This window comes from Mycolicibacterium bacteremicum (genome assembly GCF_002086115.1).
GTDB classification, from domain to species: domain Bacteria; phylum Actinomycetota; class Actinomycetes; order Mycobacteriales; family Mycobacteriaceae; genus Mycobacterium; species Mycobacterium bacteremicum.
Genome location: NZ_MVHJ01000004.1, coordinates 170,259 through 226,247, shown reverse-complemented (window position 1 = coordinate 226,247; position 55,989 = coordinate 170,259). Strand labels below are relative to the sequence as shown.

The window sequence follows — 55,989 nt, the reverse complement described above, 5'->3', positions numbered from 1 at the left end:
CCGCCATCGACGCCGCCGCACGAATCGTGGTGGCGCGCAAGGGCATCCTGGCGACCACCATCGCCGATATCGCGGCCGAGGCCGGTCGCTCCACGGCGTCGTTCTACAACTATTACGACTCCAAGGAGGCGATGGTCCGCGAATGGGCGGTCCGCTTCCGGGACGAGGCGCGCGAGCGCGCCCGGGCAGCGGCCGAACCCGGACTCGACGATGCCGCCCGCGCCCATGCCGCGGCCGCCGCGCACTGGAACACCTATCGGCACCGCCTCGCCGAGATCATCGCCGTCTCCCAGCTCGCAATGGTCAACGAGGATTTCGCGCAGTACTGGTCCGAAATCTGCGAACTGCCCATCACCCTGATCACCGGCATGGTGAAAATGGCTCAGCAGCAGGGCTTCTGCAAAGGCGATGACGCACATCTGATCGCTGTCGCGTTGGTGTCCATGCTCAACCAGTTCTGCTACACCCAGTTGTCGGGCACCGGGGCGCAGACCGCCGATGACGAGAAGTGCATCGCCACCCTGGCCGCCATCTTCCACCGGACCATCTATCACGAGGGGACACCGCAGCCATGACCTCCAAGAGCGCGCCGCCCGGGGTGATCCGGGAGTTCGTTGCGATGGACTCCCCCACGGCCCGGCGCGCAGGTGCCGGCGGGCATCCCTGCCAGGGGCTGTATCACCGCGGGGTCGGGCGCAAACCGAAGATCGCGGTGATCGCCACGCACTATCAGATCGATTTCTCCGAACATTATCTCGCCGATTATCTGGCCACCCGCGGTATCGGCTTCCTGGGCTGGAACACCCGTTTCCGGGGGTTCGAGAGCAGCTTCCTGCTCGACCACGCCCTGGTCGACATCGGCGTCGGCGTGCGCTGGTTGCGCGAGGTCCAGAACATCGAAACCGTGGTGCTACTCGGCAATTCCGGTGGCGGGTCACTGATGTCGGCCTATCAGGCCCAGGCACGCCATCACCACGTCACACCGCTGGACGGCATGCGCCCGGCCGTCGGCCTGACGGATCTGCTGCCCGCCGACGGCTATGTGGCCAGCGCGGCGCACCCGGGCCGGCCGGAGGTACTGACCGCCTGGATGGACCCCGCCGTCGTCGACGAGAACGACGCGGTGGCAACCGATCCCGCGCTCGATCTGTTCGACAAGGGCAACGGCCCGCCGTACTCGCCGGACTTCGTGCAGCGCTACCGCGCCGCGCAGGTCGCCCGCAACGAGGCCATCACCGACTGGGCCGAGGCCGAACTGAAAAGAGTGCAGAAGGCCGGGTATTCGGATCGTCCGTTCGCGGTCCTGCGCACCTGGGCCGACCCCCGCATGGTCGATCCTGCCCTGGAGCCCACCAACCGTCAGCCCAACCTCTGCTACGCCGGGCCGCCGGTGAAGGCCAACCGGTCGGCGCGCGGTATCGCCGCGGCCTGCACGCTGCGCAACTGGATCGGGATGTGGAGTCTGCGGCACGCCCAGACCCGCGCCGAGCCGCACCTGGCCCTCATCGACTGCCCGGCGCTGGTCATCAACGCCCACCAGGACACCGGCGTCTTCCCATCCGACGCCCAGCGCATCCACGATGCGCTGGCCTCGACCGACAAGGGCCTGGTGTCGATCGACACCGATCACTACTTCACCACGCCCGGCGCCCGTAGCGAGCAGGCCGATACCATTGCCCAGTGGATAGCCAAGCGCTGGAGGTAAAGGTCCTGGCCCATTTCACTCCCGGTGAGAAGGTGCTCAACATCGTTGCCCCGGAAGCGGATTGGCTGAAGATCCGGTGGTGCGCCGAGGATGACGACCAGACCTTCTATCGCGAGTTGCCCGACGCCCAGGTGATTTGGCATGTGCTGCGCCCGTTGTCGGGCGCGGACCTGGAGCGGGCAACGAACTGCACGCTGGTGCACAAGCTGGGCGCGGGGGTCAACACCATCGACGTGGCCACCGCCACGGCTCGCGGTATCGCGGTGGCCAACATGCCCGGGGCGAATGCGCCGTCGGTGGCCGAGGGCACCGTGTTGTTGATGCTGGCCGCGCTGCGCCGGTTGCCCGCGCTGGACCGTGCCACCCGGACCGGCACGGGCTGGCCATCGGACCCCAGCCTGGGTGAGACGGTCCGCGACGTCGGTGGCTGCACCGTCGGACTCGTCGGGTACGGCAACATCGCCAAGCAGGTCGAACGCGTCGTCATCGCGATGGGCACCCCGCCCGAGAAGGTGCTGCACACCAGCACCCGCGACGACGGCCACCCGGGCTGGCGGCCGCTGCCCGCGCTGCTGGCCGCCAGTGACATCGTGTCGCTGCACCTACCGCTCACCGAGGCCACCCGCCACCTGCTGGACCGCGACGCCCTGGCGCTGATGAAGCCCGATGCGGTGCTGATCAACACCGCGCGCGGCCCGATCGTCGACGAGCAGGCCCTGGCCGAGGCACTGCGCGGCGGGCGGATGGCCGCCGCCGGTCTCGACGTGTTCTCGGTGGAACCGGTCGAGTCCGACAATCCGCTGCTGGACCTGGACAACGTGGTGTTGAGCCCGCATGTGACCTGGTACACGGCCGACACCATGCGCCGCTACCTGGAGTTTGCCCTGGGCAACTGCCGACGGATCCGCGACGGTCTGCCCCTCGCCAACGTGGTGAACCAAGTGAACTAGGGGCGGGGGGGTGACAGCCATCACCCCGGGGGTACCCTCGGATACCAACCGACCGGTTATTAGGGAAGTTGCCCCCATGGAGGTTAAGCGTGCCCATCGCGATCAACTCTGAACACAACGACCTGGCCGATTCGGTCCGGTCCCTGGTGGCCAAGGTGGCCCCGTCCGAGGTCCTGCACGAGGCGCTGGAGACGCCGATCTCCAATCCGCCGCCCTACTGGCGGGCCGCCGCCGAGCAGGGCCTGCAGGGTGTGCACCTGTCCGAGAAGGTCGACGGACAGGGCTTCGGCATCCTGGAGCTGGCCATCACGCTCGCCGAGTTCGGCTACGGGGCGGTGCCCGGCCCGTTCGTGCCGTCCGCGATCGCCAGTGCGCTGATCGCCGCCCACGATGCCGAATCGCCGCTGCTGACCGGCCTGGCCTCGGGGGAGACCATCGCCGCCTACGCCATCGATTCGAGCCTGACCGCCACCCGTCAGGGTGAGCAGTTGGTCATCCGCGGCGAGGTGCGGGCCGTCCCGGCCGCCGCGCAGGCGTCGTTGCTGGTGCTGCCGGTGTCGATCGACAGCAGCGAGGAATGGGTCGTCCTGGACGCCGACGCGCTCGAGATCGAGGAGACCAAGAGCCTCGACCCGCTGCGTCCGGTGGCCCATGTCCGGGTCAACGCCGTCGAGATCGCCGGTGACCGGGTGCTGTCCAATCTCACCCGCGCGCACGCCCGGGCGTTGATCTCGACGCTGCTGTCGGCCGAATGTGTGGGCGTGGCGCGCTGGGCCACCGACACCGCCACCGAGTACGCCAAGATCCGCGAGCAGTTCGGTCGTCCCATCGGGCAGTTCCAGGCCATCAAGCACAAGTGCGCGGGCATGATCGCCGAGACAGAGCGGGCCACCGCGGCGGTGTGGGATGCCGCCCGGGCTCTCGACGAATTCCACGGTGGCGGTGAGGATTCGAAGTACGAGTTCGCCGCCGCAGTGGCCGGCACACTGGCCCCGGTCGCGGTGCAGCACACCGCCCAGGAGTGCATCCAGGTGCACGGCGGTATCGGCTTCACCTGGGAGCACGATACGAACGTCTACTATCGCCGGGCGCTGGTGCTGGCCGCGAGCTTCGGCCGGGCCGCCGATTACCCGCAGCAGGTCGTGGATACCTCCACCAGTGGCGGACTACGCAAGCTGGATATCGACCTGGATCCCGACACCGAGAAGCTGCGCGCGGAGATCCGCGCAGAGGTGGCCGCGCTCAAGGAGATTCCGCGCGAGGAGCGCAACACCGCGATCGCCGAGGGCGGCTGGGTGCAACCGCACCTGCCCAAGCCGTGGGGCCGCGACGCCGCGCCGATCGAGCAGATCATCATCGCGCAGGAGTTCTCCACCGGCCGGGTAGCCCGCCCGCAGATGGGCATCGCGGCCTGGATCATCCCGTCCATCGTCGCCTACGGCACCGACGAACAGCAGCAGCAGTTCCTGCCGCCCACGTTCCGCGGCGAGATGATCTGGTGCCAGCTGTTTTCCGAGCCGGGTGCCGGTTCGGACCTGGCCAGCCTGACCACCAAGGCCACCAAGGTCGACGGCGGTTGGCGCATCACCGGCCAGAAGATCTGGACCACCGGCGCGCAGTTCTCCCAGTGGGGCGCGTTGCTGGCGCGGACCAACGCGGACGCTCCGAAGCACAACGGCATCACCTACTTCCTGCTGGACATGAAGTCCGAGGGTGTGGAGGTGAAGCCGCTGCGCGAGCTGACCGGTGACGCGATGTTCAACACGGTGTTCATCGACGACGTCTTCGTCCCGGATTCGATGGTGCTCGGTGAGGTGGACCGCGGCTGGGAGGTCAGCCGCAATACGCTGACCAACGAGCGCGTCTCCATCGGCAGTGCCGAACCGCCGTTCCTGGCCAGCCTGGACCAGTTCGTGGAGTTCGTCCGCGACGGGCAGTTCGACCAGATCGAGCAGAACCACGCGGGCAAGTTGATCGCCGAGGGGTACGCCGCCAAGGTGCTCAACCTGCGCTCGACGCTGCTGACGTTGGCCGGTGGCGACCCGATGCCCGCGGCCGCGATCTCCAAGCTGCTGTCGATGAAGACCGGGCAGGGCTACGCCGAGTTCGGCGTGTCCTCGTTCGGCACCGACGGCGCGCTCGGCGACAAGGAGCAGGAGCCGGGCAAGTGGTCGGAGCGGCTGCTGTTCAGCCGGGCCACCACGATCTACGGCGGCACCAGCGAGGTGCAGCTCAACATCATCGCCGAGCGCCTGCTCGGCCTGCCCCGCGACCCGTAAGCGGTCACCTTTCACTCGCGAGCAGGCGCAAAACTGCCCCATTTCACCTGAAATGGGGCAGTTTTGCGTTCCCCCGCAAGCGGGAGGTGCCCCCAGTTCGCCAGGTGACCGCTACGGCAGGATCGCGTCGACGTAGCCACCGTCGACCCGCAACGCACCGCCGGTGGTCGCCGAGGCCAGCGGCGAGGACAGATACACCACCATATTGGCGATCTCCTCGGGCTCGATGAGCCGCTGGATCAGCGATTGCGGGCGGTGCAGTCGCATGAACTCGCGCTGCGCCTGCTCCCAGGGCAGCTCCTTGTCCACCAGCTGATAGACGAAGTCCTCCACGCCGGCGGTATGTGTCGGTCCGGCGATCACCGAGTTCACCGTGACCCCGGTACCCGCCGCGTCTTTGGCGAACCCGCGGGTCACCGCGAGCAGCGCGGTCTTGGACACGCCGTAGTGGATCATCTCTGCGGGAGTCACGATCGCCGAGTCGCTGGCGATCTGAAGCGCACGGCCCCAACCCTTTTCGATCATGTTCGGCAGATAGGCGCGGATCAACCGGACCGCGGAGAGGACGTTGACGTCGAAGTAGGTGCGCCACTGCTCGTCGGTGACCTCGCGGGCCGGGACAGCCTCGAAGATGCCCAGATTGTTGACCAGCACATCCACATCGGGGAACTCGGCCACCAGCGCGGCGGCCCCGTCGGCGTCGGCCACGTCACCGGCGAAGCCGACCGCGTCGCCCCCGACGGCGGCGACGGCCTCGTCGACGCGGGCCTGCGTGCGGCCGTTGACGATGACGCGCGCCCCGGCGCCGGCCAGGCCCTTTGCGATGGACAGACCGATGCCCTGGGTGGAGCCGGTGACGAGTGCGGTTTTACCGGAGAGGTCGATATTCACGAAGAGGTATTACCACCGCGCGCCCCGAGGTATTCCTGCCCGGTGAGCGTGCGTGAACTCGAGCCAGCAGGCGGCGTGTCCGCCGCGGACCCGCACGCTCGCCGAGGAGGGCAGGTGCGGGTCAGTCGATCTTCATCTCGCGCAGTTCGCGCTTGAGGATCTTGCCGGTGGGGTTGCGCGGCAACTCCTCGATGAAGACCACCTCGCGCGGCACCTTGTAGCGCGCGAGGTTGTCACGCACATACGCCTTGATGGTGTCCTCGTCGACCGAGGAACCCTCCACCCGGACGACGAAGCAGCGCAGCCGGTGGCCCCACTCCTTGTCTTCCACACCCAGTGCGGTCGCCTCGACGACCTCGGGGTGCCCGCTGACCAGATCCTCGATCTCGGCGGGGAACACGTTCTCCCCGCCGGAGACGATCATCTCGTCGTCGCGGCCGCTGACGTAGAGCAGATCGTCTTCGTCGAAGTAGCCGACATCACCCGAGGACAGCAGTCCGTCGATGATCTGCTTGCCGCCACCGCCGGTGTAGCCCTGGAACGGGAAGAAGTTGCCGACGAAGATCCGCCCCACCTCGCCCTGGGGCAGGTCGTTGCCGTTGTCGTCGAGAATGCGGACCTTCATCCCCTTGACCACCGGGCCGACGGTTGCCGGATTCTTCGAAAGATGTTGCGGCCCAGCAATGGTGGCGAAGGCCACCTCGGTGGAGCCGTACAGGTTGTAGATCACCGGTCCCAGATCCTTCATGGCCCTGGTGGCCAGCTCGGCGCCCAGCTGCGAGCCGGACACGAACACGATGCGCAGCGAAGACAGATCGGGCTTCGGCGAGGTCTTCTCCAGCTCGTCGAGCATGCGGGACAACATCACCGGGACGACGACGATCGCGGTCGCCTTGTGCTTCTCGATATCGGCGAGCACCGTCGCCGGCTTGAAACGCCGGCGCAGCACCAGCGTGGTGCCCAGCATCATGGCGATCGTCGAGTGCAGGAAGCCCAGCGCGTGGAACATCGGCGCGGGCAGCGAGGTGACCTCGTTGGACTTGAACGGCACCGCGGACAGCACGCCACCGATCGGCGCGAGCGACGGTGGCGCACTGCGGTTGGCGCCCTTCGGGGTGCCGGTGGTGCCACTGGTCAGGATGATGATGGACGACTTCTTGGTGGCCGCGGGCGGCGGCGCGGACCCGTTCTTGGCGACGAGTTCTTCGAGCGTCTCGTCGGTGCTGCCGGAGGGCTCATCCTTGTCCGGGTTGACGCCGAGCGCGCGCAGCTTGCCCAGCTCGGGCTCGGCCTGCGCGACGGCGGCGGTGTACTCATCGTCGTGGATGATGATCCGGCTGCCCTCGCGCTCGGAGACCTCCTTGATCTGCGGCCCGGAGAACTCACTGTTGAGCAGGATGATGCGGGCGCCGATCTTCGCGGTGGCGTACACCGCGACGAGGAACCACCGGTGATTGCGGGCCAGGATCGCCACGCCGTCGCCACCGGTGATCCCGCGCGCCAACAACGCGTTGGCCACACCGTTGACGGCCTCGTCGAGTTCCTTGAAGGTCATCGTCCCGAAATCGTCGATCACCGCGTTGCGATTCGGATAGCGCCGGGCGTTGAGCGCCGGGATCATCCCGATCTCGCCCCACTGCTTCATATCGTTGACGAAGGCCGCGATATCCCGCGGCGGCTCCAGCTTGAGTGCGCCGGCCTGGAACATCTTGCGGGCGTAGTGCAGCTCCGCGGACCCCCGATCGAGGTACTTGCCGACCGATTGCTGGATCTTGGCGAGCGGGCTCAGGTTGGCCATGTGTCAACCTTATGTGACGTCGGTCGCTGCGCGGGGTCGAACCTACGATGAGGGAATGGCCGCTCGGGCGCAGGTGGAGATCGCGGGCAAGCAGGTGCCCATCACCAATCCGGACAAGCTGGTCTTCGGCGATCTCGGACTCACCAAGGCAGATCTGTTCGACTACTACACCGCCGTCGCCGACGGCGCCCTGCGCGGTGTGCGCGACCGCCCGATGATCCTGAAACGATTCGTCAAGGGCATCGGCGTGGAGGCCATCTTCCAGAAGCGGGCGCCGGAGAAGCGACCCGATTTCATCGACGTCGCCGAGCTGAGATACGCATCCGGGACCTCGGCCAGGGAGGCGGTGTTCACTGAACCCGCCGGCCTGATCTGGGCGGTCAACCTGGGCTGCGTGGACTTCAACCCGCACCCCGTGCGCTCCGGGGACCTGGACCATCCCGACGAACTGCGGGTCGACCTGGATCCGATGCCCGGGGTGGACTGGCAGCAGATCCTCGATGTCGCCATGGTGGCGCGCGAGGTGCTCGAGGAGTTCGGCCTGACCGCGTGGCCGAAGACCTCGGGGTCGCGCGGCTTCCACATCTATGCCCGCATCCACCCGCACTGGCCGTTCAAGCAGGTCCGGTTGGCCGCCGAGGCGGTCGCCCGCGAGGTCGAGAACCGCACGCCCGACCTGGCGACCGCCCGCTGGTGGAAGGAGGAACGTGGCGCGCGCGTCTTCGTGGACTTCAACCAGAACGCCAAGGACCGCACGGTGGCCTCCGCCTATTCGGTGCGGGCCACCCCGGACGCCCGGGTGTCGACGCCGCTGAACTGGGACGAGGTCCCCGGATGCCGACCAGAGGCCTTCACGGTGGCGACGGTGCCTGCGCGATTCGCCGCAATCGGCGATCCGTGGGAGGCGATGGACGATCACCCCGGCGCGCTGGACGGCTTGCTGGAGTTGGCCGAGCAACTCGGGCCGGCCGAGAAGCCGCCGAAAGGTAAGGGCCGGCGGGTGTCGACCATGCCGCTGATCGAGGTGGCCCGGACCAAGACCCGCGATGAGGCAATCGCGGCCCTGGACGTGTGGCGCGGACGCCATCCCGAGGCGGCTCGACGCCTCGAACCCGTCGACGTGTTGGTCGACGGCATGCGGGGCCCGAGTTCGATCTGGTACCGCGTACGGGTCAACCTGCAGCACGTGCCGGAGGATCAGCGGCCGGCCCAGGAGGACCTGATCGCGGATTACTCGCCGTGGGACGGATATTCGGGCGCGCAGTGGCAGCGCTGACCGAACGAAACCGGGCTACTCGGCGGTAACGTGTACCCGCCCGGCCGCCGCCCGAAACAGCTTATCGAAAAGCGCTGCGGCACAACGGCTTACGTTTTGCTCAGCGAACCCTTACCCGTCTCTCAGACTATCTTCTTAGCAAAGTCTCAATCACTACTCCCAAGTACCTTAGAGTCGGCCGATAACTTCGGAGGCAGTTGAGATCCACGAAGGGAGGCAGGACATGACAATCGCATTTCGGTATGGCAATCCCGCGGTCCAGTGCGACGGTGCCGAGCTGCGCGCACAGTGCCGCCATCTCGCCTTGGTGGTGACCGTGTCCGGGGTGATCGACGATGACAACGTCGACCGCCTCACCGAGCAGGTCCGTCGTCTGGTTCTGGCCGAGAAGCCGTTCGTCCTCGACCTCGCCGACGTGACCTTCCTGTCCGCACGCGGTGTTTCACTGCTCTACGCACTCGATGACGAATGCGATATGGCCGGGGTGGAATGGGCGCTGGTCGCCGGCACCCCCGTCCTCGACGTCCTGCACATGCTCGACGACGCGTTCCCCATCACGGTCTCCGTCCCGGAGGCGCTGCACCACTTCGCCGAAGGCACCCTCGCCCGGCGTCGCCTGCTCCCCCTCCTGCACAAGACCGCATAGAAAGGCGGGACGACATGTTGCTCGACGTTCGCTGGTTGACCGCCCTGATCGGTCGGCACCGCAAGCCGGCCCACTAGGGCCCCATCCCGACGACGAAGAGGCCTCCCACCACCCGGTGGGAGGCCTCTTCATTTCGCGTGCGAGGACGGGCCGCCCGGTCAGACCGCCGCCCCACCACCGTCGGCGTGCAGCGTCGCCCCGGTGATGAAACTCGAGGCGGGCGAGGCCAGGAACAGCACGGCCTGCGCGATCTCCGACGGTGCCGCGGTGCGACCCAGCGGCAGGGCCCGGCCGAGTTCGGCATTGGTGTCACCCCACTCGGCGTAGACGCCCTCGGTGTCGGTCGGGCCGGGCGCCACCGTGTTCACCCGCACCCCGCGCGGCCCGAACTCGGCGGCCCATGTTCTGGTCAACGACTCGACGGCGGCCTTGGACGCGCTGTACACCGACGCGCCGGGCACTCCCTTGGACGCCACCAGCGAGGTGACATTGATGATGCTGCCCGTGCCGCGCTCCAGCATCCCCGGTACCAGCCCGGCCACCAGGAAGTACAGTCCCCGGACGTTGGTGTCGAAGGTCGACTCGAACGAGGCCACATCCTGGTCGACGGTGGCCGCCCCCGGGAAGCGCGCGGCGTTGTTCACCAGGATGTCGACCCGTCCGGCCGCGCGGATCAGCCCGTCCACCGACGCCTGGTCCCCCATGTCGGCCCGGATGAACCGGGCGTCACCCGCGATGTCCGCGGCAGCGGCCTCGCCTCGCGCCCGGTCACGCCCGGCGATCAGCACGGTGGCGCCGGCCGCGGCCAGCAGCCGCGCCGAGGCCAGACCGATCCCGGCGGTACCACCGGTGACCAGCGCGGTGCTATCTACCAGATTCGTTGTCATACAACCTCTTTCCATCGGCGCTCACGCGGAGCGCTGTTCTTCGTCACCGGCCATGTCGCGGTGCGGGGCACGGTGGGCCAACGCGGTGCGCAGTTGCGTCCGGGCACGGAACACCCGCGACATCACGGTGCCGGCCGGGGTGCCCATCATCACGGCGGTCTCGGCGTAGGTCAGGCCCTCGACATCGGCCCAGTACAGCGCGGTCCGAAAGCCCTCGGGCAGCCGGTCGAAGGCGGCCTTGAACTGCGCGTCGGGCACGGTGTCCAGCACGGTGGACTCCGCCGACCGCACGTGCAGGGCGCCGGGCGCGGCGGACACATCCATCTCGGCGATCCAGTCCACCGCGTACTCGGTGGGGCGCCGCTGCTTCATGCGATGTCCACTGATCCACCGGTTGTGCATGATGCGGAACAACCAGGCGTTGAGATTGGACCCCGGTTCGAACCGGCGAAAGCCCATGAAGGCGTGCATCAGGGCGTCCTGGAGCAGGTCCTCGGCATCGGCATCGCTACGGGTCAGCCTGCGGGCACCGCGCAACAGCACCGGGCGCAACACCTGGACATCGCGCTCGAATCGTGCGGACAGTTCGGCGTCGGTCTCACCGGTCGGTTTGAAGTCTGGGTCGCTCACCGCATCGGCGCACACGCCGTCCTCCTGGGCAGGTCTGGTTTCTCTCGATTCCAGACTCGGCCCCGGCAGCGGAAACGGGACCCTTGGAAGTCCGTAGTCCCGCAGTCCCTTCGTCCCGTAGTCCCGTGGTCCCGGCGTCCACCCGACCACGGGTCTGCGGATCAGCCCTTGAAGTAGACGATCTGGTGGCTGGTGGCCAACAGCGCGCCGCCGGCACCCCAGATCTGTGCGGTCTGGTCGAAATGGCCGGCTGCGAACTGCTGCCCACGTGCCCTGGCCAACAGGTATTCCGCACCCTGGGCGGCAAGGTCCGCGGGGGCGGCGTGGAAGTACACCGTGATCGACACGGTGCCGGCCGGCGTGAGCTGCGCCCGGCGCAGGAACACCCGCGGATAGAAGATGTCGCACACGGCGGCCAGGGACGGAAAGTCGACGGGCCGAAGTGGATTGTCGCGTACCCAGAGCAGGGTCTCCGACGAGGCGGCGGGGCCGTCGTCAGGGTCGGGCAACCCACCGGCGACGTAACGCATGTCGTAGTTGCGCATCCAGGTGGGCCCACCGTCGGACTCGGGCAGTTCGGTCGGCGACGGCACCTGCGGACGCGGATACTCGGTGTCGGTCCAGGTGTCACGGCGGATGCCGAAGACCGCCGTCGCGGTGGTCCTGGTCTCCCCACCCTGGCTCAGTTCGACGATCCAGTGCTGATTGGTGCGATTGGTGCGTACCGCGCGGGCCCGGATGTCGAACTCCCCGTCGACGATCGGCGCCAGATAGTTCACCGTCACGGCCAGCGGCAGGCCGTGCACGTCGGGCTGCCGCTCGACGGCATGCACCAGTACCGCCGCGGTGATTCCGCCGAACGGACCGACCATGTTGGCCCATTCCGGGACGGTCCGTCCGCGCATCGACCCGTCGGCGGTGGTCTCGAGGGCAATCCCGTCGTCGAATACGGTCATCGGTACTCCTGTGTCGAGTTCTGTTGGGCGATGGCGGAATCGACGAGTGTCTGCAGCACGTCGTCGGGGCGGACATCGTTGAGCCACATCGACGGGGCATCGGTGCGGTTGAGCATCGCCGCCCCGTGCAGTGCGGTGGACAGCGCGGCGGCGATCCGGGCCGCACGCGGATGGGCGCCCGTATCCACCTGGCAGGCGGCCAGCGCCCGGGTGAGTACCCCGAGCGCCTCCCGGGCCGCCGGTGTCGGGCCGACGGTCTCGGTCATCAATGCGTACCGCGCCGGGTGTTGCTGGGCGAAAGCCAGGTAGGCGCGGCATCCGCACAGCAGCCGTTCGCGTGCAGCGGCCTGGGGGTCCGCGGCGGCCCTGATATCGGCAACCACCTGTTGCCAACCCTGTTCGGCGAGGGCGACCAGGATGGCTTCACGGTCGGCGAAGTGCGCATAGATCGCCGGAGCGGAAATTCCTGCCGCACCGGCAATCTGGCGCAGTGTCAGATCGGATCGCCGACCGGTCGCGTCCAGCAGTTCGGCGGCGGCGGCCAGGATCTCGGCCCGCAGCAGGTTACCGCTACCCCGGGCATTGCGCTTACGCGCGCGGACCTCCACACACGCTGACTTTACACACGTAAATTAACAGGCGTTGAGCCGGGGGTCAGGATTGCTTGAAACGCCCGGCGAACCCACGTAGCGGCAGGTCGGCGCTGGTGCGCAGCCCCGGCGGCGCCGCCACCACCGACCGGATTGCGTTCAATGCCGGCAGTCCGGTCACGGTCATCCCGATCGAGGCGAATGCGCTGGGATCGGACAGGTCGACGCCGGGCTTGGGGAAGATCATGTGCTTGTTGTACACACACGGATCACCCTTGATCTGGGTGATGTAGCAGCCCTTGATATCCCAGCTCGGATCGGTGTGCGGGGTCATCTGCCACTCCAGGTGGGTCTCCACCCGCGCCACACCGTCGACCAGTCCCTGGTATTTGATGTAGTTTCCGCCCAGCGAACCCTTGGGCAGCACATACCAACCGAGGTCGACATCCTTGGTGCAGGCGCCGAGTTCATAACTGAAGGTCACCTCGTCGAGTTCGAGGCCGAAGCAGTCGGCCATCAGCCGCACACTGTCGGCGAACACCTCGGTGTACTTGCGCAGCTTGCCCGGAATGCTCGGGTCGTCGACGGGCATGCCGTAGCCGACCTCGATCCAGGTGTCCCTGCTGTGGTGACAGGACACGTCCACCGACTCGATGGTGGTGACGTTCTCGATCTCGGCGACATCGGCCGAACACACCACCCCGAGAATCTGGTTCAGCCCGGGATTCATCCCGGTGCCGTAGAAGGTCGATCCGCCGCGCTCACACGCCTCGGCCAACAGCTCTGACACCGGCCGCCCGGACGGGTGCGGGTGGTTGGTGTCGCGGTGCCACCCGGTGATCCAGTCCGCGGTGGTGACGATGTTGATGCCCGCCTCGAGCACCCGGACGTACAGGTCCTCGTCGGGGAACACCCCATGGAAGGTGAGCACATCGGGCTTGGCGGCGATGATCTCCTCGACGGTGCCGGTGGCGGTCACTCCGTTGGGCGGCAGGCCGACGATCTCACCGGCGTCGCGGCCGATCTTCTCCGGTGTGTAACAGTGCAATCCGACCAATTCGAGGTCCGGGTGGGCGGCGATGCGCTTGATCATCTCGGTGCCGAGGTTGCCGGTGGCGACCTGGAAGACGCGGATCGTTTCGGTCATAAGGTGTCTGCTTTCTCGATGCGGGCAAGGTCGGCAGCCGAGCCGCCGCGGCCGTCGGGATAGAACTGCATGGCCCACTTGCGGATTGCCGTGAAGCCCTCGAACTCGGTCGTCGCCAGCGCCGGCGGGTCCGAATACCGTTGATGGCGCCAGATGTCGATGTCCTGGGCGAACTGCCGGATCACCTCGTCACCGAACATCCGCGCCTTGTCCTCGGCGCGCTGGTCATCGCGCCCCGGTGTGCGCCCGATGTAGACCATGAAGCGCACGTCGGAGGTGCGGTCGTCGACCGGGGTGACCGCGGAGATGGTGCGATTGTCGACCATTCCCCAGCTCTTGGTGACGGCGATGCCCAGGCCGCCGTTGATGGCCTCCACACCGCTGTTCACGTCCTCGATCTTCTGCCCGTCGTCGCCCTCGAAGGTGATGGTGAAATCCACGTAGGACACCGGCTCGGCGAAATCGTGCCGGGTGAACACCGGCACGATCGGCGTCTTGTGCACGAACTTGAAATGCGCGAAATCCACCCCGTTCTCCAGCACGTACTGCGGATGGATCTCCAGGCTCTGCCGGAAGAGCCGCTGCTGCGGGTAGTAGTCCGCCTCGGTGCGGTCGCCGAAGTCGGCGAAGATGTCCGGCGCGTCGAAGAACGGCTCGCGGCCCTCCACGTCGTGCCAGATGTACACCGAGGCATTGCGTTCCACCACGGGATGGGTGCGCATACGCCGGCCGCGGTTGGGGCGGTCCTGGTATGGGATACAGACATTGCGGCCCTCGTGATTCCACTGCCAACCGTGGAACGGGCACTCGATGACCTCGCCCTCGACGTGTCCACCGTGACCGAGATGCGCGCCGAGGTGTTCGCAGTAGGCGTCCATCACCGTCAACCGGCCGGATTGCGCTCGCCAGGCGATCATCTCGCGATCGAAGTAGGTCATCCGGTGCACGTCACCGATGCCGATCTCGTCGGACCAGGCCACCTGAAACCAGCCCGTGGGCTTCATCGACAGCGGTGGTTTCGCCATGAACCGAGAATCACAGAGGGTTCTATCAAAGTCAATACTCGAGTAGCATTCCCACCGTGACCGACGCCGCCGAACGCCGCACCAACCGGCGCGGTCAGGCCAGCCGGGAGACCATGCTGGAGGCCGCGCTGCAGGCCCTGGCCTCCGGTGAGCCGGGCTCGGTATCGGGTAATCGGATCGCCAAGGACGCCGGTGCCACCTGGGGCACGGTGAAGTACCAGTTCGGTGATATCGACGGACTGTGGGCGGCGGTGCTGCAGTACACCGCGCAACGCCGCGGCGAGTTGCCCTCCCGGGCGGCTCCGCACGGCACGCTGGCCGAACGCGTCGCCGGCATCCTGGACCTGTTGTACGACGGGTTGACCGCGACCGACTCGCGGGCCATCGAGAATCTGCGCGCAGCACTGCCCCGTGACCGAGCCGAACTGGAGCGGCTCTTCCCGCAGACCGCCGCCGAGTTCGCGTCCTGGCAACTCACCTGGATCGAGTCCTGCCAGAAGGCTTTCGCCGACCTGGAGGTGGATTCGGCGCGGGTGCGCGAGGTCGCGCTGTTCATCCCCGGCGCCATGCGCGGCATCACCTCCGAACGCCAGCTCGGCAGCTACATCGACCTCGACGAGGCGCGCCGGGGACTGTCCAACGCCATCGTCTGCTATCTGCAGACATCCCCGGGTTAGGGACTTCCGGCCCTACCGGAGCGTGCACGGCCCGTCGAGACTGGGTGCATGGCAACCACCGCGCAGCCACTCAGGGTCATCGAGGAGGCCGTCCACCTGGCATGCCGGGCACCGTCGTATCACAACAGCCAACCGTGGCGGTGGGTCGTCACCGCCGACGGTGTGCAGCTGTTCGTCGATACCGACCGCCTGGTCGCCACCGATACCGGGGGACGGCAGGCCGTGATCAGTTGCGGTGCGGCACTTGACCATTTCGTGGTGGCCGTCGCAGCGGCGGGCCTGCGCGCAGATGTGCAGCGCTACCCCGATCCCGACGACCACCTGCACCTGGCGACGGTGACGGTGACACCGGCCGACTCCGACACCGCCGACCGGCGTCGCCGCGCCGACGCCATCCTGGCCCGACGCTCCGACCGCCTGCCGTTGTCTGCGCCGTCGGACCGCGCCACGTTCGACCTCATGGTGCGCGCCTGCCATGACCCAGCGGTGGCCGCCGTCGACGTCATCGACACCGCCGACCGGGCGACGGTCGCCGATGCCGCCCAGCTGACCGAGGCCCTGCGCCTCTACGACAGCGCCTATCACCACGAGATCGAGTGGTGGACATCGCCGTTCGAGGTCAGCGACGGTATCCCGCACAGCGCGCTGGTGTCGGCGGCGGAGGCCGACCGGGTCGACGTCGGCCGGAACTTCCCGGTGACCGCGCACCGGGAGCGGCGCACCCGGATCGCCGAGGACGGAGCGCAATTGGTGGTCATCTCCGCGCCGGATGACACCCGACTGGGCGTGCTGGGCTGTGGGGAGACGCTGTCGGCATTGCTGCTGGACGCCACCATGGCCGGGCTGTCGTCCTGCACGCTGAGCCATCTGACCGAGGTACCGGCCGCCCGCGACATGGTGGGCGCGCTGGTTGGTCGCGCCCATCCCCAGGTCGTGGTGCGGGTGGGCGTCGCCTCCGAGTTGGACGAGATCCCGCCACCGACACCGCGGCGTCCGCTCGCCGACGTGCTGCACGTCAGACTCTGAGCAGCCGCTGCAGCTGTGCCCCGACCACGTCGAGTGGCTGCACACTGCGCTCGGCCCGGCACATGGCCACCGCGCCCTCGACGGCGGCGACGATCAGCGTTGCCAGGTCGGCGGCCCGGGAGTGGTCCATCCCCTCGTCACGCAGCGCTGACGACAACGCCGCCGTCCAGTTGCTGAAGGCGAACACCGCGGCGTCTCGGGCCGCATCATCGCAATCCTGTTGTACCGCAACGGCCAGGACCGGGCATCCGCGCTCGAATCCGTGCTCGGTCAGGGTCGAGCGCCAGCCGTTCAGGAATACGCGCAGCCCGGCAGCGGCGCCCGCGGACACCGCCTGCCGCAGTTCGGCGCCGACCTGATCGTCGGCCCAGCGCACGGCCTCGGCGCACAGCTGCGACTTGCCGCCCGGGAAGTGGTGATACGTCGAACCGACCGGCGCGTCGGCATGCCGGGCCAGCTCACGCACACTCATCGCGCTCGGCCCCCGGCGCGCGAGCATATCGGCTGCGCCGGCCACCATCCGGTCGCGTGTGTTGACCGTCGTATCCGACATCTGCACTCCTATGACGATCGTAATACTTCTGCTTGACGAGCCATTATTACAGCTGTCTTAACCCGAATATGGAGATCTGGGCCACATCCTTCGCGTGTCTCGTGTCAACGCCGAGCCGTGCGGGTAGCCGAACAACACGGGCGCCGATGCGCCGCACAATCCATCGAAATCAGGGGGAATTCCCGTGGCAGACACCACCGCTTTGATCACCAACCTTCGTACCGTGCTCGAGCTGACCAGCACCGAGATCCAGATCGCCGAGGTCCGGACGGCGCAGGCGCGCACCGAGGCGGTACGCGAGGAACTGACCAAGAACGCCGAGAACGCCCGCACCCGGGCCGCGCTCATCGAGGCCACGATCCGCGAACTCGGCGGATCCCCGGACATCCTGGGACCCTTCCTCGGCCGCGCAGCGGCCGCGGTCAAGGCCCTTACCGAGCAGGCCGAGCCGTTCGCCGAGGCATTGCTCGGCGACCTGGCGCTGGAGCACCAGCTCGTCGACCGGGCGCGCTATCTGAAGTCGCTTGCCGTTGCGGCGGGCGACCGTCAGGTCCAGGATCTGGCCGACTCGCTGATCGAGGCACACAGCGCCACCGTGCTGTGGTTGACCACCGTGCTGGCCGAGGAGGCACTCGGTGGCCCGGCGGCCTTGCGTCGCACGCCGATTCAGGCTGCCGCCGGCGCCGCGGTGAAGCTCGCCAATCTGCCCGGCATGCTGGCGACCCGCGCGTTCGATCGGGTCTTTGCCGCCGCACGTGCCACCCGTCCGGCTGTGGACGAGGCGCTGAGCCGGGGCACCCAGGCCGGCGAGATCGCCGCCAAGACGCTGTCCGCTTCCCGCGATGCCGCGCTGTCGGCCGCCGAGAAGGTCAGTCGCCGCGAGGGCGCCGAGGATGTGGCCGATGCGCTGCACACTCTGCGCGGAAACGCCGGGATCCTGGAGTCCGATGAGCTGCCGATCGCGGGCTACGACGAGCTCAACGTCAACGAGGCGGTCGCCGCGGTCAAGGAGCTCAGCGAGCCCGCCGACATCCGGGCCATAATCGCCTACGAGGAGTTCCACAAGAACCGTCAGCGCGTCGTCTCGGCCGCCCAGACGCGGCTGAGTGCCATCGCGCAGGAGATCGTCGGCATCAGCTGACGTCCGGGCCACCAGGTGACCCACGGCTTCCGTTCCCTCGGGGCCGTGGGTCACGTACGTTCGGAGCTGGTCAGCGCCCGCCCCGGCCGCGCCGCAGCGTCCGCGCCGCCGACGTGACGGCATCCCCGATCGAGGCGACCAGCGCGCTGTCCAACTTCCAGCATTGCCAGTACAACGGCACATCCAGGTGGGTCGGTGAGATCTGGACGAAGTCGGCTCCCACCAGTTGCTCGGGATACATGCCCCAGCCCAGACCGGCCCGCACGGCGGCCCCGAACCCCTCGGCGGTGGGAACGTAATGCACCGGGCGGGCGATGTCCCGCCGGAAGGCCTTTTTGATCAGCTTGTCCTGCAAGGCATCGTCACGGTTCCAGGCGAGAGAGGGCGCCTGGGCGGCCGCGGCTGCCGTGAATCCGCCGGGCAAATACCGGGCCACATAGTCGACGGCGGCCACCGGCACATACCGCATGACCCCCAGCGACTGCACCCGGCAACCCGGCACCGCCGTCCGCTCGGTCGTCACCGCGCCCATCACCGCGCCCTCGCGCAGCAGTCGGGCCGAATGATCCTGGTCCTCGATCCGCACGTCGAACAGCACGCCGGGCAGCAGACCGAACACCGCAGTGAACCAGGTGGCCATCGAATCGGCGTTGACCGCGAGGGCGACGCGGGTGCGGGCCGCCGATCCGCCGGCCGTCTCGGCCAGCGCCTCGGACTCCAGGATCGACATCTGGGCGGCCAGCCGCAGGATCGGGGTGCCCGCCGCCGTCGCGCGGCACGGCTTCCCCCGCACCACGAGCACCTGGCCCACCCGCTGCTCCAGTGCCTTGATGCGCTGACTGACCGCCGACGGGGTGACATGCAGGCGGTCCGCCGCGGCCTCGAAGCTGCCCAGCTCCAACACAGCGGCGAAGGCCGCCAGCTGTTGGCTGTCCAGCTTCACGGGTCAAGGCTAGACCAGCACCACCGGAATCCCATGGCGTTCCGTATTAGGTAGCCCCCTAATACATGGTGTACTATCTATCTGCAACAGGCCCGCCGGATCACCGTGCGGGCCATTCCTCGTTGCAGCTCAATATGATTCATGTTTCGGGGGCGTTTCCGGGGTAAGCCGACGGCAACGTAGCCGTATTCCAGCCCTAACCACGGCGCAATAGTCGGCGCATCTAATTGGACACAGCCGACAACCGGCCCCTCCGGCACCGCAGCTGAGAAACCCGTGACACGAAATATGGAGCACCTCATGTCTTTTGACTCGTCCATCGCCGAGAACATCGCCACGTCGCTGGCCGAGATCCCGCACCCGGCGCTGCCCAAGGGCACCAGCATCTACGGCGGGACCAAGATCTTCCCCGACTACCAGGCCGAAGAGGGCGAAAGCTACTTCACCCTGGTCCACGGCATCGCCCACGAATCGTCGGTGTCCTTCGTCGCGGTCCTGCAGGCCACCCGCGCCCTGCGCAAGGGCTTCGAGTCCGCGCTCTACTTCTACGGCCCCGGCGCCATCAATTGCCTTGCCACCCGCGGATTTCCGACCACCGGCGACTCCGGGTTCCCCGGCGAGCAGAACATCAACGATGCGTTGGCGACCTTCATCAAGGAGGGCGGCACCGTGTTCTGCTGCCGATTCGGTCTCGGCCTGCACGGCGGTCGCGAGGAGGACCTGATCGACGGTGTCATCCCGGCGCACCCGCTCGATGTCCAGGACGCACTGATCTACTACGCCCGCAAGGGCGCCATCATCAACTCCACCTACATGGTCTAGGGGGACCGAACATGACCACCCTGGCCGCCGTCTCGGCGAACTTCACCCGGGACCTCGAGCAGAATTACGCTCTCATCACCTCACTCACCGAACAGGCCCGCGCCGCGAAGGTGGATTTCCTGGTCCTGCCCGAGGCCGCCATCGGCGGCTACCTGTCCTCACTGGGCAACCACGGCGACACCGTCAAGACCACCAAGAAAGCGCTGCCCCCGGCCATCCGGCTGGACGGGCCGGAACTCGCCCGGGTGCAGCAGATCGTCGGTGACCTGACCGTCGCGATCGGCTTCTGCGAGTTGGCCGACGACGGCGAGACGCGCTACAACACCGCCGCGGTGCTCGATGGCGGCCAGGTGTACGGCACCTACCGCAAGGTTCACCAACCCCTCGGCGAGGGCATGTCCTATTCGGCGGGTTCGCGGTACGGAGTGTTTGACACCCCGGTCGGGCGCGTCGGCCTGCAGATCTGCTACGACAAGGCATTCCCGGAGGCCGCCCGCATGATGGCTCTGGACGGCGCGCAGATCATCGCCAGCCTGTCGGCCTGGCCGGCCGCCCGCACGGCCACCGCCCAGAACCTGCAGGACGACCGCTGGACCTATCGGTTCAACCTGTTCGACACCGCACGCGCCCTGGACAACCAGGTGTTCTGGATCGCCTCCAACCAGAGCGGTACGTTCGGTTCGCTGCGTTACGTCGGCAACGCCAAGGTCGTCGATCCCGGCGGAAACATCCTCGCCACAACACTTCTGGACAGTGGCATGGCGATCGCCGAGGTCGACCTGGACGGCACCTTCCGCACCACCCGGGCCGGCATGTTCCACCTGCGCGACCGCAGGCCGGACGTGTACGGGCCGCTGACCGCCCCGACCGCCACCCTTGAGGCCAAGTGGCAGGTACTGGCCCATGCCTGAGATGACCTTCGAGGTGCGCTGGCCCGACGGCAGCATCCAGCGGTGCTACTCCCCCAGCCTGGTGGTGCACGACTACCTGACCATCGGGACCCGTTACACCGTCGGCGATTTTGTCGATCGGACCGGGCGGGCGATGGCCGAGGCCAGTGAACGGGTACGGGCCAAGTTCGGCTTCGCCTGCACCTCGGCCGCCGAGACCGATGCGCGGATCGCCGGCGCCGCAGCGAGATTCCCATCCGACGCGGTGATCGAAGTCACCGCGATGAACCCTGGGCTGGAGCAGTCATGACCACCGACCACACTTCGGGCCACATTCCGGTGGCCGTCATCGGCGGCGGCCAGGCCGGCCTGTCGGTCAGCTGGTATCTGGGCCGGGCCGGTGTCGAGCACGTCGTGCTGGAGGCCGGTACCCCGGTGCATGCCTGGGCCGACACCCGCTGGGACAACTTCACCCTGGTCACCCCCAACTGGCACTGCCGGTTACCGGGTTACAGCTACACCGGTCCCGATCCCGACGGGTTCATGACCCGCGATCAGGTGGTCGACTGGCTGCATGGCTGGTTGCAGACCTTCGACCCACCGCTGCGCACCCACACCCGGGTGACCCGGGTGGTCAACCACACCGAGGGTGGCTTCGAACTGACCCTCGATTCCGCCACCGGTCGGGAGACCCTCACCTGCGAGCAGGTCGTCATCGCCACCGGCGGCTACCCGCTGCCGATCATCCCGGCCTACGCCACCGCGCTGGATCCGGCAGTGCAGCAACTGCATTCCGAGCAGTACCGCAATGCCGACCAACTTCCCGACGGTGCGGTGCTGGTGGTCGGTACCGGGCAGTCGGGTGCCCAGATCGCCGAGGACCTGCACCTGGCCGGACGCACCGTGCATCTGGCGGTCGGCGGCGCACCCCGGGTCGCGCGGACCTACCGCGGCCGGGACTGCATGACGTGGCTGTCCGATATGGGCCTCTACGACCGGCCTGCGGCCCAGTACCCCGGCGGCAAGGCCGCCATCGAGAAGACCAACCACTACGTCACCGGTCGCGACGGTGGCCGCGATGTCGACCTGCGTCAGTTCGCGCTGGAGGGCATGCGACTCTACGGCACCCTGGCCGACGGAAAAGACAGCACGCTGCGCTTCGAACCGACCCTGTCCGCTGCGCTGGACCACGCCGACTCGGTGTACAACTCGATCTGCGCCGATATCGACGCCCACATCGACCGCACCGGTATCCAGGCGCCGCCGCCGTCGCGCTACGCACCGGTGTGGCAGCCCGACACCGACCCCACGACCCTGGATCTGCAGGCCGAGGGTGTCACGAGCGTGGTGTGGGCCATCGGGTACCGGCCGGATTATCGGTGGATCGAGGCCAGCGCCTTCGACGGTGCCGGCCGGCCCATGCAGACCCGGGGTATCACCAACGTCACGGGCCTGAGTTTCGTCGGGCTGCCGTGGATGCACACCTGGGGCTCCGGCCGATTCCTCGGGATCGACCGCGATGCACGCCATATTGCCGACGCCATCATCGTGGCGCAGAGCGCCTATTCCGCGATCGCAACCGCCAGTTAGGGGCACGTGATGACAGTTTCGACCAGGGTCGACCTCGCACTGCTGGGTTTCCGCGGCCGTCCGCCGGTCAGCCGCACCGCGGGTGCCGGCCCCAGCGCCGACGGCCACCTCGTCATCGATGGCCTCAACGCCGCGATCCCGCGGAATGCCCTCAGCCCCTTCGTCTTCGACGGCACCCGGGTGCTGCTCGACGGCGAGGACACCGGGCTGGATGTCGAGGTTGTCGACCGCCCGAAGTTCTATGATCTGACCACGGCCGAGGGCGTCGCCTATGAGAAGCTCGCCCGGCTGCACGGCCGGGATGTACTGGCCACCACGGTGGTGCAGACCTGCATCCGGTATGGCGCCGAGCAGCGCTGCCGGTTCTGCACCATCGAGGAATCCCTGCGCACCGGCGCCACCACCGCGGTCAAACGCCCCGCCGAGCTGGCCGAGGTGGCTGCCGCAGCGGTGCGGCTGGACGGGGTGCGCCAGATGGTGATGACCACTGGCACCTCGGCCGGAACTGACCGTGGGTCAAAACATCTGGCCCGGTGTGTACGGGCCGTCAAGCGGGCCGTGCCCGACCTGCCCATCCAGGTGCAGTGTGAACCGCCGGTCGACCTGTCGGTGCTCACCGACCTTCGGGAGGCCGGCGCGGACGCCATCGGCATCCACGTCGAATCGCTCGACGACGACATCCGCCGGCGTTGGATGCCCGGCAAGGCAACCGTGCCGCTGGCGCAGTACCGTGCCGCGTGGCGCGAGGCGGTGCGGGTCTTCGGCCGCAACCAGGTCTCCACCTATCTGCTGGTCGGCCTCGGCGAGGATCCCGACGAGCTGGTGGCCGGCGCGGCCGAACTGATCGAGATGGGTGTCTACCCGTTTGTGGTGCCCTACCGACCACAGGCCGGGTCGCTGGCCGTCGAGATCGACCATGCACCCGCACCCGATGCAGCTGTGGTGGAGAAGGTTTCCCGCGAGGTGGCCGCACGGTTGGCCCTGGCCGGCATGACCGGTGCCGATCAACGGGCCGGATGCGCAGCCTGCGGGGCCTGCTCGGTGCTGCAGACCTTGGGCGCCTGATGATCGATTTTGCCGGCAGCGCAACCACGTTCCCGTCCGACCTGTCCATCCTGGCCGGCACCCGGCCGGCCCCGCCGTTTCTCATCCGGCGGGCCGACGGCACCGACCTGGCCGCTTATCGGCGGCTGCGTGCGGCCGAGTTCGTCGCCGAGCAGCGACTGTTCGCCGGGTCGGATACCGATGACACCGACGATGATCCTCGCACCGTCGTGCTGGTGGCCGCCGCGGCCGACGGCACCGTGCTCGGTGGGGTGCGGCTGGCACCGGTCGGTGCGGTGGATCTGGGCTGGTGGACCGGTAGCCGGTTGGTCGCCGCACCCGCCGCCCGCTCCACCGGAGTCGGGCCGGCGCTGATCCGGGCGGCCTGCGCCCACGTCGAATCGGCCGGGGTGCTCCGGTTCGAGGCCTGCGTGCAGACCCGTTATGAGCCGATGTTTGCCCAACTGGGCTGGGAGCGCCTCGGAGACACCAGGGTCGCGCGGCGCCCGCACACCCGGATGCGGTTCCCGCTCAACCCGTTCGAGCGGCTCGCCGCTGCGACCAAGTCATTCCTCGGGGAGACCCTGGCGCCGCTGCGGTCGGTCCGCGGCGGCCTCGGCCCCGCAGGCTTCGCCGGGGACGACGGCGCCCCCGTCCCCGGTACCGACCTGATCGCAGCCTGCGACGCCATCATCCCGTCGATGGTGGAACGCGACCCCGAATGGGCGGGGTGGTGCTCGGTGCTGGTCAACATCAACGACCTGACGGCCATGGGCGCCACGCCGACCGCGTTGCTCGACGCGGTCGGCGCACCGACCCGACGGATCCTGGACCGCGTCATCGGCGGCATCACGGCGGCCTCGGCGGCGTGGCGGGTGCCGGTGCTCGGCGGACACACCCAGCTCGGGGTGCCGGCGGCGCTGGCAGTGACCGCACTGGGCCGCACCCCCGACCCGGTGCCGGCCGGCGGCGGCCGCATCGGTGACCGGGTCCGACTCACCGCCGACGTGACCGGTGGCTGGCGGCCGGGTTACGCCGGCAAGCAGTGGGATTCGAGCAGCACCCGCTCCGCGACCGACCTGTCGATGATGGCCGGACTGGTCGCCGAGATGCGGCCCCGCGCCGCCAAGGACGTCAGCATGGCCGGCGTGGTCGGCACCCTGGGCATGCTCGCCGAGGCGTGTGGGACGGGCGCCGAACTGGACGTGTCCGCGGTCCCGCGGCCGACCGACGCGGACGCGGGGTCATGGCTGACCTGTTTCCCCGGCTACGCGATGCTGACTGCCGGGCAATCCCGGCCGGTTCCGCTGCCTGTCGGGGTGAACAGCGCGGACTGCGGGTCGTTGACAGCCGAGCGCGGCGTGCGCCTACGCTGGCCGGACGGGGTGACGACGACCGCGCTGACGTCGCCGGTCACCGGTATCGGCCCGGCCTGAGGGGAGCGTATGGCACCGGTCACCCTGGGTGCGGTCGCGGCACACTTCGGCCGCGACGTCGACCGTGGCGTCTCCAAGGTCGTCGGGATCATCGAGTCCGCCGCCCGCGACGGCGTCGATCTGCTGGTGTTGCCCGATGCCTGCCTGGGCGGATACATCGGCGATTTCACCGCTCCCGATCCGAACGACCCCCCGCCGGCCCTGGATCCCGACGGCCCCGAGATCGGCGCGGTGATCGCGGCGGCCGGGCCGATGACCGTATGTGTCGGATACGCCGAGGAGGCCGCCGGCGGGAGCCGGTACAACGCCGCGGTCTGCGTGTCGGGCGACGGTGTGCTCGGCCGCTACCGCAAGGTCCATCAGCCCGCCGGTGAGGCCCTGACCTACCTGGCCGGTGACCACTTCACGAGTTTCGACACCCCGGTCGGGCGGGTCGGGATGCTCATCGACTACGACAAGACGTTTCCGGAGGCCGCCCGGACGCTGGCGCTCGACGGTGCTCAGATCATCGCCGCGCTGTCGGCGTGGCCGGCCAGCATCACCGACCGGGCCTCCCGGTTGCCCGCCGACCGGCAGTCCCGACTGTTCGACCTGTACGACTGCGCCCGCGCCGCCGAGAATCAGGTGGTGCTGGTGTCCTCCAACCAGACCGGGGTGATGGGCAATCTGCGGTTCCTCGGCCAGGCCAAGATCGTCGGCCCCGGTGGTGACATCCTGGCCACCACCCGGTCCAAGGGCGGGCTGGCGAAGGCGGAGATCGATGTCGAATCCGAGATCGCCCGCGCCCGAAAGGTGTTGAACCACCTGGTGGAACTCCGACCCGATGTCTATCGGAGGTGAGTATGCGGATCGCCCTGCTGACCTATTCGACCAAACCGCGCGGCGGGGTCGTGCACACCCTGAATCTCGCAGAGGCGCTGGCCCGCGCCGGCGCCGACGTCACCGTGTGGTCGCTGGCCCGCGCCGGTGACCGGGGCTTCTTCCGCGCCGTCGATGCCGGGGTGTCGGTGCGACTCGTAGAGTTCGTCGACCTCCCCGGCGATACCGTCACCGACCGCATCGTGCGCTCGATCGAGGTGCTGAGGCAGTCGTTCACACCGGACGTCTACGACATCGTCCACGCCCAGGACTGCATCAGCGCCAACGCCGTGGGGACGTGCATCCGGACCATTCACCACCTCGACGAGTTCACCACCCCGATCCTCGCGGAATGTCACGAGAAGGCGATCGTGGAACCGTACGCCCGGATCTGCGTATCGGCGGCAGTCGCCGCGGAGGTGCGGGCAGGCTGGGGCCTCGACCCCACGGTGATCCCGAACGGTGTTGACGCCCAACGCTTCAGTGCCGCCACACCCGGGGGTCACGACCTGCGGCCGTATCTGCTCACGGTCGGTGGCATCGAGCCGCGCAAGGGCACCCTCGACCTGGCGGAGGCGTTCGCGCTGCTGCGCCGCGACCATCCCGAACTGCGTCTGGTGATCGCCGGCGGCGAGACCTTGTTCGATTATCGCGATTACCGCGCGGATTTCGAAACGCGCTGCGCGACCTTGGGTATCGAGCCGGTCATCCTCGGTGCCGTCGCCGACGAGGCGCTGCCCGGACTGGTCGCCGGTTGCGCGGTGTTCGCCTTCCCCTCCACCAAGGAGGGATTCGGGCTGGCCGCGTTGGAGGCGCTGGCCGCCGGGCGGCCCGTCGTCACGCGAGATCTGCCGGTACTTCGCGAGGTGTTCGGCGACACCGTCCGGTACGCGGCCGATCCGCCGGCCTTCGCCGGCCAGATCGCCTCGGCATTGGCCGACCCTGGCGACCCCGGCCCCGGTCGAATGCTGGCGCGGACACTGACCTGGGAGAATGCCGCCAAGGCGCATCTCGAGTTCTACGCCGGCCAGATACCGTTGTTACAACGGTAGTGTTATTCGTAATATCCTCGGCATGACCGATACCGCGGCGACACCGTTCCTGACCCGCCGTGGCGACGAGTTCGTCCCCAACCCGATCGCGCACGGCGGCTGGGGGCCGACCCTGGGCGGCCAGGTGGTCGGCGGGCTACTCGCTCGTGCCATCGAGGCCCGGGTGGACGATCCCGATCTGCAACCGGCCCGGCTGACCGTCGAGATCCTGCGCCGCGTCGCCTGCGACCCGGTGCGTGTCGAGGCGTCGGTGGTCCGGTCCGGCCGCCGGATGCGCGCGGTGGATGCCCGCATGACGCAGGACGGCCAACTCGTCGCCCGCGCCTGCGCCCTGTACCTGCGCCGCGGCACCCAACCCGACGGACAGTTCTGGACGACTCCGGTCGTGCTGCCGCCCATTCCGGCCGAACCCGAGCAGATCGGCGACAACGTGCCGATGTTCATCCGTGCCTACGGGCCCGATGCGGCGTCCGACGATCTCGAGTTCCCATGGCAGCAGGCCGGTCCCCGGTATGCGTGGGTCCGAGAGTTCCGCGAACTGGTCGAGGGCGAGACACTGACCCCGTTCCTGCGGGCGGCCATCGCCGTCGACGTCACCAGTTCGATGGCGAACTTCAGCACCACGGGCCTGTCGTTCATCAATGCCGATTACACGTTGGCGCTCAGCCGGTTACCCGACGGGCCCCACATCGGCCTCGCCGTGCAGTCGCACACCAGCGCCGACGGGGTGGCCACCGGATCGACGGCGCTGTTCGACCATCGCGGGCCGATCGGCACCGGCCTGTCCACGGCCATCGCCAGCTCCGGATTCGACCCCAGCGGTAAGCACTGAGCTCTCAGCGCGGTGGCGGGAACCCGCCGGTGGCCACCGGCCCCCACCGGCGAGGCGTGATGCGCAGCAGGCATTTTCCCTGCTCCACCATGGCCTGCCGATATTCGTCCCAGTCCGGGTGTTCACCGGCCACGGCGCGGAAGTACTCGACCAACGGCTCCACGGCGTCGGGGCCGTCGATCGATTCGGCGTCCCCGTCGACCTGAACGTACGGGCCGTGGAACTCCTCGGACAGCACGGTGACACTGGCCTTGCCGGTGCGGCCGATGTTGTGGGATTTGGCGCGCTGCGGATAGCTGGCGATGACGATGCGCCCCTGCTCGTCGACGCCACCGGTGACCGGCGAGCTCTGCACCGACCCATCGGCACGGAAGGTCGTCAGTACCATCTGATGACGGGGCCGGACGAAGGCCAGCAGTTCGTCGAGGGTGACCGTGTCGGCGGTCGCATAGGTACGGGCCATCCCCCGATTCTAGTGCGCCGTGCGTGGCGCCTTCTCCTGAGCGCGGGTCAGAAGTAGCCGCTGCCCGGCAGTTTGGTGCCGCGGGTGTGGTATGCGCCGATCGCCTGGGCCTTGTAGGACGCCGGGTTGTGCGAGGCCAGGGTGCGGATGTTGCGCCAGTGCCGGTCCAGCAGGTGTTCCTGACGGACCACTGACGCGCCACCGACATCGAAGATCTGTGCGGCCGCCTTCTGCGCCAGTGCATCGATGACGACCTTGGCGTTGGCGGCCTGCAGCGAGGCCTCGTGGGCCAGCGCCAGATCCGGGTCGGTGCCTGCCACATCGGCCTCGTATGCCGCCGCCAGGGCATCCGCGGCGGCCAGTACGGTGGCCTCCCCCGCGTACGCCGCGGCGGCGATCTCACCGATCTCGCGCTGCAGCAGTGGATCATCGGGCGCGGACGGGTTCGGCGCCCAGGTGAAGCTGCGCGACCGCTGGTGCACATGGGCGACCGCATCGGCCCGCAGCGCATGGAGTACGCCCACTTCCAGCGCGGTGACGTACAACTGGAAGAACGCCCCGGAGTGGTACAGCGGTTGCCGCTCCGCGCCGTTGTCCGGTGGCGCCCACAGCAGCACCTCGTCGGCGCTCACCGCGACATCGGAGAAGATCGCGGTGCCGGTGCCGGTGGCGCGCTGCCCGAAACCGTCCCAGTCGTCGAGCACGGTGACCCCGGCCCGGTCGGTGGGCACCAGCGCGATCACCGAGGCGTCGTCGGGATCGCTGGCCAGCACCTCCGCGTAATCGGCATACAGCGTGCCGGTGGTGAAGAACTTCTTGCCATTGAGCCGGTAGCCCTCGCCGTCCGGTGTCAGCTTGGTCTGCCAGACGAACCCACCGGCAGGGTCGGAGCCCAACTCGGTGGACGCGTTGCCGACGATGGCCCCGGACAGAGCCAGTTCGATCGCCCGCTGCCGCACCGCGCCCGACAACCGCAACCGCTCCTCGACGTGGGCGAAGTGTCCGCGCAGGATGTGCGCGACGTTGACGTCCACGGTGGCCAGCGCGATCACCGTGGCGAACAGTTCCCGCAGGCTGGCCCCGCCGCCACCGTCGGAACTCGGAACACGTAGTGCGCCAAGCCGTTCGGTCCGGATCAGGTCGATGATGGCGAAGGGTCGCTCGTTCGCACGCTCGCGCTCCAGCGCGCCCTGGCCGATCTCGGCCAGCAGGGCGGCCAGTCGCGGTGACCCGAAGGTCAGCGGTTCGGTGGTCACGGTCATCGGGTTGCCTCCTGAGGGATGCGACGGTATGCCGCCGCGCGGTGGGTTTCGGGAAGTCGCGGTCCACGACCGAAGAGCTTGTGCCGCAACGATCCCGCTGTGTATTCGGTCTTGTAGAGTCCGCGACGCTGCAGCTGTGGGACCACATGCTCGATGAAGTCGGCGAACGAGCCCGGGGTGATCACATTGGTGATGTTGAAACCGTCGACGTCGGTCTCCTCGACCCAGGACTGCAGATCGTCGGCGACCTGCGCACCGGATCCCACGCTGAACCCGCCCTCGGCATCGATGGCGTGCGCATCGACGAAATCACGGAGCGTCCACTGTCCCTGGCCGAACGTCTGCACCGACGATTTCAGGTACTCGTTGTCGGTCACCATGACCGGATCATCCAGGTCGAAGCGGGACAGATCGCTGCCCAGCCACCCCGACCACAGCGCCAGCGCACCTTCCGGATCGATGTAGCGGCGGAAGTCGTCGTGCCGGGCGCGGGCGGCGGCCTCGGTCGCCCCGGTCACCGCCACATGGCCGTTGACGATCTTCACGTCGTAGGGGTCGCGGCCGGCGTCCGATGCCCTGGTCCGGATGTCGGCGACGGCGTCGCGCAGCGATTCCTTGGTCGGCGCGCCGATGAAGATCACCTCGGCGTTCTGCGCCCCGAAGGTGCGCCCGCGATCCGAGGCGCCCGCCTGGTAGAGCACGGGGGTGCGCTGCGCAGACGGCTCACACAGGTGGATGCCCGGCACCCGGAAGTGCTTGCCGTCGTGGCCGATGGCGTGCACCTTGTCCGGGTCGGCGTAGTGGGCGCGGGCCGGGTCGGAGCCGACCGCACCGTCCTCCCAGGAGCCCTCCCACAGCTTGTAGAGCACCTCGGTGTACTCGTCGGCGATGTCGTAGCGGTCGGCGTGCGGGGTGATGGTGTCCAGGCCGTGATTGCGCGCGGCGCTCTCCAGATACCCGGTCACGATGTTCCAGCCGATGCGGCCCTTGGTCAGATGGTCCAGCGTGGACATCCGACGGGCGAACGAGTACGGATGCTCGAAGGACGTGGCGGCGGTGATGCCGAACCCGAGGTGCCGGGTCGCGGCGGCCATCGCCGAGACCAACAGCAGTGGATCATTGACCGGCACTTGCGTTCCGGCCCGCAGCGCGGCCTCCGGACCGCCACCGTAGATGTCATAGACGCCGAGCACGTCGGCGATGAACAGGCCGTCGAACAGTCCACGCTCCAGTAGTGCGGCCAGGTCGGTCCAGTACTCCAGGTCCTTGTACCGGGCCGCCTGGGATTCCGGGTGCCGCCACGTGCCCGCGACGATATGCGCCACACAGTTCATGTCGAAGGCGTTGAGGATGATCTGCTTGCCCACCGCGCCACCCTTGCCCACCCGCCCGACACAGGCCAGCTATCCGATCTGCCGGATTCGGAGTCCGTAACCTGCCGTCACAAAACCGGCTACCGTGACACCCATGGCGACTGCCCGGATCGCGCCGCTGGAGTACGCCTTGGCATACCTGGCGCAGCAGAGCGCACCACTGCTGTTCCGCCCACCCGGCATCCCCGCCCCGGCGCATCCGGTCGGCCCGCCCGAGATCATCGCGGTGCCGACCCGGCACGGTCCGGTCCGCTGCTTTGTCTACCGCCCACATCCCTCGGCGCCGTTGGCCGGCCCGCAGGCTCCGCCCCTGCACATCGACATCCACGGCGGCGGGTTCGTGCTCCGCAACACCGCCGAGGACGCCCACATCTGCCGTTTCCTGGCAGCTGATGTCGGATGCGTGGTGCTGGCCCCCGATTACCACGCCGCGCCGCAGGTGACATTCCCTGTCGCAGAACAGGAGTGCATCGACATCCTGCAGTGGGCGGCCGACCATGCCGACCGGCAGGGCTGGGACGGTGCGCGGATCAGCGTCGGTGGAGCCAGCGCGGGCGGCAAGCTCAGCATGAACCTCGCGCAGTATGCGTATGACACCGGTATCGCGCTGCGCGCGGCGGTGCTGTCCTACGCGGTCGCCGACTGCACCCGCACCGGGCGCACCTCGCCGAAGGCCAATCCGATCATCTCCCCGCGCCTGCAGAAGTATTCGGCCAGAATGTATTTCGTCGATCCGGCCAGCCACGGCGATCCGATCGCGTCACCGTACTACGACGAGGACCTGCCGAAGAAGATGCCGCCCACCCTGATCCAGACCGGCGACCTGGACACCCTCGGTCCGGAGATGATCGAGATCGCCGAACGGCTGAATGCGGCCGGCGTCGACGTCGTGCATACCGGCTATCCGACCGATCATGCGTTCAACACCCAGGGGGACCGGACGATCATGGACCGTTCGATCCGGCAGATCGCGGCGTTCCTGCTGGAGCGACTCGCGTGAGCGACGCTTGCGGAGCGAACCGACGGACGACACGCGGGAGCCGAGCGTGCGAGGCCACCGCGTGAGCGACGCGTGCGGAGCGAACCGACGGACGACACGCGGGAGCCGAGCGTGCGAGGCCACCGCGTGAGCGACGCTTGCGGAGCGAACCGACGGACGACACGCGGGAGCCGAGCGTGCGAGGCAACCGCGTGAGCGCCGATCCGCCCGTCGAGCACGTCGTCGCGGCCCTGCGGGAACGGTTGTACGGCGCCATCTCGTGCCTGGCCACCCTGGCCGCCCTGGCCCGCTACACCGGCGCCGACACCAACGCCTGGTACCGGGTGCTCGATGTCGCGGTGGCCGCCGGCGGGCTGTGGGCGGCGGCATTGCTGGCCGAGTTCGTCGCCCGGCTCAGCGTCGAGGGCGCCGCCCCGCGCGGCAGGGCCGCCTGGGGCATGCTGGCGGCCTCCGGCCAGATCATGCAGGCCGCCGCGGCGCCGGCACTGATCCTGGCGCTGGCCGGCTTCGGTGTGCTGGACACCGCGACCGCAGTGTGGATCGCCATGTGGTTCCTGGTCGCCGAGATGGCGCTGATCGCCTATCTGGCGGTGCGCCGCGCCGCTCTGGTGTGGTGGCAGCAGGTGCTGGCGGTGCTACTGCTGACCGCGGCCGGTGCGGCGGTGGTCGCGGTCAAGATGATCGCGCATCACTAGCCGCCGGTCTCGACCGCACGGCCTTCGGCCGACCACTGCGACCACGAGCCGGGAAACAGCGCGGCGTCGACGCCGGCCGCCGCCAACGCGGCCACCAACACCGATGCGGTGACACCGGATCCGCAGTACACACCCACCTGCTCACTGCCGCCGAAGGTCCAGCCGAGCGCGGACAGTTCGTCCTCCGACAGCACGGTGCCGTCCTCGGTGAGTACGGCGGTGCTGGGCAGATTGCGCGCACCCGGGATGTGCCCGGCCACCGTGTCGACCGGTTCGGCATCGCCGCGGAAGCGCTCGGGTGCCCGGGCGTCGAGCAGGTTGGTGTGGGCTGCGGCCTGTTCGGCGGTCAGCGTCGGCATCGCGCCGGCATACAGGTCGTCGTGCACGATCACCACATCGCCGGGTTCGGCGTCGACCGGTCCGGTCTCCAGGGCGTGGCCCGCGGCGGTCCAGGCGCCGAGACCGCCGTCGAGAATCCGGACGTTCTCGACACCGGCGGCCCGCAGTACCCACCAGGCGCGCGCCGATCCGGCGCGGTTCCAGTCGTCGTAGACCACGACCGGGACACCGCGGCGCACGCCCCAGCGACGGGCCGCGTCCTGCAACGCGGCTCCCGACGGCAGCGGGTGCCGACCGCGGCCGGACACCCCGTGGTCGCTGAGTTCGTCGTCGAGCGAGACGTACACCGCACCGGGCAGATGCCCGCGCTCGTGCTCGGCGCGTCCGTCGGGTTGCGCCAGCTGCCAGCGCACGTCGAGCAGGGTCAACGGATCGCCGGCGCTCAGCCGGTCGGCGAGTTCGGCCGCGGTGATGAAGACGTCTGTCATAGGGGCAGCGTCCCAGATGCTGGGCCGATCGTCGAAGACGGAAACAATCCGGGCCGCTGTGGTGTTCTAGACGCCATGTCGAACAACCCCGAGCTGAGCCCCACCGACTGGGTCCGTGACCAGACCGAACGCATCCTTGAACAGGGCACCACCGACGGGGTCGAGGTACTCGACCGCCCGGTCGTGCTGTTCACCACCACCGGCGCCAAGTCCGGCAAGAAGCGCTATGTGCCGTTGATGCGCGTCGAGGAGAACGGCAAGTACGCGATGGTGGCCTCCAAGGGCGGCGATCCGCAGCACCCGGCCTGGTATCACAACGTCAAGGCCCATCCGCAGGTCACCGCGCAGGACGGCGAGAAGGTCATCGAGCTGACGGCGCGCGAGGTCGACGGCGACGAGCGCGCGCACTGGTGGGAGCTGGCCGTGCAGGCCTACCCGCCCTATGCCGAGTACCAGACCAAGACCGACCGGCAGATTCCGGTTTTCGTCCTGGAGTAGCCGCAGCTTTCGGCGCGAGGGACCGTGTCGGCACGCCGACACGCCCCAACCGCGTACATTTCACGGGCGCTCGCGCCGCATCACATCCGGCTGACGTCACGGATGGCGGCGGCGAATTGCGCCGGCGCCTCCTGCGGCACGTTGTGCCCGATCCCGTCGAGCACCCGGTGCTCGTACCGGCCCGTGTACTGCTTGCGGTAGCCGGCGCCATCGCGCGCCGCCCCATCGAAATCGCTGCCGATCGTGATCGTCGGGACGGTGATCACCGGACGGCCGGCCAGTCGGGCTTCGTCGGCGTCATACCGGGCCTCGCCGTCGGCCACACTCTGTCGCCATCGGTAGTTGTGCACCACGATGTCGACGTGATCGGGGTTGTCGAAGGCGGCCGCCGTCAGCGCGTAGGTGCTGTCGGCGAACTGCCACCGCGGTGAGGCGTTCTGCCAGATGAGCCGATTGAAGTCCGCCGTGTTGCGCCGGTAGCCCATTTCCCCGCGCGGAGTCGCGAAATAGTACTGATACCACCAGCCATATTCGGCCCGCGGTGGCAGCGGTTCGCGATTGGCCGCCAGGTCGACGATGATGTAGCCGCTGACGGCGACCAGGCCGTCCACCCGCTGCGGCCACAGTGCCGCAACCACATTGGCGGTGCGGCCACCCCAGTCGTAGCCGCCGAGGATGGCCCTCTCGATTCCCAGGGCGTCCATCAAGTCGATGACATCGTGCGCCAGGGCCGCCTGCTGGCCGTTGCGGACGGTGTCATCCGACCGGAATCGGGTCGATCCGAAGCCGCGCGCGAACGGCACGATCACCCGGAAGCCCTGGCCGGCGAGTTCGGCGCTGACGTCGGCGTAGCTGTGGATGTCATACGGCCACCCGTGCAGCAGCAGCACCGGCCGCCCGTCGGTCGGGCCTGCTTCGGCATAGCCGACCTCGAGCAGACCGGCCCGGACGGTACGGATCGGCCCCAGGGTGTGGGTGGGCGCCGGTGGTGGTGCGGGCGCCTGCGCCCGGGCCAACTCGGACGTGCCGCATGCGGCCAGGGTGAGTGCTCCCGCCGCGGCGGTGGTGATCAGGCCGAAGTTGCGTCTGCTGAGGTCCACACCTGTCATCTCAGCCGCGTCCGGTCATCACGTCCAACGTTTACTTTTGATGAGGGTCATCGCTGACGTCGATATCCTCGCCTGATGGAACTGCGCCAGCTCGAGCATTTTCTCGCCGTCGCGACCGAACTGAGCTTCACCCGCGCGGCGGCACGGGCGCACCTCGTGCAATCCGCACTGTCGGCATCGGTGGCCAAGCTGGAACGGGAGCTGGATGTCCAGCTCTTCGACCGCTCCCGGCAACAGATCACGTTGACCGCGGCCGGCGAACGATTCCGCGGTCACGCCCAGCAGGTGCTGCAGGCCGCCCGCTCGGCCGCCGAATCGGTTCAGGAGTTTCGCGGGACCCTTTCGGGGACAGTCGAGTTCGGTTCACTCATCTCGTTCGGCCCGATGGATGTCGCGGCGGCGCTCGGCGAGTTCCACCGCGCCCATCCGTTCGTGCGACTGCGGCTGCACCTGAGCCAGACCGGGGCGTCCAGCTATCTGGCCGGCCTGGTGGACGGCTCCCTGGACCTGGCCCTGGTCTCGGTGCCCGACCGGTTCCCGCCCACCTTGGACATGCGTCTGCTGTTCGAGGAACCGATGGTCTACGTCGTCGCCGGCGACCACCGGATACCCGACCGGGCCGTACTCGGCGACCTCGCAGAGGTGGACCTGGTCGGGTTTCCGCCGCAGTTCGGCCTGCGCCGGCTGATGGACGCGGCCTTCGCGGCCGCCGGTTTGCGGGCCCGCGTCCCCTATGAGGTGCCGGCCGGTTTCGGAGCGATCGCCGAATTGGTCCGCAACGGGCTGGGCACCACGTTCATGCCGGCTTCGGAGGCGCGCCGCTTCCCCGACCTGCGGTCGATCCCGCTGGCCGAACCGGTGATCTGGCAGGTCTACCTGGCATCGCCACGCGCGGACCGGCTGACACCGGCGACCGCGCGGTTGGCGCAGATGTTGTGGGATGCCGCGCCCTGATCGATGTCTGGTGGAATGGGCGGGTGGTGAGCATCCGGGAAGTCGCTGCGGCCGCCGCGGTATCGGTCGGCACGGTGTCCAATGTGCTGAACGCACCGGAGAAGGTGTCGCCCACCACCGTCGCGCGCGTGCAGGCCGCCATCGACGAGCTCGGTTTCGTCCGCAATGACGCGGCCCGCCAGTTACGCGCCGGTCGGTCCCGCAGTGTCGGTCTGGTGGTCCTCGATGTCGGCAACCCGTTCTTCACCGACATCGCACGTGGGGCGGGAACCCGCGCCGAGGCCAACAATCTGACCTTGCTGCTGGGCACCTCCGATGACGATGCCCACCGCGAACGGTCCTACGTCGACGCCTTCGACGAACAGCGTGTCTTCGGGCTGCTGGTGTCCCCGGTCGGCGACGACTTCGACCGCCTGGAGGTGCTGCGCCGTCGCGGTACACCCGTGGTGCTGGTCGACCGTGACGGCCGCGGCACCGAGTTCGACTCGGTGGCCGTCGATGACGTCGCGGGCGGCAAGCTCGCGGTCGATCACCTCTGCGCGACCGGCAGGCGCCGGATCGCCTTCGTCGGCGGGCCTGCGGAGCTGCGGCAGGTGCGTGACCGTCTGCACGGGGCGCGCGCCGCGCTGGACGGGGTGCCCGACGCCGACCTCGAGGTGATCTACACCCCGGCGCTGACGGTGTTGGCCGGGCGCGCCGTGGGCGAACAGCTGCGCGACCGGCCGCCCGCCCGCCGCCCCGACGGGATCTTCTGCGCCAACGATCTGGTGGCCATCGGCGTGCTGCAGGCACTGGCCCTGATGGGCGAGCAGATGGTGCCCGAGCAGATCGCCCTGGTCGGCTACGACGATATCGAGTTCGCCCGTTCCGCCGTCGTACCGCTCACCTCGGTGCGCCAACCCAGTCACGAGATCGGAAGCACCGCAATCGATCTGTTGATCGAGGCGACCGAGGCGCGCGAGCACCGGCCACGTCACGTGCTGTTCCAGCCCGAGTTGGTCACCCGGCGCAGCACCCGGATCTGACCGGGGCCCCGACGCCTGTCGGGAGGCGCTTGACGACGACGGCACCACCGTCCTATTGTTGCCCCAATCACAAATTGAAACGTTTCAATACGGGAGTGGCGTATGGACGACATGCAGCGGGTGTGCTTCGTGATGCACCTCAAGCCCGACCGCGTCGACGACTACCTCGAGGCTCATACCGAGGTGTGGCCGGAGATGCTCGATGCCCTGCGCGCCGCAGGGTGGGGCAACTACTCGTTGTTCCTGCGCCGCGCCGAGGGCATGGTGGTGGGCTATCTGGAGACCGATGATTTCGCCCGCGCCACCGCCGCGATGAGCCGGACCGCGATCAACGAGAAGTGGCAGGAGCAGATGGCGCAGTACTTCCGCACCGAGGCCCATCCCGACAGTGACCTCGAACTGCTCACCGAGTACTTCCACCTTCCCTGACCTCCCCTTCACCGAAAGACACCGGAATGAAAATCGGATCGCGCTCCACCACCGGCTGGCGTGCCACCATCGCGGTCGCCATGTCGAACTACATCGAGGCCGGATCGATCATCGCGATCGCCACCAGCCTCGGCTTCTGGCAGGCCGAGTTCGGCATCAGCAACTTCGCCGTCGGTCTGCTGGCCGCGTTGAGCGCCAACGCCTTCGGAGCCGCCATCGGCGCGGCCATCGGCGGACCGCTCTGCGACCGCTTCGGACGCAAGGCGATCTACACCTACGACCTGCTCGTCTACATGGCCGGCGTGTTGCTCGCCGCGTTCGCGATGAACTTCACCATGCTGCTCGCGGCGTTCATCATCACCGGTATCGCCGTCGGCGCCGGGGTGCCCGCCTCCTGGACCTACATCGCCGAACAGGCGCCGTCGAATGAGCGCGCCAAGCATGTCGGCACCGCGCAGTTGGCCTGGTCGGTGGGACCGTTCATCGGGTTCGCCCTGGCCGCCGCGCTGGCACCGCTGGAACTACTGGGCTCGCGCATCATCTTCGTGCACCTGTTCGTCGTCGCCGCCATCGTCTGGTGGATCCGCCAGGGCCTGGCCGAATCGCAGATCTGGAAGGACGAAGCGGTGCACGAGAGCCGCGAGCTGCAATCCTCGGTCGGCGCCCGCGGCGTGCGCGGCCTGTTCTCCCGCAAGGTGAACATCACCGCATTGCTCTTCCTCGGCGGCATCTACCTGTTCTGGAACACCGTCGCCGGCCAGGCGGGCATCTTCATGCCACGCGTCTACGAGACCGCGGGGCTGCACAGCCCGGTCCAACAGAACCTGCTGCAGGTGCTGGTCTGGGGCTGCACCGTCGCCGCGACCTACGTCGGTTTCATGCGCTACGCCGACCGGGTCTCCCAGCGCGGGCTCTACGTCTTCGGCGCCGCATTGGGCATCGTCGGCTGGGTGGTACTGGTCGCCTTTACCGACGGTGGTATCACCACCATGCTGATCTTCGCCGTACTGTGGGGCGTCTCGGCAGGTATCGGCTGCCAGGCGTTCTACAGCCTGTGGGCCAGCGAGATGTTCGCCACCCCCTACCGGGCCAGTGCCCAGGGCGTGATGTTCTTCGTGGTGCGCACCGCGACCGGCCTGCTGAGCTACTTCTTCCCGACCATGCTCGCCGCGACCGGCCTGACCACCGTCGGCATCCTGCTGGTCGGCCTGCTCACCGTCGCCCTCGTCATCGGCGCGGTCTGGGCACCCCGGACCCAGGGTAAGTCGTTGCAGCAGATCGAAACCGAACGCTACGGCGCGCCGGTGTCCGCACCGGCCCCCGTTCCGACCACGGCGATCTGAGGATCTGATGAACTCCCCGCTGGACAATCTTGCCATCGAACTGCCCTCCTGGGCCTTCGGCAACTCGGGCACCCGCTTCAAGGTGTTCGGCACCCCCGGCACCCCGCGCACCATCGAAGAGAAGCTGGCCGACGCGGCCACCGTGCACCGCCTGACCGGGCTGGCGCCCACAGTGGCCCTGCACATTCCGTGGGACACCGTGCCGGACTACGCAGCGCTGGCCCGTTATGCCGGTGACCTCGGCGTGCGACTGGGCACCGTCAACTCCAACACCTTCCAGGACGACGACTACAAGTTCGGCAGCCTCACCCACACCGACAAGGCGGTGCGGCAGAAGGCCATCGACCACCACTTGGCCTGTATCGAGGTGATGAACCAGACCGGCTCCCAGGACCTCAAGATCTGGCTGGCCGACGGCACCAACTACCCCGGCCAGGGAGACATCCGCGGCCGCCAAGACCGGCTGGCCGAGTCGCTGGCCGCCATCTACCAACACATCGGCGCACAGCAGCGACTCGTGTTGGAGTACAAGTTCTTCGAGCCGGCCATGTACGCCACCGATGTGCCCGACTGGGGTACCTCCTATGCGCATGTGAGCGCACTGGGCGAACGAGCCAAGGTCTGCCTGGACACCGGCCATCACGCGCCGGGCACCAACATCGAATTCATCGTCGCCCAACTGCTGCGACTGGGAAAGCTCGGCTCCTTCGATTTCAACTCCCGCTTCTACGCCGACGACGATCTGATCGTCGGCGCGGCCGACCCATTCCAGTTGTTCCGCATCATGTTCGAGGTGATCCGCGGCGGCGCGCTCGACGATGACAGCACCGTGGCGCTGATGCTCGACCAGTGCCACAACGTCGAGGAGAAGATCCCCGGCCAGATCCGCTCGGTACTCAATGTGCAGGAGATGACTGCGCGTGCGTCGCTCGTGGACACCGACGCACTGGCCGCCGCGCAGGAGGCCGGAGATGTGCTGGGCGCCAATGCGATCTTCATGGATGCCTTCTACACCGACGTCCGGCCGATGCTCGCCGAACGACGCGCCGCACAGGGCCTGCCGGCCGATCCGATGGCCGCCTTCCGCGACAGCGGCTACCAGGACACCATCAACGCCGAACGCATCGGCGGAACCCAATCCTCGTGGGGAGCATGAGCATGAATCCGACTGTCTCCGAACTTATCGCCCGCTCCAATGCGCTGGGATCGGATCCGAAGAACACCAACTACGCCGGCGGTAACACCTCGGCCAAGGGCACCGACAAGGACCCCGTCACCGGTGACGATGTCGAGTTGTTGTGGGTCAAAGGATCCGGCGGTGACCTGGGCACCCTGACCGAGCGCGGACTGGCGGTGCTGCGGCTGGACCGGATACGCGCCCTGGTCGATGTCTACCCCGGGGTCGACCGCGAGGACGAGATGGTCGCCGCGTTCGACTACTGCCTGCACGGCAAGGGCGGAGCCGCACCGTCCATCGACACCGCCATGCACGGTCTCGTCGACGCCGCCCACGTCGACCATCTGCACCCCGACTCCGGTATCGCCATCGCGACCGCCGCCGACGGCGAGGCACTGACCTCAAAGATCTACGGTGACCGCGTGGTCTGGGTGCCCTGGCGGCGGCCCGGATTCCAGCTCGGACTGGACATCTCGGCTATCAAGAGGGCCAATCCGCAGGCCATCGGCTGCATCCTGGGCGGGCACGGTATCACCGCATGGGGTGACACCTCCGATGCGGCACAAGCCAATTCACTGGAGATCATCCGGCTGGCCGAGGAGTACCTGGCCGCCAACGGCAAGGAGCAGCCGTTCGGCGCGCCGCTCGAGGGCTTCGCCGCGCTGCCCGAGCAGCAGCGCCGGACCAAGGCCGCCGCACTGGCGCCGTTCATCCGAGGGCTGGCCTCCACTGACCGTCCGCAGGTCGGACACTTCACCGACGTCGCACCGGTGCTCGACTTCCTCTCCGCCACCGAGCATCCCCGGCTGGCGGCATTGGGAACCAGCTGCCCCGACCACTTCCTGCGCACCAAGGTCAAACCGCTGGTCCTCGACCTGCCCGCCGACGCGAGCGTCGAGGACTGCAAGGCCCGCCTGACCGAACTGCACGAGTCCTACCGGGCCGACTACCGCGCCTACTACGAGCGCTACGCGACCGCCGACAGCCCGGCAATGCGCGGTGCCGACCCGGCCATCGTGCTCATCCCCGGCGTCGGCATGTTCAGCTACGGCAAGGACAAGCAGACCGCCCGGGTCGCCGGTGAGTTCTATCTCAACGCCATCAACGTGATGCGCGGCGCCGAAGCGGTATCCAGCTACGCCCCCATCGACGAGTCGGAGAAGTTCCGCATCGAGTACTGGGCGCTGGAGGAGGCCAAACTGGCCCGGATGCCCCAGCCCAAACCGCTGGCCACCCGGATCGCCCTGGTGACCGGCGCGGCCTCCGGGATCGGTAAGGCCATCGCGACCCGACTGGCCGCCGAGGGTGCCTGCGTCGTCATCGCCGACCTAAACGCCGAGAAGGCCGCAGCCGCAGCAGCAGAGATCGGCAACACCGATGTCGCGATCGGGATCGCGGCCGACGTCACCGACGAGGACGCGGTGCAGGCCGCCGTCGACGCCGCCGCACTGGCCTTCGGCGGTATCGACATCGTGGTGAACAACGCCGGCCTGTCGCTGTCGAAGTCGTTGCTGGACACCACCGCCGCCGACTGGGACCTACAGCACAATGTGATGGCCCGCGGCTCGTTCCTGGTGTCCAAGGCCGCCGCCCGGGCGCTCATCGACCAGAAGCTCGGCGGCGACATCATCTACATCTCGAGCAAGAATTCGGTCTTCGCCGGACCCAACAACATCGCCTACTCGGCCACCAAGGCCGATCAGGCACACCAGGTCCGGCTGCTGGCCGCCGAACTCGGTGAGCACGGTGTCAAGGTCAACGGCATCAACCCCGACGGGGTGGTCCGCGGCTCCGGAATCTTCGCCGGCGGCTGGGGCGCCAAGCGGGCCGCGGTGTACGGCGTACCCGAGGAGGAACTCGGCGCCTACTACGCCCAGCGCACCCTGCTCAAGCGCGAAGTCCTCCCGGAGAACATCGCCAATGCCGCGTTCGCCCTGTGCACCAGCGACTTCTCGCACACCACGGGACTGCACGTTCCGGTCGACGCGGGTGTCGCCGCTGCCTTCTTGCGATGAGCGCTCGCGCGAAGAGAAGAAGGCACCGATGACACCCTCCGGTCAGGTCGCGGCCATCGACCTCGGGGCCACCAGTGGCCGGGTGATGCTCGCCGATGTCGGGCCGGGCCGGCTCGAACTCGAACAGGTCGCCCGCTTCGCCAATGATCCGGTCCCGTTGTGGAACGGCCACCGATCCGCGCTGCACTGGGATGTACCCGGATTGTTCCGGGAAGCCTGCGCCGGTCTCACCGAGGCGGCACGACGGTCGGAACGGCTGGTCACCATCGGGGTCGACTCCTGGGCGGTGGACTACGGACTGCTGCGCGACGGTGCGCTGATGTCGCTGCCACACCACTATCGGGATTCCCGGACCGCGCAGGGGGTGGCGGCGGTGCATCGGGTCGTCGGGCACGCCGAGTTGTACGCCCGCAACGGTCTGCAGTTCCTACCGTTCAACACGATCTATCAGCTGGCTGCCGAAAAGCTGAGCGGCCAACTCGATCTCGCCGACCGGGCGTTGCTGATCCCCGATCTGATCGGCTACTGGCTGACCGGCCGCGCCGGCACCGAGCGCACCAACGCCTCGACCACCGGATTGCTGCGCACCGACGGCCGGTGGGATGACGAGTTGGCGCAGTGTGTCGGCCTGCCCGACCGGTTGTTCCCGGACCTGGTCGAGCCGGGCACCGAGCTGGGTCCGCTTCTGCCGCCGGTCGCCGACCGGCTGAGCCTGCCGGCCACCACGGTGACCACCGTCGCGTCGCATGACACCGCATCAGCGGTCGCGGCCGTCCCGATGAACGCCACGGCCGCCGCCTACATCTCCTGCGGCACCTGGGGCCTGGTCGGGGTGGAACTGGCGCACCCGGTGATCACCACGGCCGGACGGGACGCGAACTTCACCAACGAAGCCGGTGTCGACGGACGGGTCCGCTATCTGCACAACGTGATGGGACTGTGGCTGCTCAGCGAGACAGTCCGGCAGTACGAGCGCGCGGGTTTCCGAGCCGACCTGTCCGAGCTGCTGGCACAGGCCGCCGAGGTGCGGCCGGTGTTCGGCGTGTTCGACACCGCCGATCCCCGCTTCCTGGCCCCCGGTGACATGCCGGGCCGGATCCGGGACTGGTACCACGAACACGGTCTGCAGGTCCCGATGACCCGCCCCGAGATCGTGCGCGTCATCGTCGAGAGCCTGGCCGCGGCCTTCGCCGACGGCGTCCGCCTGGCCGCCGAGCTGTCCGGCACACCGGTGCGCACCGTGCACATCGTCGGTGGTGGTTCACAGAACCGCCTGCTGTGCCAACTCACCGCCGATCGGGCCGGATTGCCGGTGCTCGCCGGTCCTGTCGAGGCCACCGCCATCGGTAATGTGTTGATCAGCGCCCGAGCTCACCGGTTGATCGACGGCGATCTCGACGCCATGCGGCACCTCGTCGCCACCAGGTTCCCACCACAGCGCTACGTTCCCCGCACACACCGGACGCGCATCCCCCGCCCGGTCGGGGCCGGAAAGGACCTTTTATGAAACGCCGCATCCCCAGGGTCGCCGACCTGGCGCCGCTGATGCAGTTCAAGAAGCCGGAGTTCAACGCGCGCACCCGCAGGCTCGCCGGCGCGCTGACGATCGAGGATCTGCGCGCAATCGCCAAACGCCGCACCCCGAAGGCCGCCTTCGACTACACCGACGGCTCGGCCGAGGCCGAACTGTCGCTGGCGCGGGCCCGGCAGGCCTTCCAGGACATCGAGTTCCATCCGGCCATCCTGCGCGATGTGTCCAAGGTGGATACCAGCTGCACCATTCTGGGTGGCCGCTCCGAACTGCCGTTCGGCATCGCACCCACCGGCTTCACCCGGATGATGCAGACCGAGGGCGAATACGCCGGCGCGCGGGCCGCCGCCCGCGCCGGTATCCCGTTCTCACTGTCCACCATGGGCACCGCTTCCATCGAGGACGTCAAGGACGCCAATCCGCACGGCCGCAACTGGTTTCAGTTGTACATGTGGAAGGACCGAGATCGCTCGATGGCACTCGTCGAGCGGGCGGCCGCGGCCGGCTATGACACCTTGCTGGTCACCGTCGATGTGCCGGTGGCCGGAGCCCGGTTGCGTGACAAGCGCAACGGAATGTCGATCCCGCCGGCATTGACGGCCAAGACGGTGCTGAACGCGATCCCGCGGCCCCAGTGGTGGATCGACTTCCTCACCACCGAACCGCTGGCCTTCGCCTCATTGGACCGCTGGTCGGGGACCGTGGCCGAACTGCTGGACACCATGTTCGATCCGACGGTCACCTTCGAGGACCTGGCCTGGATCAAATCGCAGTGGCCGGGCAAGCTGGTGGTCAAGGGTATCCAGACCGTCGCCGACGCCCGCGCGGTGACCGAACTCGGCGTGGACGGCATCGTGTTGTCCAATCACGGTGGGCGGCAACTGGACCGGGCGCCCATCCCGTTCCACCTGCTGCCCGAGGTCGTCGCGGCGGTGCGCGGGGACACCGAGATCATCCTGGACACCGGCATCATGTCCGGCGCCGACATCGTCGCGTCCATTGCCCTGGGTGCCCGGTTCACCCTCGTCGGCCGAGCCTATCTCTACGGGCTGATGGCCGGTGGTGAAGCCGGTGTCGACCGCATGATCGAGATCCTGTCCGAGCAGATCAGTCGCACCATGCGACTGCTCGGCGTGGCAAGCCTGGAGGAACTGACGCCGGCCCACGTCACCCAATTGCAGCGGCTGGTGCCCCGGCAGAGCTAGCACGAGCGGCCCGATGCGACGAGGATGGCCGGATGGACCACATCACCTTCGTCCCGACACCCGACCAGTTCGCCTTCACCTTCGGCGGTGCCGAACCGGTCATGCGCATCAAACCGGGTACGGCCCTGCGCCTGTGGACCGAGGATGCCTACGGTGGACGGATCACCAGCGCCGATGATGTGGCGAGCAGCGCACTGGACACCGAGGATCTGAATCCGCAGACCGGGCCGTTCTGGATCGAGGGCGCCGAGCCCGGGGACACCCTCGCCGTCCATCTGGTCGATCTGACACCGGCCCGCGGCTGGGGTGCGTCCACCCTGATCCCCTTCTTCGGCGGGTTGACCAGCGTGCCGGTCAGCCCGACGCTGCAGGAGCCACTGCCCGAGCGCACCTGGATCTACGAATACGACCCGGTGGCCAGGACGGTCGGCTTCTCCGCCCACGGCAGCAACTTCGAGCTCGCCCTGCCCGCCAACCCGATGCTGGGCACCGTGGGCGTGGCACCGGCTCGCCGGGAGGTGCGCACCTCCCTGGTTCCCGACGTGTTCGGCGGCAATATGGACACCCCGGAGATGACCGCAGGGGCCACCTGCTACCTACGGGTGAATGTGCCGGGAGCGTTGTTCTCCCTCGGCGACGGGCACTACCGCCAGGGCGAGGGCGAGTCCTGCGGCACTGCCGTGGAGGGTGCCATGAACGTCACCGCCATCGTGGAACTGATCAAGGGTGGCGGGCCCGCCTGGCCGCGGCTGGAGACCGATACCCACCTGATGTGTATCGGCTCGGGCCGCCCGCTCGAGGAGGCCTGGCGCGCCGGGCAGGTCGAGATGATCACCTGGCTGGGCGAGTTGTACGGGCTGGACCGCTTCGACGCCTACCAGCTGCTGACCCAGATCTCGCTGGCACCGATCGCGAACGTCGTCGACACCAATTACAGTGCGGTGACGAAGATCGACAAGAGCCTGCTGCCCAGTACCGCCGCCTACGGCGGGGTCCACGGCGAGCTACGTTCCGCAGCAAAGTCTTTGGGCAGCATCACCTACTGAGGGGCAGGACGCATGGATCTCGGACTCAAGGGTAAGCGCTTCGCGGTCACCGGGGGCACCCGCGGTATCGGCCGGGCCGTGGTCGAGGGCCTGCTCGCCGAGGGCGCCAAGGTCGCCTACTGTGCCCGTGACTCCGAGGGCGTCGCCCGGGCGCAGCAGGAGTTCGGCAACGACGCCGTCGGCACCGCTGTCGACGTCGGTGCGACCGCGACGTTGGCAGCGTGGGTCGATGCCAGCGCCGAGACGCTCGGCGGCCTGGATGGTGTGGTCGCCAATGTCAGCGCCCTGGCGATCCCGGAGTCCGCCGAGAACTGGCGCACCACCTTCGAGGTCGACCTGATGGGCACCGTCGGTCTGGTCGATGCGGCCCTGCCGTATCTGCAGGCGTCCGGCGCCGGGTCCATCGTGACCATTTCCAGCGTGTCCGGTCGCGAGATCGATTTTGCTGCAGGGCCGTACGGCACGATGAAGGCCGCGATCATCCACTACACGCAGGGCCTGGCCTACCAATTGGCCGGCAAGAACGTGCGGGCCAACAGCGTGAGTCCCGGCAACACCTACTTCCCGGGCGGGGTGTGGCCGTCCATCGAACAGAACGACCCGGAGCTGTTCGCCACCGCGTTGGCGCTCAACCCGACCGGTCGGATGGCCACCGCGCAGGAGGTCGCCAACGCGGTGGTGTTCCTGTCCAGCGCGGCCGCCAGTTTCATCACCGGGACCAATCTGCTGGTCGACGGTGCACTCACCCGTGGGGTGCAGTTCTGAACGCGCGGGTCGACATGCGTTGCACCCGGGCTGCGGATCAGTGTGCGCCGGCGCCCATGCTGCGCATCGTCCGTTTCACCAGATCTGCCAGCAACTCGGCCCGCATCGGATCGTTTGTCGTGATGGCCAACGCGTAGAGGCACAACAGGAAGAAAACCGCGCTGTTGATCGGCTGGACGTCCGGGTCGACATCGCCTTTCGAACGTGCCTGTTCGATCCGCTGCCCCAGCAGCACGACCAGTGAATGGTCCCCACCGTCTTCCGCACTCGGACGGGTCTGGGAAAAGTGAAGCGCCAGAAAGTCTTTGAACAGCACCTCGCCGAGCCGGCGCTCCAGCCCCAGGACCAGCCGTACCGCTTCATTCAGGGCGGCCTGCAGGTCATGCTCTTTGTTCAGGTGGCCGGCGAACTGCTTGGCCATCCGATCCTCTTCGCGCTTCTCCAGTTCCAGGAGCACATGCTCCTTGGTGGGAAAATGGAAGAAAAAGGTGCCGTGCGCGACGCCGGCGGCAGCAACGATGGCAGCGACATCGGCCTCGGCCATACCGGCGCGCTTGAACTCGGCGATCGCCGCGCCGAGGAGACGCTCCCTGGTCTGTAGACGCTTCGCCTCGCGGGCCGACGGCCGATTCACCACCGCCATGTGCGCTCCATCCGTGTCATACGTGCGGACCACCGACAATATCGTCTCGCACCGGCTGCGCCGGCACCCGAGGCGGGCTCCGTGATCCAGCTAACGGTTGTTTCGCAGCCGGATCACCGATCCGGCGATCCCGACTGCGGCCAAGCCGAGAAAGGCGACACCCATGGCCAGCACCAGCACTCCGCCGTGGTTGGCGAACGACACCAGCCGCAACGTTCCCATCGCCGCCGCAAAAAAGCTCCCGACCATGAACCACACCGCCTGGCGAGTGGTCTCGGGTACGAACATCTCCACTGTCTTGCACCTTTCCCGTTCCGACGCGCACGAACGAACCTCTCGGTCAGCGCTTGCTCACCACATCAGACCCCGGATCATCTCCACGGGCGGAATATCTTCCACGCCCACCATGCCCGCCGGCGCACGGCAGACCCAGTCGATCGCGTTGACCGCTCGCGCAGCGGTCGAGATGCAGCCGGCATCGGTCACGTCGAGCGTCGGATGAGAAAGATGTGTACAGACCTCGATCCGGGGCTCGCCTTCCACGATCACCTTGTGCACCCCGGACATGCCGTCTGGTGGAAACTCCCAGTCCGGCGCGGCGGCGCGGGTGAGGCGAGTCGTGTGCTCGACCGTGATCACCGGCACGTCCCCGACCAGACCCTCGACAGCGAACCTAACGCCGGCAAGCTGTCCGGGTTCGACCGTCGTCATGATGCACTCGATGCGCCTGTCCGAGTACCAGGGTTCGAATCGCTGACGCACGTCGTCGAGCTTCACGTCAATGTGCCCGGCGAGGTTGCGCACCAGGCCGCCGAACATCGACGTGATGACACCCGGCAGAAAGGCCATCGGCGGATCATCCTGCGGCGTCGTCCCGAAACCCATGGATTTTCCGGTGTATTCGTAGTCGTCATAGTTGCCGTAGTCGAAGATCTCGTGCACCTTGACCGATGTGGCTCGGGTGACCAGGCTCAGCGCCGAATAGACCGCGGTATCTCCCGAGTAACCCGGATCGATCCCATTGACATACAGCGTTGTTCCGCCTGTTGCACAGGCCTTTTCCAAAGGAGATCGCAACCATTCGTCGCACTGGCGGGGCGTCACGAGCCAGACCATCGAGGTTCCGACGACGTTGATGCCCGCTGCGAGGAACGTCGACATCTGATCGATGGCGTCCATCGGCCGAGTCTCGCCGAGTGCCGTGTACACCACACAGTCCGGCTCCAACTCGATCAGTGCGTCCAGATCGCCGGTCGCGATGATGCCGGTGGACTCGGTCAGCCCGCAGAGCTCGGCGGCATCCTTGCCAACCTTCTCCGGGCTCGCCGCGTGCACACCGACCAGCTCCACATCGGGCCGTCCGATGAGGGCCCGGAGCGAATGGCGCCCGACATTGCCCGTGGAGAACTGAACCACCCTGCGCATGACTGTCACCAAACCTGGTCCGGTAGTCCGGTACCGGCGTTGTTCCGACCCATGCACAGCCTCCCGTTCGCGTTCTCACGACGCGTCACAGTAGCCGATTGACTACTTCGACTTATTGACTATAGTCAGCGTCCATGAACTTGCCAACGTTTGATCGCAAACGCAGCGACGGGGGCGCCACTGCCGCGCCGACGTCGGCGAGCGACTTGAACGAACACATGGAAGCCTCGCGCCGGGCGCAGCGTCAGGCGGACAAATGGCTTATCAGCGGAAGCCTGCTCATCGGGACGGCCGCGCTCGGGATCTTCGGACTACCGCTGTTCCTGCGCGGCGTGTGGCTGCTCCGCAAGGCACAGCGCGAGGGCCTCTCCGTGCGGCCGATGATCGTCACCCTCATCGGCTACCTCGTCATCATCGATGCCGCCATCAACACCGTCGGATGGGCCCTCGATCTGGTCGCCAACCACACGATCCTCGCGCGAATTCTGTTGAACGGCTGGGGTGCAATGTTCGACGCCGGCTATTTCTGGCATTACAACGAACTCTGGCTTGGCGGGGCCGCAGGGCCTGGCGAGAAGGCCATGGAGGTGGGGATGATCCTCACCGTGTTCACCATGCGGATAGCCGCGGCGATCGGTTTCCTGCAGATGAAACGTTGGGGCCACCAGTGGATGATCATCACCTGCTGGATGGGCATCCTGATCTGGTGCCTGTACGTGTTCAACATGACGATGTATGCCGATGTGCGCTTTGCCGGCGTGGTACTGCCAGTCGTCGGCTGGTGGCTCTACGACATCTTCTACATCACGCCGTTCCTCGCCATCCCGTACCTGCATTCGGTCAACCGAGAGATATTCTCTGACTGATCACAATCACTGACTGCGATCAGTGATACCGGCCGGAAGGAGTTGCGATGATGCCACCACCGACACAGCGGGCCTCGTGTCCGCAGCAGGTGCGACACCTGGCGGCGCCGGCCCGCCTGGTCACCACCGCGCGACGAGGACTGGAGGTCCGATGAACACCATGACCCGTGAGGAGAACTGATATGGGAGCCTGGATCTGGGAGATCCTGCGCTATGTTGCCGCGTGGGGCGGCACCGTACTGATCATCTGGTTCTGGTACTGGATGTTCTCCAACCTCGGGACATTCTGACCCCGGATGCCCGATTTCTCCGATACGCACGCCTTGGCCATCGAACGTAGTTGCGCGCTGACGGCGGTGGCCCTCAGTGCCGGCCGCCGTACGGGAGCCGACCTGGTCAGCGGTCGACACCGTGGCTTCGGACTGAGCTCTCAACTCGATGTTGTGCACGTCCCCTACCCGCTGCCCCATCGCAGCTGGACCCGGCGAACATTGACATGCGGTGTCGCACTGCAGTGCTCGCCGTCGAAGGAACGTGTCACCGACTACCGCATCAACGAACTGTCGGCGCGCGAACTCAGTGCGCTCACCGTCGTGGAGGCCGGCGTCGCCATCGGCTGGGTTGCCGCACGCTGGCCCGGTCTGCTGCCCGAGATCCTCCGGTTACTACCCGATGTCGAGATTCTCGACGGCGATATGGACGCCCGCGCAATGTTCGATAGTGCAATCCTGTTGTCGCGCAGTCGGGAAACTCTGGAGATCCCCGTTCTCGTGGGTGCTCTTCCGCGTGCCTACACGATCCCACAGGGACTGTCCGACAAACTGCGCCGTTCTCTCGGACGGCTGCCCTGGACCAGCAACCAGAAACGGGTCCCGCAACCGCATTCGGTACCTGTCGGAGGCGACGGCGGCGTTCGCAACCCCAACCTGCCGCCACCGAGCCGACCTCAGGACGACGATCTGGACATCACCCCCGAACATCGGCCGGGCATCCCCTATCCGGAGTGGAACGCGTGGACCGACAGCTTCTTGGCGGACCACGTCGCTGTCCTCGAGCGGATACACGACCGACGGGCAGCACGCTCGGTCACCACCGACATCGATGTCCGGAAGTGGTTCGAGAAGAGCACCCATCGGGCGATGAAGAATCGTCTCGAGGACGGCTCCGACCTGGACGTGGATCAGTACATCGGTCATTACATCGACATGACCACCGGGGAGGCACTCGAACCTCGGATTTTTCGCGAGTTGCTGCCCGCGAGTCGCGACGTCACCACCGCCCTCCTGATGGATGGCAGTTCCTCGCTCGGTGTACACGGCGGCAGTGTCTTCAAGCTCGAGTTGGCTTGCGCCGACGCGCTGTCGCGCGCCATGACAGCCGCCCGGGAACGGCACGGCATCTTCGTCTTCACCGGGAACACCCGCCACCGCGTGGAGGTCACCTGCCTCAAGGACTTCGCGGACCGGCGTTTTGTTCCTCCGAGTGGTCTCGGCCTGTCCACCGCCGGCTACACGCGCCTGGGGGCGCCGCTGCGGCACCTGACGAGCAGGCTGCTGGCTCAGCCTTCGGAACGGCGGCTGCTCATCGTGATCGGCGACGGATTGATCTCCGACGAGGGCTACGAGGGTCGGTACGCATGGGCTGACGCCGCCCATGCCGTCGAGGAGGCCGACGAGGCCGGCGTGACCATGTACTACGTGGGAATCGGCCCGGTACGCGTCGATCCGTTACCAGAGGTGTTCGGGTCCAGACGATCTCAGCGGATACGCCGGATCGAGGACCTACCCCGCGTGTTGGCCCACGTGCACCGTGAGCTGGTGGCCGCGTGACATCGCTCAGGGAGTCGAAAGATCAAGGAGCCGAAGCGACGATGACGAGCAACACCTACCTCGCCAACGGCAGCGAGGTGCAACTATTCGAACGGGCTTACCGGCAACACCTACCGGTGATGCTCACCGGACCCACCGGATGCGGCAAGACCCGGCTGGTCGAACACATGGGTCTGCTCCTGAACCGCCCGGTCGTCACCATCAGCTGCCATGACGATCTCACCAGCTCCGACCTCGTCGGCAGGTTCATGGTGACCGGCGGCGATGTCGTCTGGACCGACGGCCCGCTCACACGTGCGGTGAAGGCCGGAGCCATCTGCTACCTCGACGAGGTCGTCGAGGCGCGCCACGACTCGCTGGCCGTGCTGCATTCGCTGACCGACCACCGTCGGACCCTGTATCTGGACCGGGCCGATGAGGTCGTGCAGGCACCGGACTCCTTCATGCTGGTGTGCTCCTACAACCCTGCCTACCGCAGTTCGCTCAAAGAACTCAAACCGTCGTTCCGGCAACGGTTCGTCACCTTGCCGATGCGCTATTTGCCTGCCGATCGGGAGGCCGAGGTCATCGTCGCAGAGGCCGGAGTCGAGCCGGCGACCGCACAGCGGCTGGTCCGCTGCGCCACGGCGATCCGGACCGCCGACGACGCGTTTCATTTCGAACCGCCGTCCACCCGGGTGCTCGTCGCGGCGGCGCATCTGATCGTTGCCGGCGCGTCGGAACTGGAAGCCGCCGACGCCTGTGTGCTGGCGCCGCTGTCCAGCGACGGTGCCATCACAGAAGGACTTCGCGAGGTGGCGGCGGCCTGCCTCGACGTCGACAGCACAAACAGCTAGGGAAGGACGCAGCGCCGTGGTGGACCAGAAGGAACGTAAACGGAAGAAAGCACTCATCGTCCTGCAGCTCGTGGTCTACGGCTATCTGCTGACGATGTTCCTGATCCAACTCTATATGTCGTTCGCCCGCGGGTGGTGGGAGTTGTGAACCTACCGCTGGTACGGCGAAAAGCGAGTGCCGGCAATACGACCGGTGTTCCATCCCAGGCCTCGCCCGACCTCGACGAACATCACGAGCAGTCCCGGCTGGCTCAGCGTCGCGCCGACAAGTGGATGATCGTCGGTGCCGGCCTGATGGGTTGTTGGGCGCCAGGCATCATCGGTCTGCCGATCTTCATGCGTGGTGTGTACCTGCAACGTCAGGCGCTGCGCGCCGGATACTCGGTTCGTCCCATGATCGTCACGCTGATCGGCTATCTCACGCTGATCGACGGGATGCTCAACAGCCTCGGGTGGTCCCTCGATCTGATCGCCAACCACACCTTGATCAACCGGGTGTTGATGGTCGGCTGGGGCGCCATGTTCGACGCGGGATACTTCTGGCACTACAACGAGGCGTGGATCGGTGGTGCCGCAGGCCCGGGCGAGAAGTCCATGGTGTTCGGCATGATTCTCACCGTCTTCGCGATGAGATGCGCTGCCGCCATCGGGTTCCTGCAGATGAAGCGGTGGGGACATCAGTGGATGATCGTCACCTGCTGGATGGGTGTCCTCATCTGGTGCCTGTACGTGTTCAACATGACGATGTACGCCGACGTGCGCTACGCGGGCGTCGTCTTCCCGGTCATCGGGTGGTGGCTCTACGACATCTTCTACATCACCCCGTTTTTGGCCATCCCCTATCTACACACCGTAAATCGCGAGATCTTCTCGGACTGAAGGAGACACTGTGACAACCACACCGGAAGCCACCGAGGAAAAGGCCGAAGACCTGCCGCCCGGCACCACGCCGTACTACGCACGGATGCACCGGTACATCAAACGCGCGGTATTGGTCTGTCTGGTGGCACTGGTCATCGAAGGTGCGTTCACCCTGCCCTTCATGGCCGTGTACTACGGGTACCCCACCCTCAGTCTCACCGAGATCTGCAGCGAGCTGCTCAAGGTGCGATACTCCGACGACACCCTCGAATGCAAGGTTCCGTACCCGGCATTCGGTCCGCCGGAGGGCGCCGAGGGCAAGGACACCGCCCAGGACGTGTGGGGTATTCAACCTGTCCCCCAATACAACCGGATCGGGTTTCGCGAACTCGTACGTATCCACGAGGCACGTGAGGCCCGCGAAGCTGCCGGACTCGGATCTCCATGACCGGACCAGGTGACCGGTCATGACGTATCGCGTCGTGCAGTGGACCACGGGCAACGTCGGCCGGAAATCGGTACACGCGATCATGGCCAACACCGATCTGGAACTGGTCGGGTGCTTCGCGTGGTCTCCCGACAAGGTCGGACGCGATGTCGGAGAGCTGTGCGGCATCGATCCGGTGGGGGTCATCGCGACCGATGACGTCGATGCTCTGCTCGCGCTGCGACCGGACTGCGTGGTCTACAACCCCATGTTCGCCGATGTCGATACCCTGACAAGCATCCTCGGAGCCGGCATCAACGTGGTGACGACATCGGAATTCATCACCGGCAGCCGGTTGGAGGGTGACCGCACACGCATCATCGAGGCCTGTGAGCGGGGTGAGGCGACAATCTTCGGCAGTGAGATTAATCCCGGCTTCATCCAGTTGTTCGCCGTCGTGACAGCCGGCATCTCCGACCGGGTGGACCGTGTCTCGATCGTCGAATCGTTCGACACGACCATCTATGCCTCCCCTGCCACCGAGATCCCGATGGGTTTCGGCTATCCCATCGATCATCCCGGCCTGAGCGCGGTTACCGAACATGGTTCGGGAATCTTCCGGGAGGCGGTGCAACTGGTCGCGCAGGCGTTTGACGCCGAGCTGGACGAAATCCTCTGTACAGCTACCTATGCCGAAACAACCGAGGATCTCCGGTTGCCCGGGGACTGGACCATAGCGGCCGGCTGCGTCGCAGGCATCGATGTCCGCTGGTCCGGCATCGTCGGTGGTCGCGAGATCATCGAGATCCGCGGGGTCTGGACAAAGGGGCAAACGCTGCGTCCCGTCTGGTCCACGGATCTCGGCTACACGATCACGGTTGAGGGTCGGCCGACGATCAGGAGCACGCTCAGTTTCGAACCTCCGCCGGACTTCACAGCCGAGACACTGGGCGATTTCGTCAAGCTCGGTCTCACCATCACCGCGATGCCGGCCATCACCGCGATACCCGCGGTGATCGCCGCCCCGGCGGGCATCGCCACATACAACGACCTGCCCCTGTTGCTCCCCCGCGGAGTGCTGGCGGCAGCAGAGAGGTGATGCCATGCCAGACAAGGTCTATCGGGTCATCCAGTGGATGACCGGTGATGTCGGTCAGGTGGGAATCCGGCATTTCGCCGCGAATCCGATCTACGAACTCGTCGGCGTTCTGGTTCACAATCCGGACAAGGTCGGCATGGACGCCGGCGACATCGCCGGTATCGGCCCGATCGGAATCACCGCCACCGACGATGCCGAAGCGATGATCGCCCTTGATGCCGATTGTGTGTTCTTCACCCCGATCATCATGGATGTCGACACCGTCTGCCGACTGCTGCGGTCCGGGAAGAACGTGGTGACCACGTCGGGCTTCTTCCATCCGTCGCCGGACTTCCGCGAGCCCGGGGAACAGATCCGGGCCGCGTGCCGGGACGGCGGAACGTCGTTCCACGGCGGTGGGATCCACCCGGGGTACGCCGGGGACATCCTGCCGCTCACCCTGGCCCGCGTGATGAGCCGGGTCGACACGATCCAGTTGTACGAAGTGGTCGACGTTCTGAAAGACGCTCCACTGGATCACATCGACTGGATGGGCTTCGGAAAGGACAGGGAAACATTCCTCGCCGAGCCCACGATTCTGGGACTCGGTCTGCCGTTCTTTGCCCAGTCGATGTACATGATCGCCGACGGTCTGGGCGCGACGATCGACGAGGTGACCGCCGCCGCCGTCGACGTTGCGACGGCGACCACCGATATTGCCCACCCCGACGGCGTCATCCCGAAGGGCACGGTCGCCGGACAGCGGCACGAGTGGACGGCCTGGGTGGGCGGCCAGCCGCTGATCGTGTTCCACGCGATCTACGTGACGGCGGGCCCCCGGCATCTCGATCCACCGTGGGACTGGGGCGAGACCCGATACGAGATCGTCATCGACGGCGACCCGCCGACCGAGTTGACCCTCAAGGGGGTCCGCCGGCCCGACGGCACCATGAAGCACCCGGGCTACGACTGGACGGCCATGGGCGCAATCAACGCCATCCCGGACATCTGCGACGCAGCACCGGGCTGGCACCATCATCTCGATCTCGGCCTCATCCGGCCGCGCGGGCTGGTGCGCCATGGCGGGTGAATCTCGGCTGCATGTACCGGAGACGGCAACGATGGAGAACATCCCGGGCCACGGAACGACTCTCCCTTTCCGGCAGTATTTCTCAGGAAACGGCACGCACCGGGGCGAGTTCGACATGTCGGTGCTCGGTCTGGCGGGGACCATACTGGCGGGTGACGTCCGATGACCGCGCCCACGACCAAACCCAGTGTTTTCGATGCCGATCTGCCGACGCTGACGTACGACCTGACCGATACCCCCCTGCAGATTTACCCACAGTTGCGCGAAGCACAGCAGCAGGCACCGATCGCGCTGGGCCCGATCGGCCCCGAGGTGTTGTCACACGACCTTGCCCGCGCCGTCCTGGGGGATCCGCGGTTCAAGATCCCGCAGGGCATCCATCTCAGCGCGCACGGCATCACCTCGGGAGAACTGTGGGATCGGGTCACCCGCAGCATCCTCAACATGGACGGCGTGGAACACCGACGCCTACGCGGCCTGGTGTCCCGGGCCTTCACTCCGCGCGCGACGGCTCGCATGGACCAGACCATCCATGAGGTCATCAACAACCTCATCGACGCAGTTATCGACACC

58 protein-coding genes (2 of these 58 running past the window's edge) are annotated in these 55,989 nt (G+C 67.5%); 40 read left to right on the top strand and 18 right to left on the bottom strand.

All coding sequences use genetic code 11. The annotated features are described in order from the left end of the window. The 4 genes from BST17_RS06850 to BST17_RS06835 form a co-directional block, all read left to right on the top strand. Positions 1-575, top strand: the 3' portion of a protein-coding gene (locus BST17_RS06850; protein WP_083056433.1) for a TetR/AcrR family transcriptional regulator. The gene continues 49 nt to the left of window position 1, outside the view; the window shows 575 of its 624 coding nt (coding positions 50-624); its start codon lies off the left edge, out of view; its stop codon occupies positions 573-575. After that, positions 572-1,705 (top strand): alpha/beta hydrolase, encoded by a 1,134-nt coding sequence (locus tag BST17_RS06845; RefSeq protein WP_083056431.1) that lies wholly within the window; start codon positions 572-574, stop codon positions 1,703-1,705. The genes BST17_RS06850 and BST17_RS06845 overlap by 4 nt, the downstream gene beginning before the upstream one ends. Further along, positions 1,681-2,655, top strand: coding sequence for a 2-hydroxyacid dehydrogenase (locus tag BST17_RS06840; protein WP_234807564.1), 975 nt, complete (start codon positions 1,681-1,683; stop codon positions 2,653-2,655). The genes BST17_RS06845 and BST17_RS06840 overlap by 25 nt, the downstream gene beginning before the upstream one ends. 89 nt (positions 2,656-2,744) lie before the next feature. Beyond that, a complete protein-coding gene (locus tag BST17_RS06835) occupies positions 2,745-4,934 on the top strand; it encodes an acyl-CoA dehydrogenase family protein (protein ID WP_083056429.1) in 2,190 nt (729 codons plus the stop codon). 111 nt (positions 4,935-5,045) lie between these two features. On the opposite strand, the gene BST17_RS06830 is transcribed toward BST17_RS06835, so the two are convergent. Beyond that, positions 5,046-5,825, bottom strand: coding sequence for an SDR family NAD(P)-dependent oxidoreductase (locus tag BST17_RS06830; protein WP_083056427.1), 780 nt, complete (start codon positions 5,823-5,825; stop codon positions 5,046-5,048). 121 nt (positions 5,826-5,946) lie between these two features. Further along, positions 5,947-7,623, bottom strand: coding sequence for a long-chain-fatty-acid--CoA ligase FadD2 (fadD2, locus tag BST17_RS06825; RefSeq protein WP_083056425.1), 1,677 nt, complete (start codon positions 7,621-7,623; stop codon positions 5,947-5,949). Positions 7,624-7,678: 55 nt separating this feature from the next. Here fadD2 and ligD point away from each other — a divergent pair, with 55 nt between their 5' ends. After that, positions 7,679-8,899: a non-homologous end-joining DNA ligase gene (ligD, locus tag BST17_RS06820; RefSeq protein ID WP_083056423.1), complete on the top strand. Its 1,221-nt coding sequence runs from the start codon at positions 7,679-7,681 to the stop codon at positions 8,897-8,899. A gap of 223 nt (positions 8,900-9,122) precedes the next feature. After that, positions 9,123-9,545, top strand: coding sequence for an STAS domain-containing protein (locus BST17_RS06815; protein ID WP_083056421.1), 423 nt, complete (start codon positions 9,123-9,125; stop codon positions 9,543-9,545). A 158-nt stretch (positions 9,546-9,703) separates the two neighbouring features. On the opposite strand, the gene BST17_RS06810 is transcribed toward BST17_RS06815, so the two are convergent. The 6 genes from BST17_RS06810 to BST17_RS06785 all read right to left on the bottom strand — a co-directional run bounded on the left by BST17_RS06810 (position 9,704) and on the right by BST17_RS06785 (position 14,780). Further along, positions 9,704-10,432, bottom strand: coding sequence for an SDR family NAD(P)-dependent oxidoreductase (locus BST17_RS06810; RefSeq protein ID WP_109750024.1), 729 nt, complete (start codon positions 10,430-10,432; stop codon positions 9,704-9,706). Positions 10,433-10,453: 21 nt separating this feature from the next. Next, positions 10,454-11,062, bottom strand: coding sequence for a sigma-70 family RNA polymerase sigma factor (locus BST17_RS06805; RefSeq protein ID WP_083056607.1), 609 nt, complete (start codon positions 11,060-11,062; stop codon positions 10,454-10,456). 161 nt (positions 11,063-11,223) lie between these two features. Next, positions 11,224-12,018 carry an acyl-CoA thioesterase gene (locus tag BST17_RS06800; RefSeq protein ID WP_083056417.1) on the bottom strand — a complete coding sequence of 265 codons (795 nt, stop codon included), beginning with the start codon at positions 12,016-12,018 and terminating at the stop codon, positions 11,224-11,226. Continuing rightward, on the bottom strand, positions 12,015-12,626 hold the full coding sequence (locus tag BST17_RS06795; RefSeq protein WP_234807563.1) for a TetR/AcrR family transcriptional regulator: 612 nt from the start codon (positions 12,624-12,626) through the stop codon (positions 12,015-12,017). Before BST17_RS06795 ends, BST17_RS06800 begins: the two co-directional genes overlap by 4 nt. A 46-nt stretch (positions 12,627-12,672) precedes the next feature. Next, positions 12,673-13,755 (bottom strand): NAD(P)H-dependent amine dehydrogenase family protein, encoded by a 1,083-nt coding sequence (locus BST17_RS06790; RefSeq protein WP_083056415.1) that lies wholly within the window; start codon positions 13,753-13,755, stop codon positions 12,673-12,675. Next, the gene (locus BST17_RS06785) at positions 13,752-14,780 is read right to left on the bottom strand and encodes a Rieske 2Fe-2S domain-containing protein (RefSeq protein WP_083056413.1); all 1,029 of its coding nucleotides are present in this window, start codon (positions 14,778-14,780) and stop codon (positions 13,752-13,754) included. Before BST17_RS06785 ends, BST17_RS06790 begins: the two co-directional genes overlap by 4 nt. Before the next feature lie 113 nt (positions 14,781-14,893). Here BST17_RS06785 and BST17_RS06780 point away from each other — a divergent pair, with 113 nt between their 5' ends. Further along, the gene (locus tag BST17_RS06780; RefSeq protein WP_234807570.1) at positions 14,894-15,457 is read left to right on the top strand and encodes a TetR/AcrR family transcriptional regulator; all 564 of its coding nucleotides are present in this window, start codon (positions 14,894-14,896) and stop codon (positions 15,455-15,457) included. Positions 15,458-15,505: 48 nt separating this feature from the next. Then, positions 15,506-16,483: an Acg family FMN-binding oxidoreductase gene (locus BST17_RS06775; RefSeq protein ID WP_083056409.1), complete on the top strand. Its 978-nt coding sequence runs from the start codon at positions 15,506-15,508 to the stop codon at positions 16,481-16,483. Here BST17_RS06775 and BST17_RS06770 read toward each other — a convergent pair. After that, complete coding sequence (locus tag BST17_RS06770) at positions 16,473-17,036, bottom strand: TetR/AcrR family transcriptional regulator (protein WP_083056603.1); 564 nt, start codon at positions 17,034-17,036, stop codon at positions 16,473-16,475. The genes BST17_RS06775 and BST17_RS06770 overlap by 11 nt on opposite strands. Positions 17,037-17,214: 178 nt before the next feature. On the opposite strand from BST17_RS06770, the gene BST17_RS06765 reads away from it, so the two are divergent. Further along, positions 17,215-18,177: a hypothetical protein gene (locus BST17_RS06765; RefSeq protein ID WP_109750023.1), complete on the top strand. Its 963-nt coding sequence runs from the start codon at positions 17,215-17,217 to the stop codon at positions 18,175-18,177. A gap of 70 nt (positions 18,178-18,247) precedes the next feature. On the opposite strand, the gene BST17_RS06760 is transcribed toward BST17_RS06765, so the two are convergent. Further along, the gene (locus tag BST17_RS06760; protein WP_083056405.1) at positions 18,248-19,120 is read right to left on the bottom strand and encodes a LysR family transcriptional regulator ArgP; all 873 of its coding nucleotides are present in this window, start codon (positions 19,118-19,120) and stop codon (positions 18,248-18,250) included. 300 nt (positions 19,121-19,420) lie between these two features. Here BST17_RS06760 and BST17_RS06755 point away from each other — a divergent pair, with 300 nt between their 5' ends. The 9 genes from BST17_RS06755 to BST17_RS06715 are packed head-to-tail and all read left to right on the top strand — an operon-like array spanning position 19,421 to position 27,644. Further along, on the top strand, positions 19,421-19,942 hold the full coding sequence (locus tag BST17_RS06755) for an MSMEG_0572/Sll0783 family nitrogen starvation response protein (protein ID WP_083056601.1): 522 nt from the start codon (positions 19,421-19,423) through the stop codon (positions 19,940-19,942). 11 nt (positions 19,943-19,953) lie between these two features. Further along, positions 19,954-20,853, top strand: coding sequence for a carbon-nitrogen hydrolase family protein (locus BST17_RS06750; RefSeq protein ID WP_083056403.1), 900 nt, complete (start codon positions 19,954-19,956; stop codon positions 20,851-20,853). Beyond that, the gene (locus BST17_RS06745) at positions 20,846-21,142 is read left to right on the top strand and encodes an MSMEG_0570 family nitrogen starvation response protein (RefSeq protein WP_083056401.1); all 297 of its coding nucleotides are present in this window, start codon (positions 20,846-20,848) and stop codon (positions 21,140-21,142) included. Before BST17_RS06750 ends, BST17_RS06745 begins: the two co-directional genes overlap by 8 nt. Next, positions 21,139-22,422 (top strand): MSMEG_0569 family flavin-dependent oxidoreductase, encoded by a 1,284-nt coding sequence (locus BST17_RS06740; RefSeq protein WP_083056399.1) that lies wholly within the window; start codon positions 21,139-21,141, stop codon positions 22,420-22,422. Before BST17_RS06745 ends, BST17_RS06740 begins: the two co-directional genes overlap by 4 nt. Positions 22,423-22,431: 9 nt before the next feature. Further along, positions 22,432-23,487 carry an MSMEG_0568 family radical SAM protein gene (locus BST17_RS06735; RefSeq protein WP_083056397.1) on the top strand — a complete coding sequence of 352 codons (1,056 nt, stop codon included), beginning with the start codon at positions 22,432-22,434 and terminating at the stop codon, positions 23,485-23,487. Then, complete coding sequence (locus BST17_RS06730; protein ID WP_083056599.1) at positions 23,487-24,902, top strand: MSMEG_0567/sll0787 family protein; 1,416 nt, start codon at positions 23,487-23,489, stop codon at positions 24,900-24,902. The genes BST17_RS06735 and BST17_RS06730 overlap by 1 nt, the downstream gene beginning before the upstream one ends. A gap of 9 nt (positions 24,903-24,911) precedes the next feature. After that, a complete protein-coding gene (locus tag BST17_RS06725) occupies positions 24,912-25,742 on the top strand; it encodes a carbon-nitrogen hydrolase family protein (RefSeq protein ID WP_083056395.1) in 831 nt (276 codons plus the stop codon). A gap of 2 nt (positions 25,743-25,744) precedes the next feature. Beyond that, positions 25,745-26,812 (top strand): MSMEG_0565 family glycosyltransferase, encoded by a 1,068-nt coding sequence (locus BST17_RS06720; protein WP_083056393.1) that lies wholly within the window; start codon positions 25,745-25,747, stop codon positions 26,810-26,812. Positions 26,813-26,834: 22 nt separating this feature from the next. Then, entirely contained in the window at positions 26,835-27,644 is an 810-nt protein-coding gene (locus BST17_RS06715) for a thioesterase family protein (protein WP_083056391.1), read from the top strand. 4 nt (positions 27,645-27,648) lie between these two features. On the opposite strand, the gene BST17_RS06710 is transcribed toward BST17_RS06715, so the two are convergent. From BST17_RS06710 to BST17_RS06700, 3 genes are read right to left on the bottom strand one after another with little or no spacing between them, the layout of a single operon-like run. Beyond that, on the bottom strand, positions 27,649-28,107 hold the full coding sequence (locus BST17_RS06710) for a PPOX class F420-dependent oxidoreductase (RefSeq protein ID WP_083056389.1): 459 nt from the start codon (positions 28,105-28,107) through the stop codon (positions 27,649-27,651). A gap of 47 nt (positions 28,108-28,154) precedes the next feature. Beyond that, positions 28,155-29,369 carry an acyl-CoA dehydrogenase family protein gene (locus BST17_RS06705; protein WP_083056387.1) on the bottom strand — a complete coding sequence of 405 codons (1,215 nt, stop codon included), beginning with the start codon at positions 29,367-29,369 and terminating at the stop codon, positions 28,155-28,157. After that, a complete protein-coding gene (locus BST17_RS06700) occupies positions 29,366-30,736 on the bottom strand; it encodes an LLM class flavin-dependent oxidoreductase (protein ID WP_083056598.1) in 1,371 nt (456 codons plus the stop codon). Before BST17_RS06700 ends, BST17_RS06705 begins: the two co-directional genes overlap by 4 nt. 100 nt (positions 30,737-30,836) lie before the next feature. On the opposite strand from BST17_RS06700, the gene BST17_RS06695 reads away from it, so the two are divergent. Then, positions 30,837-31,742, top strand: coding sequence for an alpha/beta hydrolase fold domain-containing protein (locus BST17_RS06695; protein WP_083056385.1), 906 nt, complete (start codon positions 30,837-30,839; stop codon positions 31,740-31,742). Positions 31,743-31,918: 176 nt separating this feature from the next. Further along, positions 31,919-32,437: a hypothetical protein gene (locus tag BST17_RS06690; RefSeq protein WP_165762225.1), complete on the top strand. Its 519-nt coding sequence runs from the start codon at positions 31,919-31,921 to the stop codon at positions 32,435-32,437. Here the strand turns inward: BST17_RS06690 and BST17_RS06685 are convergent. Continuing rightward, a complete protein-coding gene (locus BST17_RS06685) occupies positions 32,434-33,264 on the bottom strand; it encodes a sulfurtransferase (RefSeq protein WP_083056381.1) in 831 nt (276 codons plus the stop codon). The two genes, BST17_RS06690 and BST17_RS06685, sit on opposite strands and share 4 nt — an antisense overlap. Before the next feature lie 75 nt (positions 33,265-33,339). On the opposite strand from BST17_RS06685, the gene BST17_RS06680 reads away from it, so the two are divergent. Further along, positions 33,340-33,762 (top strand): nitroreductase family deazaflavin-dependent oxidoreductase, encoded by a 423-nt coding sequence (locus tag BST17_RS06680; protein ID WP_083056379.1) that lies wholly within the window; start codon positions 33,340-33,342, stop codon positions 33,760-33,762. A gap of 80 nt (positions 33,763-33,842) precedes the next feature. On the opposite strand, the gene BST17_RS06675 is transcribed toward BST17_RS06680, so the two are convergent. Continuing rightward, positions 33,843-34,871: an alpha/beta fold hydrolase gene (locus BST17_RS06675; RefSeq protein ID WP_083056377.1), complete on the bottom strand. Its 1,029-nt coding sequence runs from the start codon at positions 34,869-34,871 to the stop codon at positions 33,843-33,845. Between the two features lie 75 nt (positions 34,872-34,946). Here BST17_RS06675 and BST17_RS06670 point away from each other — a divergent pair, with 75 nt between their 5' ends. From BST17_RS06670 to BST17_RS06625, 10 genes are all read left to right on the top strand, one after another. Then, the gene (locus BST17_RS06670; protein ID WP_083056375.1) at positions 34,947-35,825 is read left to right on the top strand and encodes a LysR family transcriptional regulator; all 879 of its coding nucleotides are present in this window, start codon (positions 34,947-34,949) and stop codon (positions 35,823-35,825) included. Between the two features lie 23 nt (positions 35,826-35,848). Beyond that, positions 35,849-36,850 carry a LacI family DNA-binding transcriptional regulator gene (locus tag BST17_RS06665; RefSeq protein WP_109750027.1) on the top strand — a complete coding sequence of 334 codons (1,002 nt, stop codon included), beginning with the start codon at positions 35,849-35,851 and terminating at the stop codon, positions 36,848-36,850. Positions 36,851-36,952: 102 nt separating this feature from the next. Next, positions 36,953-37,279: an L-rhamnose mutarotase gene (locus BST17_RS06660; protein ID WP_083056373.1), complete on the top strand. Its 327-nt coding sequence runs from the start codon at positions 36,953-36,955 to the stop codon at positions 37,277-37,279. Positions 37,280-37,305: 26 nt separating this feature from the next. After that, positions 37,306-38,622 (top strand): MFS transporter, encoded by a 1,317-nt coding sequence (locus tag BST17_RS06655; RefSeq protein WP_083056371.1) that lies wholly within the window; start codon positions 37,306-37,308, stop codon positions 38,620-38,622. Between the two features lie 7 nt (positions 38,623-38,629). Then, complete coding sequence (gene rhaI, locus BST17_RS06650) at positions 38,630-39,778, top strand: L-rhamnose isomerase (protein ID WP_083056369.1); 1,149 nt, start codon at positions 38,630-38,632, stop codon at positions 39,776-39,778. Beyond that, positions 39,775-41,814, top strand: coding sequence for a bifunctional aldolase/short-chain dehydrogenase (locus tag BST17_RS06645; protein WP_083056367.1), 2,040 nt, complete (start codon positions 39,775-39,777; stop codon positions 41,812-41,814). The genes rhaI and BST17_RS06645 overlap by 4 nt, the downstream gene beginning before the upstream one ends. A 28-nt stretch (positions 41,815-41,842) precedes the next feature. Continuing rightward, complete coding sequence (locus tag BST17_RS06640; protein WP_083056365.1) at positions 41,843-43,321, top strand: rhamnulokinase; 1,479 nt, start codon at positions 41,843-41,845, stop codon at positions 43,319-43,321. Then, positions 43,318-44,550, top strand: a complete 1,233-nt coding sequence (locus BST17_RS06635) for an alpha-hydroxy acid oxidase (protein WP_083056363.1) — start codon at positions 43,318-43,320, stop codon at positions 44,548-44,550. Before BST17_RS06640 ends, BST17_RS06635 begins: the two co-directional genes overlap by 4 nt. 32 nt (positions 44,551-44,582) lie before the next feature. Then, positions 44,583-45,596, top strand: a complete 1,014-nt coding sequence (locus BST17_RS06630) for an acetamidase/formamidase family protein (protein WP_083056361.1) — start codon at positions 44,583-44,585, stop codon at positions 45,594-45,596. Positions 45,597-45,608: 12 nt separating this feature from the next. After that, positions 45,609-46,361, top strand: a complete 753-nt coding sequence (locus BST17_RS06625) for an SDR family NAD(P)-dependent oxidoreductase (protein ID WP_083056359.1) — start codon at positions 45,609-45,611, stop codon at positions 46,359-46,361. 37 nt (positions 46,362-46,398) lie between these two features. Here BST17_RS06625 and BST17_RS06620 read toward each other — a convergent pair whose 3' ends face one another. From BST17_RS06620 to BST17_RS06610, 3 genes are all read right to left on the bottom strand, one after another. Then, positions 46,399-47,004, bottom strand: a complete 606-nt coding sequence (locus tag BST17_RS06620) for a TetR/AcrR family transcriptional regulator (RefSeq protein ID WP_083056357.1) — start codon at positions 47,002-47,004, stop codon at positions 46,399-46,401. Positions 47,005-47,094: 90 nt separating this feature from the next. Beyond that, a complete protein-coding gene (locus BST17_RS06615; RefSeq protein ID WP_083056355.1) occupies positions 47,095-47,298 on the bottom strand; it encodes a hypothetical protein in 204 nt (67 codons plus the stop codon). A 57-nt stretch (positions 47,299-47,355) separates the two neighbouring features. Then, the gene (locus tag BST17_RS06610) at positions 47,356-48,429 is read right to left on the bottom strand and encodes an NAD(P)H-dependent amine dehydrogenase family protein (protein WP_083056353.1); all 1,074 of its coding nucleotides are present in this window, start codon (positions 48,427-48,429) and stop codon (positions 47,356-47,358) included. Between the two features lie 134 nt (positions 48,430-48,563). Between BST17_RS06610 and BST17_RS06605 the strand changes: the two genes are divergently transcribed. From BST17_RS06605 to BST17_RS06570, 9 genes are all read left to right on the top strand, one after another. Further along, on the top strand, positions 48,564-49,295 hold the full coding sequence (locus BST17_RS06605) for a hypothetical protein (RefSeq protein ID WP_083056351.1): 732 nt from the start codon (positions 48,564-48,566) through the stop codon (positions 49,293-49,295). A gap of 296 nt (positions 49,296-49,591) precedes the next feature. Then, positions 49,592-51,124, top strand: coding sequence for a nitric oxide reductase activation protein NorD (locus BST17_RS06600; protein ID WP_083056349.1), 1,533 nt, complete (start codon positions 49,592-49,594; stop codon positions 51,122-51,124). Between the two features lie 41 nt (positions 51,125-51,165). After that, positions 51,166-51,960: a CbbQ/NirQ/NorQ/GpvN family protein gene (locus tag BST17_RS06595; RefSeq protein WP_083056347.1), complete on the top strand. Its 795-nt coding sequence runs from the start codon at positions 51,166-51,168 to the stop codon at positions 51,958-51,960. A gap of 16 nt (positions 51,961-51,976) precedes the next feature. Continuing rightward, positions 51,977-52,108, top strand: coding sequence for a hypothetical protein (locus BST17_RS29830; RefSeq protein WP_264002071.1), 132 nt, complete (start codon positions 51,977-51,979; stop codon positions 52,106-52,108). After that, positions 52,105-52,839, top strand: a complete 735-nt coding sequence (locus BST17_RS06590) for a hypothetical protein (protein ID WP_083056344.1) — start codon at positions 52,105-52,107, stop codon at positions 52,837-52,839. Before BST17_RS29830 ends, BST17_RS06590 begins: the two co-directional genes overlap by 4 nt. A gap of 10 nt (positions 52,840-52,849) precedes the next feature. After that, the gene (locus BST17_RS06585) at positions 52,850-53,269 is read left to right on the top strand and encodes a hypothetical protein (protein WP_083056343.1); all 420 of its coding nucleotides are present in this window, start codon (positions 52,850-52,852) and stop codon (positions 53,267-53,269) included. A gap of 19 nt (positions 53,270-53,288) precedes the next feature. Then, complete coding sequence (locus BST17_RS06580; protein ID WP_083056342.1) at positions 53,289-54,347, top strand: NAD(P)H-dependent amine dehydrogenase family protein; 1,059 nt, start codon at positions 53,289-53,291, stop codon at positions 54,345-54,347. A 4-nt stretch (positions 54,348-54,351) separates the two neighbouring features. Further along, positions 54,352-55,416 (top strand): NAD(P)H-dependent amine dehydrogenase family protein, encoded by a 1,065-nt coding sequence (locus BST17_RS06575; protein ID WP_083056340.1) that lies wholly within the window; start codon positions 54,352-54,354, stop codon positions 55,414-55,416. Positions 55,417-55,578: 162 nt separating this feature from the next. Continuing rightward, positions 55,579-55,989: the 5' portion of a cytochrome P450 gene (locus tag BST17_RS06570; RefSeq protein WP_083056338.1), read on the top strand. It continues 819 nt past the right edge of the window; 411 of the gene's 1,230 nt are visible here — the first part of the coding sequence; the start codon lies at positions 55,579-55,581; its stop codon lies off the right edge, out of view.

Excerpts from the sequence above, each read along its gene's own strand:
- BST17_RS06845 (WP_083056431.1), top strand. The coding sequence starts at position 572 with ATGACCTCCAAGAGCGCGCCGCCCGGGGTGATCCGGGAGTTCGTTGCG.
- fadD2 (WP_083056425.1), bottom strand. The coding sequence starts at position 7,623 with ATGGCCAACCTGAGCCCGCTCGCCAAGATCCAGCAATCGGTCGGCAAG.
- ligD (WP_083056423.1), top strand. The coding sequence starts at position 7,679 with ATGGCCGCTCGGGCGCAGGTGGAGATCGCGGGCAAGCAGGTGCCCATC.
- BST17_RS06815 (WP_083056421.1), top strand. The coding sequence starts at position 9,123 with ATGACAATCGCATTTCGGTATGGCAATCCCGCGGTCCAGTGCGACGGT.
- BST17_RS06810 (WP_109750024.1), bottom strand. The coding sequence starts at position 10,432 with ATGACAACGAATCTGGTAGATAGCACCGCGCTGGTCACCGGTGGTACC.
- BST17_RS06800 (WP_083056417.1), bottom strand. The coding sequence starts at position 12,018 with ATGACCGTATTCGACGACGGGATTGCCCTCGAGACCACCGCCGACGGG.
- BST17_RS06790 (WP_083056415.1), bottom strand. The coding sequence starts at position 13,755 with ATGACCGAAACGATCCGCGTCTTCCAGGTCGCCACCGGCAACCTCGGC.
- BST17_RS06785 (WP_083056413.1), bottom strand. The coding sequence starts at position 14,780 with ATGGCGAAACCACCGCTGTCGATGAAGCCCACGGGCTGGTTTCAGGTG.
- BST17_RS06780 (WP_234807570.1), top strand. The coding sequence starts at position 14,894 with ATGCTGGAGGCCGCGCTGCAGGCCCTGGCCTCCGGTGAGCCGGGCTCG.
- BST17_RS06775 (WP_083056409.1), top strand. The coding sequence starts at position 15,506 with ATGGCAACCACCGCGCAGCCACTCAGGGTCATCGAGGAGGCCGTCCAC.
- BST17_RS06770 (WP_083056603.1), bottom strand. The coding sequence starts at position 17,036 with ATGTCGGATACGACGGTCAACACACGCGACCGGATGGTGGCCGGCGCA.
- BST17_RS06755 (WP_083056601.1), top strand. The coding sequence starts at position 19,421 with ATGTCTTTTGACTCGTCCATCGCCGAGAACATCGCCACGTCGCTGGCC.
- BST17_RS06750 (WP_083056403.1), top strand. The coding sequence starts at position 19,954 with ATGACCACCCTGGCCGCCGTCTCGGCGAACTTCACCCGGGACCTCGAG.
- BST17_RS06745 (WP_083056401.1), top strand. The coding sequence starts at position 20,846 with ATGCCTGAGATGACCTTCGAGGTGCGCTGGCCCGACGGCAGCATCCAG.
- BST17_RS06740 (WP_083056399.1), top strand. The coding sequence starts at position 21,139 with ATGACCACCGACCACACTTCGGGCCACATTCCGGTGGCCGTCATCGGC.
- BST17_RS06735 (WP_083056397.1), top strand. The coding sequence starts at position 22,432 with ATGACAGTTTCGACCAGGGTCGACCTCGCACTGCTGGGTTTCCGCGGC.
- BST17_RS06730 (WP_083056599.1), top strand. The coding sequence starts at position 23,487 with ATGATCGATTTTGCCGGCAGCGCAACCACGTTCCCGTCCGACCTGTCC.
- BST17_RS06725 (WP_083056395.1), top strand. The coding sequence starts at position 24,912 with ATGGCACCGGTCACCCTGGGTGCGGTCGCGGCACACTTCGGCCGCGAC.
- BST17_RS06720 (WP_083056393.1), top strand. The coding sequence starts at position 25,745 with ATGCGGATCGCCCTGCTGACCTATTCGACCAAACCGCGCGGCGGGGTC.
- BST17_RS06715 (WP_083056391.1), top strand. The coding sequence starts at position 26,835 with ATGACCGATACCGCGGCGACACCGTTCCTGACCCGCCGTGGCGACGAG.
- BST17_RS06710 (WP_083056389.1), bottom strand. The coding sequence starts at position 28,107 with ATGGCCCGTACCTATGCGACCGCCGACACGGTCACCCTCGACGAACTG.
- BST17_RS06705 (WP_083056387.1), bottom strand. The coding sequence starts at position 29,369 with ATGACCGTGACCACCGAACCGCTGACCTTCGGGTCACCGCGACTGGCC.
- BST17_RS06695 (WP_083056385.1), top strand. The coding sequence starts at position 30,837 with ATGGCGACTGCCCGGATCGCGCCGCTGGAGTACGCCTTGGCATACCTG.
- BST17_RS06685 (WP_083056381.1), bottom strand. The coding sequence starts at position 33,264 with ATGACAGACGTCTTCATCACCGCGGCCGAACTCGCCGACCGGCTGAGC.
- BST17_RS06680 (WP_083056379.1), top strand. The coding sequence starts at position 33,340 with ATGTCGAACAACCCCGAGCTGAGCCCCACCGACTGGGTCCGTGACCAG.
- BST17_RS06675 (WP_083056377.1), bottom strand. The coding sequence starts at position 34,871 with ATGACAGGTGTGGACCTCAGCAGACGCAACTTCGGCCTGATCACCACC.
- BST17_RS06670 (WP_083056375.1), top strand. The coding sequence starts at position 34,947 with ATGGAACTGCGCCAGCTCGAGCATTTTCTCGCCGTCGCGACCGAACTG.
- BST17_RS06660 (WP_083056373.1), top strand. The coding sequence starts at position 36,953 with ATGGACGACATGCAGCGGGTGTGCTTCGTGATGCACCTCAAGCCCGAC.
- BST17_RS06655 (WP_083056371.1), top strand. The coding sequence starts at position 37,306 with ATGAAAATCGGATCGCGCTCCACCACCGGCTGGCGTGCCACCATCGCG.
- rhaI (WP_083056369.1), top strand. The coding sequence starts at position 38,630 with ATGAACTCCCCGCTGGACAATCTTGCCATCGAACTGCCCTCCTGGGCC.
- BST17_RS06645 (WP_083056367.1), top strand. The coding sequence starts at position 39,775 with ATGAGCATGAATCCGACTGTCTCCGAACTTATCGCCCGCTCCAATGCG.
- BST17_RS06640 (WP_083056365.1), top strand. The coding sequence starts at position 41,843 with ATGACACCCTCCGGTCAGGTCGCGGCCATCGACCTCGGGGCCACCAGT.
- BST17_RS06635 (WP_083056363.1), top strand. The coding sequence starts at position 43,318 with ATGAAACGCCGCATCCCCAGGGTCGCCGACCTGGCGCCGCTGATGCAG.
- BST17_RS06630 (WP_083056361.1), top strand. The coding sequence starts at position 44,583 with ATGGACCACATCACCTTCGTCCCGACACCCGACCAGTTCGCCTTCACC.
- BST17_RS06625 (WP_083056359.1), top strand. The coding sequence starts at position 45,609 with ATGGATCTCGGACTCAAGGGTAAGCGCTTCGCGGTCACCGGGGGCACC.
- BST17_RS06620 (WP_083056357.1), bottom strand. The coding sequence starts at position 47,004 with ATGGCGGTGGTGAATCGGCCGTCGGCCCGCGAGGCGAAGCGTCTACAG.
- BST17_RS06610 (WP_083056353.1), bottom strand. The coding sequence starts at position 48,429 with ATGCGCAGGGTGGTTCAGTTCTCCACGGGCAATGTCGGGCGCCATTCG.
- BST17_RS06605 (WP_083056351.1), top strand. The coding sequence starts at position 48,564 with ATGAACTTGCCAACGTTTGATCGCAAACGCAGCGACGGGGGCGCCACT.
- BST17_RS06600 (WP_083056349.1), top strand. The coding sequence starts at position 49,592 with ATGCCCGATTTCTCCGATACGCACGCCTTGGCCATCGAACGTAGTTGC.
- BST17_RS06595 (WP_083056347.1), top strand. The coding sequence starts at position 51,166 with ATGACGAGCAACACCTACCTCGCCAACGGCAGCGAGGTGCAACTATTC.
- BST17_RS06580 (WP_083056342.1), top strand. The coding sequence starts at position 53,289 with ATGACGTATCGCGTCGTGCAGTGGACCACGGGCAACGTCGGCCGGAAA.
- BST17_RS06575 (WP_083056340.1), top strand. The coding sequence starts at position 54,352 with ATGCCAGACAAGGTCTATCGGGTCATCCAGTGGATGACCGGTGATGTC.